The organism is Malonomonas rubra DSM 5091 (assembly GCF_900142125.1).
GTDB classification, from domain to species: Bacteria; Desulfobacterota; Desulfuromonadia; order Desulfuromonadales; family Geopsychrobacteraceae; genus Malonomonas; species Malonomonas rubra.
The window spans coordinates 172,457-228,470 of sequence record NZ_FQZT01000005.1; the positions used below are offsets into that span (position 1 = coordinate 172,457).

A 56,014-nucleotide genomic window follows, 5' to 3' on the forward strand; every position below is an offset into this window, starting at 1 on the left:
GATCGGCAGAAGACCGGCCAGTCATTGCGAGTCGCCGGAAAATCGTTGCTCAAACTGGTCCCGCTGTTGATCGCGGTGTTCGGATTGGTTGGGTTGTTTCAGGAATTTCTGCCGCCAGAGCTGGTTACCGAATGGCTTGGCGAGTCAAGCGGACTTCTGGGGTTACTGATCGGCGCCTCAGCTGGAGCAGTGGCGATCGGTCCGCCGCTGGCGGCGTACCCGTTGGCCGGGTCATTACTCGATGCCGGAGCCTGGCCGCCAGCTGTTGCGGCTTTCATTGTCAGCTGGATCTCGGTCGGCATTGTCACCCTGCCCTTCGAAGCTCAGACCTTCGGTAGTCGTTTCGCCCTGCTGCGCAACCTGATCAGTTTTGTCGCTGCCATGGTTGGCGGCCTGCTGTTGGGGATGCTGCTATGATGAACATGGTTCGCACTCAGTGGCTGCTTCTGTTCACTGTCAATCTCTACCTTTATGCTTTTTCGGTCGCCCCGGAGCGCGCCGCCAACGCCTTGAGCATTGGCGCGAACACCCTGGGATCAGTGGTGTTGCTGATCTGTTCGGTGTTCGGGCTGGTCGGTCTGCTGCAAACCTGGATCAGCCGAGATTTGATCGTACGTCTGCTCGGGCGCGAAGGGGGCGTAAAGGGGTTGGTCATCGCGACAATCTGTGGAACTGTATTGATCGGCCCGGCTTATATTATTTTTCCGCTGCTGATGAGCATCCAGAAGCAGGGTGCACGCTGGGCGGTGATCACCATCGTTCTGACCAGCTATGCCGTCAAAGTACAGATGATTCCGGTTGAAGTCGGATTTCTTGGCTGGCCATTCTCGTTGGCACGTGCGGTGATCACCATCGGTTTGGCGATTCCGACCGGACTGATTGTTGAAGCTTTTATGGAGCGGCGCAAGCTGTAATTCATTCAGTGGCTAATTTTCTCTTCTACACATTCACCGTACTGATCTGGGGCTCCACCTGGCTGGCAATCAAGTTTCAACTCGGCACAGTCGCCCCGGCGCTTTCCATTTTCTACCGTTTTGCTCTGGCGGCAGTGATGCTGTTTCTCTGGTGCTTGCTGACGAAAAGAGCTCTTCGCTTCAGCCGTAACGATCACTTGTTTATGGCATTGCAGGGCAGTCAGTTGTTCGCGCTGAATTACCTGTTTTTCTATCTTGCCGAACTGAGCATAACCAGCGGCCTGGCTGCGGTGGTGTTCTCTACCATCCTGGTGATGAACCTGATCAACGGTCGTTTGTTCCTGGGCACTCCGGTTGAGTTGAAAGTGCTGCTTGGCGGGTTGCTCGGCCTGTTCGGGCTGGTGTTGATGTTCTGGCCGGAGGTGACCCATTTCGATGCCGGCGGGGACGCATTGCTCGGTCTCGGCTATTGCTTTCTCGCCACTTATCTGGCATCGCTTGGCAACATCATCTCCGCGCGCAACCAGCAGAAAGGGTTGCCAGTCGTCCAGACCAACGCCTTCGGCATGGCTTACGGAGCGGCGCTGATGTTTCTCATCTCTTTTGTTACCGCTGCGCCGCTGAGTATCGAAACAAGTTTCTCCTATTTGGCTTCACTCTTCTACCTGGCACTGTTCGGTTCGGTGATAGCTTTCGGTTGTTATCTCAGCCTGGTCGGCCGAATCGGCGCAGGTCGTGCTGCTTACGCAACTCTTTTGTTCCCGTTGGTCGCGCTGCTGCTCTCCACAATCTGGGAAGATTATCAATGGACGGCGCCTGCGGTGGTCGGCATTCTGCTGATTCTAGGCGGCAATTACCTGGCGATGGTGAAGCGCAAACCTGCTCCCGTTTCCGTCGAACTGGACGAGGTCGGCGCGGAAAGCTGAAGAGAGGTAAATCTGCCAGTCGCTTTTTGATGACGAATCTGGTAATGTTTCTCCGGTATTGAAACAACCCTTTCAACTCTTTAAATTTCAGGAGCAAATTCATGGAGATGACGGACAAGGTGCTAGAGGTTATGAAAAATGCTGGCGAGCCCCTCAATGCTGGAAAGATCGCCGAGCTTGGCGGGATCGAACGCAAAGAGGTCGACAAGGCGATGAAAGTGCTGAAAAAAGAAGAAAAGATCGTATCGCCGAAACGTTGCTATTGGACACCGGCGTAAGCAAGAAGTTTATCATCAAGAAACCCTGCTCTGAACTGGAGCAGGGTTTCTTTTTTTGGTTGGTGATCTGTCCTGTCTGGCAGAAAAGGCCATCATTCCTCTACAGTTTCTCTTCATTGTTTTGATCTTGCGTGTCAGAACTAGGTTGCTTATAGCCTTCTGTGTTCATTGGTGAAACAATGATTTCCTCCCCGCACTTGGGGCATATGTAAATTTCGCACCCGGTACAGAGAAAGCAGTTGGCGCAGCTTCTGCGCAGAGAATCTTTCTTGAGCGTTGAGTAGCAGTGATTGCAATCGACGGTTTCCATGCCTCAGTATTTCCTCAATGGTTTTTGCAAAATCTGGGAATATCATACCGATTCTCGCGTTGGCTGTTAAGCTATTGTCAACGAGGAGGGATTTGCGATGCTCACAGGGAATAGCCCGTTCGGGCCTGAATATGCCTCTCTGGATGATGTCGGATTTGTCGTCAAGTACCAGGCGGCCTGCTTTTGCGGCAGTGTCCGCTACGAGGTGAGTGCTGACCCGGTCGATGCGAAACTCTGCCACTGCCGCGGATGCCAAAGGCTGCATGGCGCTCCCATGCAGTGGGCCGCGATCTTTCATAAGCAGCATGTCAGGCTGGCTTCCGGGCTGGAGCAGCTGCGATTTTACAACAGCGAGCTGGGAGTAAATGAGCGGATCTTGCCCTGTAAAGTCAGCTGTAAGCAGTGTGGAACTCTGATTGCCGACGAAGGGCGCCGGATGTGGCTGGCGTTTCCTTCCCTGTTCGATTTTCAGGGCGGTAAAATACCGACTGCCTTCAAGCCGAGCTGCCATTTGTTCTACGGTCAGCGGGCTATCGATATCTGTGACGATTTGCCGAAATGGTCCGGACATAAAAACCAGTCTGCCTTGCTTTGATGCCTATTTTGAAGGAGCAGTCCCCGGATCCCGAGCATAAATATCGATAAGTTGTGGAGAAGTAAAGGTGTAGGTTCTGAATCAGTTGCCTGTGGGGTGGGCGAACTTGCTCTGGATGGCTGTTTTTATTTCAGATCGATACTTATCTTGTCAAACTTAACCAAAAGTGCACCTGTGGGCCGGTTGAGTTCCCCATCAATTTCTCGATCCTTTCCCCTGTAATAGATTCTCTCTAATGGCAGAAAACAGTTGAAAGCAAAGACTTCAAACGACTGTTTAAATCGCTTGACTAAATTTAATCGATCGATTAAATTTTGCCGGAGGGAGGCTCAGCATGAGTAAATATCAAACCAGCAACAAGACCCAGTTGGCGTTAATCGAAGCAGCGGGCGAATTGGCGGCAGAAAAGGGCTTTGGCACTGTGACGACACGGGCTATTGCAGATCGTGCAGGGGAAAATATCGGCAGCATTCACTACCATTTCGGTGGCCGTGATCAGTTGCTGGAGGCGGTCCTGCGCTACGTGGCCCAGGATTGGATCGATAACCCCCTCGACCAGTATATTGCCGATTGCGATCTCGCCGAAAAAACGGGTCAGGCCGAAGCTTTGCGGCGGGCAGTGGTGCGCTTTGCCGACATGCTGTTCGATGATGAAAAGCCGGAGTGGCACAGCCGGGCAGTTTACCAGGTGCTGCAGTATCCGAGTCCGCTGCACGATATTTTTCGTGAAATCATCATGAACCGTGAACATGAGCAGGTCGAGCAGCTGTTGCTGAAAATCGATTCCGACCTGAGTAAAGAGATGTTGGTGCTGCACTTCAACCTGCTGCTTTCTCCTCTGATTACCCACTCCGATTATCGTGGTGCGATTCTGCCACGTTTGAACCAACCCACTTACAGCCGCGAGTACCTGCAGGCACTTGTCGATCAATGTGTCGAACAAAGCCTGCTACGGTATCGGTTACCGCTCGACTAAAAAGAGAGTTTCATCATGCGTAGCTACAAGATCATTATTTTAGCCTTGTTGTTTTCATTGCTTCCGCTGTTGTTATTAGCTGCTGACAGGCTGCCGCTGGGCAACAGTTCTTTTCAGCAAAGTTACCCAGGCACCATTTTCGCGGGCCAGCAGGCAAAGCTGGCTTTTCGTGTCGGTGGGCCGCTGGTCAAGGTGGCGGTCAAACCGGGTGACAAAGTGATAAAGGGGCAGCTGCTGATGCAGATCGATCCGCGCGATTTCGAGGATGCCATCCGCGTTCTTGAAGCTCAACTGGCCGGGGCCGAATCGTTGCGCGATCGTGCTCAGCGCGATTTCGATCGGGCGCAGACCCTGTTTGAGCAGCATGTCAGTGCTACGGCCGATTTCGATCGCGCCAAGAGCGCCTTTGACAGTGCCTTTGCCGGAGTGCAGAGCCTCAAGGCACAACTGCAGATTGCGCGGCATAAATTGAGAGATACCTCGCTGAAGGCACCATTCTCCGGCACTATTACGACCCAGAGCGCGGAAAATTTCGAGATGATCAGCGCCGGCAAGCAGGTGTTGGAGATCAAGGATACGTCGACATTGGAGGTGGAGATCAAGGTCCCGGAGAACGAAGTTGGGCGAAGGCAGGTAAAGCCGAACGGGCAGACCGCTACGGTCCGCTTCCCGGCGATTCCGAATCGCTCTGTCACGGCGAAACTGATCGAATGGAACGTCTCCGCCGATCCACTCACCCGCACCTATGCGCTGCGCTTTTCTTTCCCGATGCCGGAAGATTTTTATGTTCTGCCGGGAATGACTGCCGAAGTGCGTATCGATAACGGACAATAAAGAGGGGCGTGATGCAAGAAGAGAAGCAACTGTTTGCCCTGCAGAAGCGGACCCTGATGATCGTCTTCACCATCCTGCTGGTGGCGGCGGGGATCCTTGCTTACGAGAACCTGGGACGCCTGGAAGACCCTACCTTCACGATCAAAACCGCTGTGGTGGCGACGGCTTACCCGGGCGCGACACCGGCTGAAGTGGAGGAGGAGGTCACCGACCTGATCGAGGAGGCGATCCAGGAGATGGGGCAGGTCAAGGAGATTTACTCCACCTCGCAGGAAGGCTACTCCTTCGTTTACGTGGATATGAAGGATACCTTCAAGTCCCACCAGCTGCCACAGATCTGGGATGAGCTGCGGCGCAAAATCAGTGACGTACAGGGGCAGCTGCCACCGGGGGCCGGCCCCTCGATCGTGAACGATGATTTCGGCGATGTCTACGGCGTCTTTTTCGCCCTGACCGGCGAGGGGCTCACCAATGCCGAGCTGAAAGATTACGCCGACAGCCTGAAAAAAGAGCTGCTGCTGTGCGACGACGTTGCCAAGATTGATATGTGGGGCGTGCGCCAGGAGGCGATTTTTGTCGAGTTTAAACAAGCACAGCTGGCGCAGCTCGGTCTGACCCCGCAGCAGATTATCGGCACCCTGCAGGCGCAGAACTTGGTGCAGCGCAGCGGGAAGGTAAAAGTTGGCGACAACTATCTGCGCATCACCCCGACCGGCAGCCTTGGCAGCGAAGAGCAGATTGCTGAGCTGCTGATCGGCAGTGCTCAGGGTATGGTGCGCCTCAGTGACGTCGCAACGATTTACCGCGACTACATCGACCCGCCGCGCAACATCCTGCGTTACAACGGCAAAGAGGGGATCGGCCTCGGCATCTCGACCCTCGATGGCGGCAACGTCATCACCATGGGCGACTCGATCGAAAAACGGCTCGCCGAACTGGAGCCGAACAAGCCGGCCAACGTTGAGCTGCATTCTATTTATTATCAGAGCAAGGTGGTGACCGAGTCGGTCGACACCTTCGTCCTCAACCTGATCGAAGCGGTCGCCATCGTTATCGTCCTGCTGATGCTGTTCATGGGCTGGCGTACCGGTATGCTGATCGGTGCGGTGTTGCTGTTGACCATTCTCGGTACCTTCGTCGGCATGGCGGCGATGGGCATCGACCTGCAAAAGGTCTCTCTCGGTGCATTGATCCTGGCGCTGGGGATGCTGGTCGATAACGCCATTGTTGTTGCCGATGGCACCCTGGTACGGATGGAGCACGGTGAAGATGTGGAAACGGCGGCGACCAAAACCGTCAAGGCTGCCGGCTTGCCGCTGCTCGGTGCAACTATTGTTGCTATCCTCGCGTTTACCGCCATCGGTTTCTCACCCGGGAACGTCGGCGAGTTCTGCCGCTCTCTGTTCGACGTTATGGCGCTCTCCTTGTTTATCAGCTGGATTCTGGCGATTTCGGTGACGCCATTGTTCTGTGTGTGGTTTCTCAAGCATGTTCATACCGGAGATGACCACTCGCACAACCGGGGGATGAACAAGTTCTACCGGAAGCTGCTGCACCTGTCGATCCATCATCGCTGGATCGTGATGCTGGCGACCCTGCTGGCCCTTGGTGTGGCGCTGTTCGGTTTCGGCTATGTCCCCAAATCCTTCTTCCCCGACTCGACCCAGCGCTACTTCTACGTCAACTACTGGAACCCGCAAGGGGTGCATATCGATAAGACGGCGGAGGATCTGGCGCAGATTGATAAATATGTCAGCAGCCTCGACGGCGTGGTCAATACCACCAGCTTTATCGGCGAAGGCGGCATGCGTTTCATTATCAGTTACGATTACCAGACACCGAACAGCGCCTATGGGCAGATTTTGGTCGAGGTGGAGGATTACCGGGTTATTGACGGGTTGTTACCCAAGGTTGAAGCCTACATGGCGGAAAGTTTTCCCCAAGCCGAACCTTATGCGCAGAAAATCCAGAACGGTCCGGCGATCACTTATAAGATCGAGGCCCGTTTCCGTGGCCCCGATGTTGCCGTGTTGAAAGAGTTGGCAGGTAAAGCGGAGAAAATCCTCGCCGATTCCGGCAACGCCCGCGACCTGCGCACCGACTGGCGGCAGCCGGTTGATGTGCTACGGCCGCAGTTTTCGCAAACCCAGGCGCGTTACGCCGGGATCACCCGCAGCGACCTTGCCAATGCCCTGCAGTGGAACTTTAATGGCATCACCGCCGGGCTCTACCGCGAACATGACAAATTGATCCCGATCCAGTTCCGTTCTCCGGCGGAGGAACGCAAAAGCCTGGAAAACATGACGAATATCCAGATTCGCAGTTCTTTGCAGAACAGCTTTGTCTCTTTGCAGCAGGTTGTCAGCGGGATTGAGTCGGTGAGTGAGGACGCGCTGGTCAAACGGCGTGACCGGCAGCGCACCATCACTGTGCAGTGCAACCCGAAGCAGGGACTGCCCGCTGAATATCACAGCAGCATCCGCGGGGAGGTCGAAGCGATTGAACTGCCGACCGGTTACTCGCTGGAGTGGGGCGGTGAGTTCGAAAGTTCAGCGGAAAGTCAGGCGCCGCTGGCACAGGTGTTCCCGCTTTGTATCCTCGGTATGTTCCTGATCGTGGTCTGGCTGTTCGATTCCTTCCGCCGACCACTGATCATCTTCATGACCGTACCTCTGTCGCTGATCGGTGTCTCTGCCGGCCTGCTGCTGACTGGGTTACCCTTCGGTTTCATGTCGATTCTCGGTTTCCTCGGTCTGTCTGGGATGCTGATCAAGAATGCCATCGTCTTGATCGACCAGATCGAACAGGACCTGAAACTGGGGGTCGAGCCGTATAAAGCGGTGCTCGATTCTTCCGTCAGCAGGATGCGGCCGGTGCTGATGGCTTCCGGAACCACCATTCTCGGCATGGCACCACTCTTGTTCGACGCTTTTTACGCGGCAATGGCGGCGACCATCATGAGTGGTCTGTTTGCAGCGACCTTCCTGACGTTGATTATCGTTCCGGTCGCTTACACCAAGGTTTATAAAATCAAGGCGGATAAAGCTCATGTTTAGAAAAATGATGATATTTTTTTTGTTTCTACTGCCGAGTTTCGCGTTCGCCCAGATCGAACCTCTGCAGCAACTCGATATGCAGATTCCCCACGGCAGCTTGACCTTAAGCCATGCCATCCGCATGGCGCTGGACTCATCGCCGAGTGTCAAGCAGGCGGCAATACGGATTGAAGCGGCGCAGGCGGTTGTCGGCCAGGCCCGTTCGGCGCTCAAGCCGATGGTCAGTGCCAATATCGGTCGCCGTCACCAGAACAGCACCATTCAGCCGGACTGGGCACCGCAGGTCCGTTTCAACGACAGTTTTGATATCTGGACGGCTGGTGTCGAGGCGAACTGGCTGCTGTTCGACGGCTTCGCCCGGCGGGCGCGAATTCTTGCTGCCGAATACAGTGTTGAAGCCTCCGAAAAAACTCGGGACGAAACCCGTCGCCTGCTCGCTGAAGCGGTCTCTGGCGCTTTTTACCAGGCGCAGCTGGCGGTCGAGAGCATGTTGATTGCGCAGCAAAACCGCAACTTCAACCGCGCCTTGGAAGAAGAGGCGGATATTCGCTGGCAGACCGGTAGCATTCCGGAAGCGGAGAAACTCAATTTCGCCGTTCGGGCGCTGCAGGCGGAGAGTGATTACCTGCGAGCTGAGCAGAGTTTCAAGCTGGTGACGGTAGTGCTGGCCGAACTGATGGCGTTGCCCGATGCAAAGCTGCCGACAAACCTCTACCCGGTACGCAGCGAAGCAGATGTCCTGAAGCAGGCTGTGCCGGACTACGACAAGGAATTTACCTATGCGCTGCAGCAGCGCCCCGATCTTCAGGCGTTGAATGCATCCGTCGCCGCGTTGCAGCAGAATAAAAAGGTGCAGCAGGGCAGCTACTGGCCGAAGCTGATTCTCAACAGCGGTTTCGATTACAACAAGTACGAGGGGCTGAAGTCGGGTGACCAGGAGGAGCACGATGCGTACGCTGGATTGCACCTGAGCTGGGATCTCTACCAGGGCGGCAGCCGTGCGGCGAAAGTTCGCGAGGCCGAACATGAAATCAGTGCTCTGCGGCAACAGAAACGGCAGCAGATTTTGGCCATTCAGTCATCCATCCAGCAGGCGATCGCGTCCGCTGAAGCGACCCGCAGCATGTATCAACGCCAGCAGCAGTCACTGCTGTTGACGGCAAAAATCCGCGAGCACATTGAAAAAGCCTACCGTGCAGGGGTTGCGAACCTGACCCGGCTGAACGAGGCTCAGACCGATCTGGTCCGTGCAGCCGGCGCTGAATCGGCCAGCCGGATTAATTATCTCTTGTCGCTGCAGCAGCTGAAAGCGGCGAGTGGGCGGATTCTGAATGATGAGGGAGGGGAAAGTGGACAGTCGGTTCAATAACATTGACAGCATCAAGAAGCTCTGGTGGCTGCACGACTCTTACTGGCATGCCACTGTAGTGAAAGAATTCGGGATGGAGAAGGCAAACGAACTGAACTTGGCCGCGGCGGAGAAGTTTTTCCGTAAATATACCCTGTTGCTGTTGAAAACGGGTGAAATTAAAAAGCCGCAGTCGATCGAGGACCTGGTTGACATCTTCAGAGTCGTCTGGGCGACCTGCTTCCCCGACGGCATGTATCTGGATGCACCGATTACGATTGAAGGCAACACCGCTACCTGGATGGGGACAGAGTGTCACGCCTACGATTCTCTCCGGTCAGCGAAGATGGATACTGGCTACGCTTGCGGTTGTCAGGCGATCCGTAACGGGGTGATGAAAGCGTTGCGGTTGAAGGTTGATCATTCCATCGAGGAGAGTTTGATCAATGGTGACGGGCGCTGTGTCATCAAATTTTCTTTCCAGCCGAAATGAGAATTACAGATTCCATCCCCAGTATTTAAGGAACCTGCTGAACTCCCACAGGTCAGATTTTTCCCGCGCCCAGGGTTTTAAACTGGTGTAAAAGACAGTCCCTGTTTCGTTGCTGGGACCTAAATCCTTGTCCTCGCCAACGCGCAGATCGAGAGCCCACCACCCCATCAGCCAGCGCTCATAAGGCTTGTAACTGCCACGCACATAGCCTTTGCGCGGCCCTTCAGTTTCGAAAAAAGAAAGAGTTTTGTTCTTGAATGGGAGTTCGCGCAAGGATTGCATCGGCAGCAGTTCGGCGGTTTGTGCGTTTTCTGTTGTCGGTTTTAGCAGTCCTATATCCATCACCCGATGTGTTGCCCCTCTGACCCGGATGGCGAACCTGTGCTGCGCAGCTTCTCTGTCGATATCGATGCGTGCCGGGAGCAGTTCGCCGTAAATATCCTGTTTAGCTGCAGGCCAATCGGCAGGGTAGGCTGATTCCGGTAATGCCGACGTAGGAATAATTGCCAGATAGCAGCCGCAAGTGTGGACCGTCGTCAGCAGAAGGGGAATGTTGTTGCTGTCCAAAGTGACAAGCGCCAGCAAACCGACATTGTTTCCGGCAGTCAGGTGGCCGTTCGGTGTGCTCTCGAAGTGGACTCGGTAGATCAGATTACGATATGTGCGGCCATTGCTGCTGAAGACCTGTTGTTGAGCAAAAATCGTCGGGTGGTTCGGATCGACGTTAGCGACAGGTTGGCCATTATCGCCGGTTTTAAAGCCGGGACTACCGATCCGGTTGTAACTTTTCTCTGCCTCTTCGAGTATGAACTGAGGGGCAAAACGGCTCAGCAGGTTCCCCTGAGTTTGGACAGAAACACTGACTGAAAAGGAGTCTTCTGTTTTCTGGGCAGGTTGCAAGCTAGCGCAAGCAGTTGTTAGCAGCAACAGCATCAGGATGAAAAATTTTGTCGGCATCCGCATAAAAGTCCTATATGTCGGGGGATCATCCTTTCAACTATAGCACCCTCCCCCTTTTTCAAAAGATAGCTTCACGAGCCTCTTGATATAAAATCGGCAGGGCCTGCTGACCCTGTTTGTCATCCCGGCGGTTTACCTGTTACTGGGGCGTGAGCGTCAGTCGGTGGAAGTAAAAGAAGTTGCTGTCCAGCGAGTGAAGGAGGTGACAGCGTGAAACGGATAAATCTAAACTCTGCTACTCGGCTGCGTCGGGCTGCTGCTCTTCGCCTGTACCATGGGGCTAGATTATCAACGTCCCGAAGCGCTGGTGCCGGTGCAATATAAGAGTGATGCTCCCTGGAAAGAGGCAGTGCCGAGCGATGTGCTGGCCAAGGGGGACTGGCGGACAATTTATAACGACCCGGTCTTGAACAATCTGGAGATGAAGGTGGTGGAAGCCAACCTAGACCGGCAGCAGCTACATCGGTAGTCAATATGCTCTGCCGCTGGTGCGGTCAGCTATCAGGAAGTAATCGATACTCAGCGTACTGCACTGCAGACGGAACGTGCCCTGGTGCAGTTGCGTGGGCAGCAGATGGATAGTTCGGTCTCGCTGGTTAAAGCTCTCGGTGGTGGCTGGCATGTTGCCGCGACGGATTGACCGAACTTTAATTTCACCGAAAACCCAAAAAGGGCCTGACGGATATTCCGTGAGGCCCTTTTTGGTAGAAATCGAATTAAGCTTTTTAGCAAGCCCAGCAGTAATCGTCACCTTCGACAGCTTCGGTGGTAGCCGAGAGGAACGACTTGGCGTTCGGGTCGTTGATAACTTCCGACAAGCCATGGTTGATCGACCAGCTGGTACCGCATACGGCACACTCCATGATGCCTTCATCAAACTGGTCGGAGTGAAGGTTGATTTCCTGGTGTTCGTGATTGTTGCAGACTGGGCATTTCATAACGTTCTCCTTATGATCGATATGATTTAAAATCACATCTAATGTTTATTTATGATTGAAGTATACTCTTCTAAAAAATCCTGACAATAGTTATTTTAGTAGAAAGTCTTTGTAAAACAATATGTTACAGAGTTTTCCTGTTTTACTGAATAGATCATTGGTTTGTTTTTGGGTCTTTGGTCTGACCAATGGTTTTGAGGGCTTGAGCAAGCCCCCTTCACAAGGGGGTTTCTCGGTTTTATCTGGTGAAGAGTGAGTTTGTTTTCATTCTCGTTTTTTTCGTTGGGGTGTTGAGAGGGAGCTGTTTTTTTTTTACTTTTTCGCTTTTTTCCTAATTTAAAACGGAAGTTCAACCGGTTTGGCGGACAAAAAAGAAGCCCATCACAAAATGTGACGGGCTTCAAGCATACCGGTCGGAGTCGTAACCGGCATCTATACTCGTGTTAAATTTAGATCAATGAGCGGCGACCTGAGTCTCATACTCGGTCGAAGCCTTGATGATGTTGGCCAAGCCTTGATCATCAAGCCAGATGGTGCCGCAGGTGCTGCACTCGATGATATCTTTAGCGTAGCCGTCGGAATGCAGATCGAGTTCGTTGTGATCGACGTTTTTGCAAACTGGGCATTGGCACTTCATAGCTTTCTCCTCAAAAATATGGTCAAAAATAACAGATAGTGAATGTCGTTGAGTTGATTATACGCCTGTACCTATTGAATGCAACCGTAAAAAGAGAAAAAATGTCTAAAAAACAATAACTTATGCGACGATTTTGTTTTGCAGAGCAGACCGGGGTTTAATTTGAAGCATCATGTATACGTTATAAAATTATGTATACAGTAATAAAACCAAGGTTAAGTACCTTTTTTTACAGGGTTTTGCTGAGTAGACCAGCGGTATAAAAATGACAGAAAATTTATCTGCTGTGTTTGTACCCCAAAGGGGTGGGAGTGAAAAAAAATGTTATTCTGGGCGCAAAATCAGGACTGCAACTAAGGGATTTTGCTTTTTTGTCTGAATTGTCCTGAAAAAATTCTGTGGCAGGCTTTTTTAAATCCACTCACGATAAAGGGCATGGCACGCTGCCGTTCAAGCAATCTTTTTCCCATCAGCATGGTTCTGTTTTTGGGCGGCTTCTGTTTTTTATCCCGCGGGATCAGCTTCAATGCCTGCTGCGGGCAGGCCGCCAGGCAGGCGCCGCAACCAAGGCAGACTTGCTGCTTTATTTGAATCGGCTGTTGTCGGTCGATTGCAACCAGGGCCGAGACATTACAGCTGCTGATGCAGCGGCCGCAGCTATTGCACTTGATTGGGTTGATTTCCGCGATAAAAGGAGCCTTGGCGATGCCGTTGTGATAGCCGGCCTGTACGCCCGCCATCAATTCGCAACAGCAGGAGCAGCAGTTACAGATAAAGGCTGGCTGTTGGCGGATGTTGTCGGTGATGTGGGTCAGTCCGAGCCGGCGGGCCTGCTCGACGATCGCCAGCAGTTGCTCTTTGCTCTGTTCTTTGGCAAAGCCGCGTCGCACCAGAAAGCGTGCCCCGCTACCGAGGGAGATGCAGGTGTCCTCCATCGGCGCACCTTTTTCACAGGGTTGCTGCAGATGGTGCTTTTTGTGCCGGCAGTAGCAGATGCCGACAGCACCGAAATCAGCTTGCTCGATTATCTTTCGGGCGTTTTCGTAACTTGTCACTTCTGAATCGACAGGAATCTGATCGTCATAGACCAATGAGCGGGTCAGAGGGGTTTTGCTGTCGAAGAACTCCTTCGCCATTCCGGTCTGTGGATTGCTATACAGGTATTCATACATCAACTGTGCGATTTCCGTTTGTGGAATATCGTCACGCAGCTTCATAAAGCTGAACTCAAAAAATCCGATCAGTCCCGGCATCAGCAGGTAATAGGTTTCGCCCTCGTAGGGCAGATCCATGATCACCCCTTTGTCGGCCATACGATCGAGTAGAGGTGCCAATTCTGCACAGCTAATTCCGGTCGCCTGTGCGACTTCCGTCAGTGTCGATTCTTCCAAAGGGAAGCGGGAGGCGATGTAGGCTTCCTGTTCGTCAAACAGGTGGCTGAGAATCTGTCGCAGCGTTTCACTGTCTGGCAGGCCGACCGGGTACTTGTTGAGGCGATCGATGAGAGGGACGATACTGCTTTTAGTGCCAACCTGGTGGCCCATCAGGTTTCTCCTGTTGCCAGCTCAAACAGTTCCGCCATTTGCGAGAAAAGGTCGATCTGTTGGAGCGAGTTCTTTAATCGGTCCGGTTCTGCAAGGAAATCGCGGATGAAAATGACCTCGGATGTTTTCAGATATTTCAGAAAAGGTTCTTTGATGCTACCGCCGAACAGCTTATCGACCACCTGCGGGGCACTCAGATCAACAGAATATTGACGACTGCGGGCCGCCCGTTCGAGCAGTTTGCCGGTGTAATAGCAGATATTGTTGTCGACGCTGACGATATAATCGCGGTGGCCGGGAAAGATTTGTCTGCCACGCAGCGAGGCCAGTTTGGTGATGGTTGCGCAATAGGCCTGGTAGTTGCTGAACCGTTCTCCCGTGAGCAGGTCGATATCGAGCAGCGGAGACTGGAAAATTTCGCGCAGCATGGTGTCGCCGGTGACTGCCCAGTCGTTTGTCGCGTAGACGAGGTCGCTCTGTGAATGGCCGGGACAAGGAATAACGTCAATGCCAAGTTCCACTGGCAGATTCTGTTCGGCGATTTTGAAGTTTTGCGGGAAGTCGGGAAACACGGAGTCGTTGTCCATTTCGCAGCGGAACGCCGTGGCGAAATCTGCGCTGAAACCGATATCACGCAAAATCGAAACCATACCGTTCAGGCGTTTGTGGTGTTGGGTAATCTTCAGGCTGTCGCGATAGGGCAGGTAGATGGTGCAACCATATTCCTGTTCCAACCAGGCGGCGAGGCCGTAATGATCGATGTGGCAGTGGGTAATCAGCACATGTTGCAAACGATCAAGGTCGAGTTTGTTCAGCAGATAGTCTTTGGTTTCGCTTGTCGGTGCGCCGGTGTCGATCAATATCAGTTGACCGTTGATTTCAATACTATAGAAATGCACCGGCCCGACCGGGTATGGCGTTGCCAGAGTATGTTGGGTCGGTCGCATAAACAGCTCACGAAAAAAGGGGACAGAATCAAATTCTGTCCCCTTTGCGGTGAGAAATCAAGTCAGCTGAGTTTTAGAATTTATAGCTCAGCTGGATGCTGGCGATGTCGACAGCGTTTTCGAATTCACCGACGACGGTGCCGCGGGCCAAGTCTTCATCGTCCGCACCCTCATCCGTTGCATATTTTTCCATTTTTGAATCCGAGACAAACAGGTGGGCATAGGCAACATCCATGCTCAGTTTGTCGGTAAACTGGTAACCGCAACCAAGGGAAACCCAGGTACGGTCTTCGCCTGGGATACGCGGTGTACGATGCTCGTCTGAAATTGGAGTTTCGTCAAAAGCAACGCCGGCGCGGAGAACGAGTTTTTCGTTAAGCTGGTAAGTTGCTCCGATTGAGTAGCGCCATGTGTCGTCCCAGTTTTCGGTAGTGATTGAGGGGCTGTCTGCGAGGGTCCCTTCAAAATTCATGACCAGTGAGTCAAAAGAACTCCATTCGGTCCAAGTGATGTCTGCCATGATTGCCAGTTCCGGGGTTGCCTGATGGAAATAGCTTAGTGATGCGCTCGCAGGTAATTCAATGCTTCCGTAGGCCCCTTGTTTCACAAAAGTCGCTTGTGCCATTGCCAGCAATGCTGGATCAACGTTACTTAGCCACGTAGGATTCTGAATGTTAAATTTCGCATCCCCTTCCAACTTGTGCTTAATCTTAGAACGGTAAGCAAATCCCATGCGGGTCTCCGGGGTAAACTCGTAAAGTAAGCCAAGGTTGTAGCCGAAGCTCCAGTCATCTGCGTTGAGCTCGGAAAAAACATCAGCGTTTGGGTTGGATGGAACGGGTGTGGCTGCTAACGCAGGGTTTAAGATGGCTGCTTTCAAGCCGAAATCGATCATACTGCTAAGAGTTGCTTCAATATATTGGGCGTTGAATCCGGCACCTATGGAAAGTTTTTCAGTAGCCCTGTAGGCAATAGAGGGATTGATGTTGATGGTCATAACATCGGACTCGACGGCATGATATCGGCCAATCCAGGTTTTATCGTATTTAGTGGCGAGACCAAAGGGTGCGTTGATCCCAAGGCCAATAGCCATTTTTTCGGAGAGCCTGTTTACATAGTAAAAGTTGGGAGCAATTCCAGTAACACCGCCGTCTCCTCCCGAAGAGCCTGCAGTCATTGGTAGACTATTGCTGTCGCGAATGGGGCCGGTTAAGGCATTTGTCGGGGCTTGCTCCGCAGTAAATTTAGTTGAGGGCATAATGACGTGGAGTGCACTAGTCACTTCCTGCCCTTCAAGCAACATCATACCTGCCGGGTTAAAAAAAACGGTGGTGGCATCTTCCGCACTGGCAGCACCGCCAGCGAAGGCATTACCGAGTCCGGAGACCGATTGCTCGATCAGTGCAAAACCGGCAGCAAAAGAGCTGCCGGCAGTCGCCAGCAGCAGGCCCAAACCGATAAGAGGGGCAGTGCATTTTTTCCACATAGAAAACTCCTTTGATAGCAATAGTGCATGTAACAAGCTGTAACTAAGTGGTGGCAATATAGGCGGATTCCCTGTTTGGCGCAATAGAACAGTATTTTTTTGTTACGAACCCTAAGTTAAAAGTTTGCAGGCAGGCTCTTGGGTCGGGGCTGTTTTCTTGACAGTCGAAAGCCCCTGTGATAACGAAAGCGGTCTATCCGTTTCAGATTTTTCGGTCACACTGTTTACTGACCCCCGCATCTCTTTTCAAGGAGCTCAAGAATGAATCATCAACAATCGGAAGCTTTGTTCTCTGCCGCAAAAAACGTTATCCCCGGAGGGGTTAATAGTCCGGTTCGGGCGTTCAAGTCGGTTGGCATTAATCCGATTTTCATTGAGAAGGCTGCGGGCAGCAAGATTTATGATGCCGATGGCAACGAGTATATCGATTATGTCGGTTCCTGGGGCCCGATGATTATGGGGCACTGCCACCCGAAGGTGGTCGAGGCGATCCAGAAGACCGCAGCCAGCGGAGCATCCTTTGGAGCGCCGACTGCACGTGAGACACAGCTGGCTGAGATGGTCAGTGAAGCCTACCCGAACATTGAAAAGGTGCGCATGGTCTCTTCTGGCACCGAGGCGACTATGAGCGCGATTCGGCTGGCTCGTGGTTATACCGGTCGCGACAAGATTCTCAAATTTGATGGCTGCTACCACGGACATGCCGATTCTTTGCTGGTCAAGGCGGGCAGTGGTTTGGCGACTTTTGGCGTACCGACGTCTCCCGGTGTGCCAGCCGATTTCGCCAAGTACACTCTAACTGCAACCTACAATGACCTGGATGAGGTCAAGCAGATGGTCGCGGCCAACGATAAAGAGATCGCCTGTATCATCCTCGAGCCGATCGCTGGCAACATGGGCTGTGTGCCACCTGTTCCTGGTTTCCTCGAGGGGCTGCGCGAACTTTGTACCCAGGAAGGGATCGTGTTGATCGTCGATGAAGTCATGACCGGTTTCCGCGTTGCTTTCGGTGGTGCGCAGGAACGCTTCAACGTCCGCGGTGACCTGGTCTGTCTCGGCAAGATCATTGGTGGCGGACTACCGGTCGGCGCATTCGGCGGCAAAAAAGAAATAATGGATTCTCTCTCGCCGGAAGGTGGCGTCTATCAGGCCGGAACCCTTTCTGGTAACCCGCTGGCGATGAGCGCCGGGATCGCGACTCTGAATATCCTCAAGGAAGAGGGCTTCTACCAGCAACTGGAAGAGAAGAGCGCTTACCTTGAAAAGGGTCTGCTGCAGGTTGCGGGTAACAGTTCGGTCGCCACCTGCTGGCAACGTGTTGGTGCCATGTTCTGCACCTATTTCCAGCAGGGGCCGGTTAACTCTTTTGCCGATGCGCTCAACAGCGACACGGAAACTTTCAGCAAATTTTTCCGCAACATGCTGGACAATGGAATCAATCTGGCACCGTCGCAATTCGAAGCCGGATTCATGAGTGTTGCCCATTCGCAGGAGGATCTCGACAAGACGATTGAGGCTGCGGAAAAGTCATTTGCGGCGCTCTAAAAGGTAACCCGCTGAAACAACTAAGTTGCTGATCAAATGCCGTTATTATGCGGTTGACTTCAAGGGTACGCTATGGTATTTAAGGTCCGCTTTTTACGGCAGCAGTGTATGCTGTATACAATTGACCGATGACCGATACTAAAGAAAACAGACGTGAATTATTCAAGTCGATCGGCTTTCTGTCGGGTGTCGGCATCTCCATGGTCGCGGCGACGTTTATTGGCTTCGGCATGGGGTATTATCTCGATCAGTGGCTTGATACCAAGCCTTGGTTGACGCTGGTTTTTCTGGCTCTGGGGATTATCGCCGGGTTCCGTAATGTCTACATCCTTACGGCCCGCGAGTTAAGACGACAGAAGCGGGAAGAGCAGCAGGCGGAAAAGGAACGTGACGCAGAAGGATGATCAGTTGCTGGCAGTAATGGCCCGGCGCAATTGGATAATACTGATCGTTCTGGTTCTGCTCAGCCTGTTCTGGCAATCACCCCCAGTGACATATGGAGTGTTGGCAGGTGGCGTGCTGGTGATTATCAATTATCGCTGGCTGGGACGTTCTCTGCTGAAGGTGATTAACGACCCGCAACTGCACTCGGCGAAAGGCTTCAAGCGTAATTATTTCTTCCGCTTGATCTTTATCGCCAGCGCTATTTATCTGTTGCTGGTTCGCGGTGGGGTTGACCCGCTGGCACTGATCGTCGGGCTTTCGGTTGTTGTCCTGAACCTGATGATTACGACGCTGAAAAGACTTTATTAAGTTCTCAATAGATAGGAGCACGAAACATGACTCATCCGTTTTTATTCTTGCAGTGGATCGAACAGCAGCTGCATCTGCATATTGGTGAACACGTGACCTACACTTGGCTGGTCATGATCATCCTGATTGCGGTCGCATTTTTTGCAACCAAGGCGATTTCGATTGTGCCGAGCGGACTGCAGAATCTGATGGAAGTTGTCACCACCGGTATTGAGGGACTGCTGGAAGAGACCATGGGCGAAGAAGGCAAAGCCTACTTCCCGCTGATCGCGACCTTCGCGCTCTTTATTCTGGTGTCGAACCTGATTGCGCTGATTCCTGGTTTCTACCCGCCGACTGCCAATCTGAATACCAACGCAGCGCTGGCACTGACTGTTTTCGTGATGACTCATGTCGTCGGCTTCAAAAAGCATGGTGGTGCTTATCTCAAGCACTTCATGGGCCCGATCCTTTGGCTGGCTCCGCTGATCTTTGTCATCGAGATCATCGGTCACCTGGCTCGCCCGCTCTCCCTGACTCTTCGTCTTTTCGGTAACATGTGGGGTCACGAGATCGTACTGATGATCTTCCTGATGCTGGTGCCACTGTTCCTGCCGATCCCGATGATGCTGATGGGTGTTCTGGTTGCCTTCATCCAGACATTCGTTTTTACCCTGCTGGCGATGATTTACATTGCCGGTGCGCTGGAAGAAGCTCACTAAAGGTTTTAGCCTGATGACAGGCTCTAGATAGTTACTTTTCGCAGGTGCGAAAAAAAGTCCTATATCAAATAGGAACAATCAAAAACTTAGAAAAGAAGGAGTAAGACAATGGAATTTTTCGCTTGGTGTATGATGGCAGCTGGTATTGGTATGGGTCTGGGTTCTTTCGGTACCGGTATCGGTCAAGGTCTGGCTATCAAGTCCGCTTGTGAAGGCGTTGCTCGTAATCCGGGCGCATCCGGTAAAATCCTGACCACCATGATGATCGGTCTGGCGATGATCGAGTCCCTGGCAATCTACGTTTTCGTTGTTGCCATGATCATCCTCTTCGCCAACCCGTTCACCGAGCAGGTTGTTCAACTGCTGGCCAAGTAAGAACGGCGAAATACAAAGAAAAAGGCGGGTCCCTTCGGGGCCCGCCTTTTTTTGTGCAGGGTTCTTGAAAGTTGAATAAGTAGGCGGGAAATAGCGATTTTTTTGTTGCTTGAAAAATAGGATGTGGTATAGTTGGCGCCAAATTTTTGCCCGCTTTTTTGCGCATAATTTGCATATCTTGATACAGAAATGTACAGATGTGGTCTCTCAATCTTTGAGAAAGAATTATTTTCGGTTTTGCCGATTGTGATTTGGTTACAGCGAAAAGCTTTTTGAGAGGTTTTCTTCTACTGTGTCTGCTACGACCTTAGCAAGAATCCCCTGATTGCGTCATTGATAGTTCCTGCTGCCACCGGGCAGCGACCGCGAGATTAACGCCCTTTGCGGTGGAGCTATGCTTTAGATAACTGATGTTCCTCTGAGGCTAAAAGCTGCTCACTTTCAGCCGCCGGTTTTTCTGCCATACCGCATTGAGGTGCATCATATTTCCAAAGGCCTTTAAAAGGAGAATTTTGATGAGAACGACCCGGCTGCTTATCATCGTGTCCCTGTTGTTTTGGGCACTCGGTTCTCAGGCTCTGGCTGAGAACCTGATCGCTTCGCCAGAAGCCTGTCTCGAATGTCATGAGGATGTCGTCTCCGCTGAGGAGTTCGCCAATTCCGTTCATGGCGCCAACGGTTGTGTTGCCTGTCACATTGAACTGACTGATCTTGACCTGCACATGGAAGGCGAATTGATGCCTGAAGAGGTCAAGTGTGTTCGCTGCCACAAGCAGGAGACCGCTGAGCACTATGCCAGTGTCCACCAGCTCAACGACATCGGTTGTGCGTCTTGCCACTCCGAAATCCACGCGCAGCAGGCATGGCACGGCGATAAGCGTATCGCCAATCAAAAGTGTGCTGAGTGCCATGACGATGCTCACGAGGTTTTCCACGAGTCGGCCCATGGTAAAGCTCTCCAAGCTGGCAATATGGACTCAGCTGCCTGCTTGGACTGCCACAATCTCCATGCGATTAAAGAGCTGGGCGATCCGAATGATCACGATGTACGTGCATTTCACACCGACGTCTGCTTGAAGTGTCATGCTGACGAAGAGCTGATGGATAAAAACGGCGTCACCCATATGGCCGTTGAAACCTATCTCTCCAGCTACCATGGTAAGAACTACAGCCTAGGTTATCCGGAATTGGTTGCCGGTTGTGCAGACTGTCACACCTCCCACGCCATTCTGCCGCATGATGACCCGAACTCCAGTCTGCACCCGGAGAACCTGGTTTCCCAATGTGGCAAATGTCATGAGAATTCCTCGGCTCAGTTCGTGAAGTTCTATTCTCACGGCAATATGCACGACAAAGAGAATTACCCGATTCTCTACTACACATACCTTGCTATGACCGGGCTGCTGCTTGGTACCTTTGCCGTGTTCTGGATTCACACTCTGCTTTGGCTGTTCCGCGGTTTCGTTGAAAACCGTGAGAAGAAGCGTGCTCTGATTGCTGGTCATCATCATGTAATTCCTGATGCGCACAAGATCTATCGCCGCTTCACCAAGGTTCACATTGTTCTGCACCTGTTGGTTATTACCAGCTTCCTGCTGCTGTCTGTAACCGGTATTCCGCTCAAGTTCGCAAACCAGCCCTGGGCCGTGGTAATGATGGACTTTTACGGTGGTGCTGATGTCGCTGCGTTCCTGCACCGTGTTGGCGCCGCGATCACCGGTGTTTACTTCGGCGCTGCGCTGTACATGAGTGCGATCTTCCTGTTCAAGAACCTGCAGTCGCCAGCCGAATTTGTGCAGCGTCTGTTTGGTCCGGACTCCCTGTTCCCGAACCTGCGTGATATTCAAGATGTCACAAACATGGTTCGTTGGTTCCTGTTCCTCGGTCCGAAGCCGACTTTCGAGCGTTGGACCTACTGGGAGAAATTCGACTTCATCGCCGTCTTCTGGGGTATGTTCGCCATCGGTGGTTCCGGTCTGATGCTCTGGTTCCCGGAGTTCTTCGGCTCCTTCCTGCCGGGTTGGGTTTTCAACGTGGCAACCATCATCCACTCGGATGAGGCGCTTCTGGCGACTGGATTTATCTTCACCGTCCACTTCTTCAACACCCACGGGCGTCCGGAGAAGTTCCCGATGGACTTCGTCATCTTCAACGGTGAACTGCCGAAAGAAGAGTTCCTTGAGGAGCGTGGCGATCAGTGGAAGCGTTATGAAGAAGCTGGCATCACTGAAACCTTCGTTAAAGAAAAACCGAGTGGTATCGCTTACGACTTCTTCGTCAAAGCATTCGGTTTCTTCGCTGTCTTCGTCGGCGTGTCGATGCTGTTCCTGATGGTTTACGCTTTTATCACCAGCGGATTCCACTAGGACTTGATTGACCTCACACCGAAAGGGGCTGCCGTTCGGCAGCCCCTTTCTTTTTTGGGTGAACAGATGAAAGATAAAGATTTATTGCTGTCGATTCTGGCCATCGCTGTTTATATCATTGGCGGGATTGCAACCTTCGGTGGCGTTGCTTTGATTTTATTGATGGAAGGAAAAGACCTCTGGGGAATGGGGGATGGCCACACGCTCGGATATCTGTTTGTATGCGTCGGGCTGGTGATGTCGATCCTCGGTGTTCTGGTCATGCGTATATTGCGGAACAGGTTATAAACTCCCTCCACGAGCCCTTGTCTACTGTTTCCTACCTGATAAAATAGTTTCTATTGGTTATTATTTTGCCAGCTACCCGTTATGCTCAGTAAAACGTCGATCTATTTTTTGCGATATTCATATTGACAGTTTTTTACTGCGATGCTAGATTTGCGCCTCAAATGTTCCCTAGTATTTTGCTAGATGCTTAATGAGAGTATTGCCTCTGCTTTTAAATATAATCATTCTTGGCAAGGAGTGAAGATCCTATGGCAACGTCCCTGTCCGATATCCACAAGGCATTTCTGAAAGGGATCACTCATAGCCGGGTTTCCCTGCTCGGCGCGATGGTGGTCACTGTCTCTTTCCCGTTTCTGCTGGGCGCTGCGCTCTACGACACGATATTCCATATCAAAAATGCCTACTTCTCAGGTTTTCTCTACATGATCCTCGGACCAGCCTTTATCGGTGGTTTACTGATGGTGTTTATCGGCCTCTTTTTTGCCCGAGGGAAAGAAGACGTCCGTTTGTTTACCTTGGCCTATTTCCGTGACAAGCTTGCTGACGAAAGCGCTTATAACCGCATTCGCAAGCTTGTTTTTCTGGGCGTTTTTCTCACTTGCGTCAACCTGTTTGTTGTTGGTGTTCTGGCTTACAGCGGTTATCACTATATGGAGTCGAACGCTTTCTGTGGGGAGGTTTGCCATGTGCCGATGACACCTGAATACACAGCATATCAAAACTCGGCACACTCACGGGTGAACTGCGTCGATTGCCATATCGGTTCGGGGGCGTCTTGGTTTGTAAAGTCAAAGATTTCGGGCGCTCGGCAGTTAGTTGCCGTTGTCGCCGATACTTTCTCCCGGCCGATTGCGACACCGGTACACGGGCTGCGCCCGGCACGCGATACCTGTGAGCAATGTCACCGACCTGAATTGTTCCATGGTGACAAGTTGGTGATCAAAGATAAGTACCTCGAAGACGAAGACAACACCCATGTTAAAACGGTATTGCTGATGAAAATTGGTAGCGCTGGCGACCAGGCTGCCGATTCGCATGGCATCCACTGGCATGTCGCTCCAGAGAATGAAATTACTTACAAGGCAGCGGACTGGGAGCGTAATATTCTGCCGGAGGTTTCACAGAGCACACCGAGCGGAGGAAAAATCGTTTACCGCAAAAGCGATACAGATGAGCAACTGGCAGCAGCCACCCATCTGCAGGAACGAGCGATGGATTGTATCGACTGTCATAACCGGCCAAGCCACATCTATTTGCCGGCTGATGTTGCCATCGATGGTAAAATCCTGACCAACGAAATTCCGCAGGATTTACCATATGTTAAACAACAGGCAATGCTTGCCGTCCAGCCGGAATACAAGTCTCAGGATGAGGCGCGCGAAGCGATCGAAGTCAGCATGACGAGCTATTACCAGAAAAATTACTCTGACATTTATGCAAGTCAACGGCAGAAAATCGATCAGGCAATTGCTGGTGTACAGGCAGCTTATGCCGAGAACGTTTTCCCGGAAATGGGAATCCAGTGGGGAACTTACACCAGCAACCTTGGCCACACCAACGAAACGGGATGTTTCCGTTGCCATAATGACGAGCATGAATCGGCCAACGGGAAGGTCATTTCAATGGACTGTGACACCTGTCATACCATCCTTGCCGAAGACGAAGAGGATCCTGAGATTCTCAGAACCCTGATTGGTGACAATTAGGTTCAAAGCTACCAGGACTGAGACCTCGCAGCGATTTGTTGCGGGGTCTTTTTCGTTGGCAAGCCGGGAGCCACATCCTATACTGCGTGGACATTGAGAGGAGATCCTTATGGCGGAAATAAAAGACAAATTTTGGTTGCAGAAAGAGCAGGCAGCACTTGTCGTTGTCGATATTCAGGAAAAACTGGTGCCGGCGATGGACCCGGCAATCAGCGAGCGGCTGGTTAAGCATGTCGACATGCTGGTGCAGGCGTTCCAGGCGATGGAGCTGCCGATTATCGTGACGGAGCAGTATCCACGCGGCCTTGGCAATACTATCGGCGCTTTGTCGACTGCGGCTGAAAAGAACTGTGTCGAGAAGACTGCCTTCAGTTGTGCGGGGGAACCGAACTTTGTGTCCGCTCTGGAAAAAACCGGTGCGAAACAGGTCGTGCTGGTTGGTATGGAAGCTCACGTTTGTGTCTACCAGACTATGATCGACCTTATTGATCGCGGCTATCGCGTGCATCTGGTAACAGATGCGATCTGCTCCCGCTTCAAATCAGATTATCAGACAGCCATCGCTATGGCGTCACAAATGGGTGCAGTGTTGACGACAACCGAGATGGCATTGTTTCAGTTGGTCGGCGTGGCTGGTGGTGACATTTTCAAGCTGGTCTCTAAGCTGGTTCGTCAGCGGAACGGCTGATGGACGATTTGACCGCAGAGCAGGCGGACGAATTACAGCAAGCCTTACACGAGTTGCGTGCAGAGTTGTTGCAACTGCTCGATGATTCTGCCGATAGCAGCAAGGCGGTGGAGCTGGATCAACCGATCGGCCGGCTATCGCGAATGGATGCTCTGCAGCAGCAGGCAATGGCAAAGGCTAGCCGCAACGGAGTGCAGCGCCGTTTGCAACTGATTGACTCAGCGCTGGCAGCGATCAAGCAGGGTCGCTATGGAGAATGCCGCCGCTGTGAAGAGCCGATCGGCTATCCGCGTTTGCAAGCGCGGCCCGAATCGCTCTTCTGCCTGGAATGTCAGGGCCGAATCGAGGAAGAAAGCTGATGTCGAACCTGTTATTAATTGTCTTGATGGTGGCAGGTGGTGTGGCTGTTGCCCTGCAGCCCTCAATCAACGCCCGGCTGGCGGAAAAGGTTGGTTTTCTGCAGGCATCAACGATTTCTTTTGCCGTTGGCACACTGGTACTGCTGACCATATCGCTGATCACTACACAGGGGAGTTTTAAACGGACCTTTGAGGCCGATTGGTGGCAGCTTAGTGGTGGCCTGTTCGGTGCTTTTTTTGTCACCATGACCATTATCGGCGTACCGCGTATCGGTACTACCGCTGTTCTCGCATTGACGATTGTTTCACAACTTGTCGCAGGTTTGCTGATGGACCATTACGGCCTCTTCGGTATGCGCGGCATTCCGGTCGATTTTAAACGTCTCCTGGGGGTTGCCCTTTTGTTGGCTGGAGTGGCTTTGATTTGCAGGCGATAAATTGGGACTTATAGATTGGAAAGAAAACGAGCTGCTGATATCTCAGCAGCTCGTTTTTCATTCTGGCCAGAAACAGCGCATCGGATCTTGCCGGATGACGCTGAGCAACCTGCCAAGCTCGAGAGTCGGGGTAACGTTTAAATAGAGCTTCCAGCGTTCGTTATCGTAATGGTGCAGAGTCCATTGGTTTAGTTCCGGAATATAACGAATTTGTGCGACAGGGAATTCCTCGTGTTCTTTCGGGTTGTTAGCATAGCGCCTGACTTCAACCAGATTGATCTGTTGATCGATGATGCGATAGCGGACATGACGAGGCTGGTACTGATCATCCGCGACCTGACGACAAAAGCCGAATAAAAGCTTTTCGGCCCGCTTTCTGAGCAGCTCGGGCAACATCATGGTGGACAATTACCACAGTGCGAACGGAACAGGTTGGTGCTGAGGTAGCGGTCACCGCGGTCCGGCAGGATGGTGACGATGGTCCCGGAATCGATCTCAGTGGCAACGCGCATCGCGCCAGCTGCCGCTGCGCCGCTCGACATGCCGACAAAAATCCCCATGCGGGTCGCCAGCATTCGTGCCGTTTCGTATGCTTCATCATCTTCGACGACCAGTTTCTGGTGCAATTTGCTTTCGTCGTAGATCGCTGGAACTATCGCTTCCTGCATGTTTTTCAAGCCCTGGACCTTGTGCCCCAGGGTCGGTTCGACACCGATAATTTTGACGTTGGGAGCATGATCGGCAAAATAGTTGCTCATTCCCATCAGGGTACCGGAGGTACCGAGGCCGGCAACGAAATAATCGATGTTGCCTTCACATTGCTGCATAATCTCAGGTCCGGTGGTCTCGTAATGGGCAAGTGGATTGTTCGGGTTGGAATACTGGTTCGGCATGTAGTAGATATCCGGGTGCTCAGCGAGAATCTTGTGAGCCATGCGGATCGCGCCGTCGGTCGCTTCGCAGCCGGGGGAGAGAACCACTTCGGCTCCGTAGGCTTCAAGAACCCCGCGGCGTTCAGCACTGACGCAGGCCGGCATCACCAGCTTGACCCGGTAGCCTTTCGCTGCACCGATCATGGCTATCGCGATGCCAGTGTTGCCGGACGTCGGCTCCAGGATGATTTTATCGTGTGTGAGCTCACCACTCTCCTCCGCTTTTTCAATCATGTAGAGGGCGGGGCGGTCCTTGATCGAGCCCCCCGGATTGCTCCCTTCGAGCTTGGCGAGAATGCGAACCCCCGGTTTGTCGACCAGCGCGGAGATGTCGACCAGCGGGGTGTTGCCGACCGATTCCGCCAAGGTCGGAACTGCATAAAGTTTCTCTTTAACCATCAACACAATCTGACTCCGTTTCTTACTAGATAATGCCGTACAGCGGACCGCCTTTGGCAGCTAACTGATCAACGCGTTTTTCCACTTCAGGGACTTCGATCAGTGGCGGCGCGTGGTGCGGTTTCTGCCGTGCGTCGATAATCAGGCTGCCGTTGCAGCCCCAGTGTTTAGCCGAAATCGAGCTATCGATTCCGTAGAGATCGGCTGCAGGATTGGAACGGGTAAAACAGGTCCAGAGCCAGTTGTTCAATGTTGCCGCGCAGAACTCACTGTCATCAACCACAATAATCAGCGGGAACTCATTGATCGGAGCGGTGGCCGAGTATTTTTTCGCCAGTCGCAGCAGGTTTTTGTCTTCACCAGGCTGGTAACTATCGCATGGAGGGCCGCTCAATAACAAGACACCAGGCATGGCGACACGCGGGCCCTTGTAGCCGCGCGGTAATTTCAGCTCGGCCGGTATTTCCGCCGGCAGTTCGCGTTTTTTGCGGCCTGCAGCCGCCATGATCACTTTCGACCCTTGATTCAGGCCATGCCCACTGTAATCGAGTGTGTCGATAGTGGTCCGGGTTTGAAAGTGCAGATCACGACGCCAGTCGATCCGCTCCAGAATGTGCCGGAAGAAGGCCGGTATGTCGTGAACATCAAGCTGGGGATCGTCGTTTTCCGCGGCGATCAGCAGGTATTTGGCCAGTGAAAGCTGCCCCTGGCCGAGAACCGCGTTCGCTTGGGTAAGAATCTCCTGCGGTTCCTTCAGATCGTTGTAGGGGGTGTATCGTTCACTGCCGGTCGCCAGCAACAACGGGTGGACGCCGGCGGCATCAACCGCATGGACTCCCTTGATGCCTGGCAGCACGTCGGGAATCAGTTCGCCGGTTAATTCGTGGATGAAAGCTCCAAAGCTGGTGTCTTCCTGCGGCGGTCTGCCGACGGTGGTGAAGGGCCAGATGGCATCAGGACGATGGTACACCCGATCGACTTTAATCAGTGGGAAATCGTGCGCCAGGCTGTAGTAGCCGATATGGTCGCCGAAAGGCCCCTCCGGCTTCAGTTGATTGGGGTCGATGGTGCCAGAGATGACAAAATCGGCTTCTGCCGGCATCGGCAGCAGGCCATCCGGTTGAACCAAGGGAATTCTGTGTCCGCCGAGCAGGCCAGCGAAAGCCAGCTCCGGCATTCCTTCCGGGAGGGGCATGACCGCAGCGACTGTCATGCTGGGAGGGCCACCGATGAAAACATTGACCCGAAAGGGTCGGCCCAAATCGAGAGCTTCACGGTGGTGAACGCCGATGCCGCGATGAATCTGGTAGTGCAGCCCCGCTTCCTGGTCAGGCAGGTAGTCATTGCCGGAGATTTGCACCCGGTACATGCCGAGGTTGGAGGAGCGCAGGCCCGGTTTCAGGCTGCTCTCTGAATAAACTTGCGGCAGGGTGATAAAAGCGCCACCGTCATCCGGCCAACTTTTGATTTGCGGCAGCTTGGAAAGTGTCGTTTGGCCGCCCAGAATCGGCCCGGTTTTAACCTTCTTTGGCAGCAAATGGAACGCGGCAGGTGGTGCTGAGAGAAAAGCCGATGGGTGTCGCAACAGGTGTTTCGGGTCGAGCTTCAGTTTGACCAGAGTTTCGACCTGCTTCAAAGTATCGCGGAACAGGTAGCGGGTCCGCTCCAATGTGCCGAACAGGTTGGCAACGGCGGGAAAGTCACAGCCTTTTAGATTGGTGAACAACAAAGCCGGGCCGCCTGCCTGATATACGCGCCGCTGGATGACACCTGCTTCGATCTCGGGATCGATCTGTTGATCGATTTTGACCAGCTGACCGCTGCTTTCCAGGTCGTTGACCGCTTCACGTAAATTTCGATAACCCATTTTTATATCTCTACTCAAGAAAGGTCGTTGAGAAATGTAACCTGTATACTTCATTGTAGGGCTGGATGGCAATGAAAATGCCTGATAATAAAGGTCGGACATTGTGGTTTGAGAGTGAACAACCAGTCGCGAAAACAATTTTAGTTCAAAAAAACTGCGGTTTCGTTCAATATGGACGGAAATTTCATTAATTTTGCAGCTTTGCTGCTCTGTACGTTGTCGCAATTCTGGAGGAATGGATGCAGCTGAAACTGGCATCTAAATACACCGCGATCTCCTGCACCGCTCTGCTGGTGATCATGTTCACCTTCGCTTTTTTTCACGTCAACACTCTGCGCGAAAGTTTCCTGGCGGAGGCGATGTATGAAGCGGATACCCTCAGCGAGATGATCCTGCACAATTCCCACTACCTTATGCTTAAGAATGATCGCGTGCAGCTGCAGCAGGTGATCGACGAAGCCGGAACCATGGCGCGGATTCAGCAAATTCGGATCCTTGGCCGCGAGGGGGTGGTCAGCTTTTCGACGGATAAAACCGAGATCGGGACTGCGTTGAGCAACGACGACGAGGGGTGTTATTTCTGTCATGTCGGAAAAAGTACCGCCCTGATCGATGCATCGATTGAGACCCGCAGCCGTAACTTCACCGATGTGTACGGGAAGGATTTTCTCGGCATGACCAGTGCTATTTACAACGAGCCGAGCTGTTATACCGCCGACTGCCATTTCCACTCGGAAGAAGAAAAGAAGCTGGGTGTCCTCGATGTTGTGGTGTCTCTGGAGAAGATGCAGGCGGTGACTTTCAATCATCACGCCGATGTCTTTGTCTCAACGGCGGTGATGCTGGTGCTGATGTCGATCTGCCAGTTTGTTTTTACCCAGAAATATGTCTGCCAGCCGGTGCAGCGGCTTGTGCGCCACACTGAGCGCCTGGCGAGAGGTGATTTGGATGTCCGGATTGAAAATGTCCCCACGGATGAATTTGGTGAATTGGGCGAAGCTTTCAATTCGATGGCCAGCAGCCTGGAGCAGGCGCAGCTCGAACTGCGCGACTGGGCAGGGACTCTGGAGCAGAAGGTTGAGAAGCGGACAGAGGAGATTCAGGAGATGCAGGCGCAGCTGGTACAATCGGCCAAGCTGGCATCAATGGGGGAGCTGGTTGCCGGTATCGCCCACGAGATCAACAATCCCCTCGGCGGTATCCTGATGTTTTCTTCGCTGGCAGCGAAGAACCCGGAGCTGCCCCCGCAAGTCAAAGACAACCTTGAGGTTGTGGTTTCAGAAACCCGTCGTTGTGCCAAGATTGTGCGTGGTCTGCTCGAGTTTTCGCGCGAATCGATCCCAGAGAAGCGCAGTGATTCGATCAATCGCATTATCAAGCAGACGTTGCGCCTGGTTTCGCAGCAGACGTTGTTTCAGGATATCGAGATGGATTGCGAGTTTGATGAAACTCTGCCAGAACTGCACCTTGACCCCGATCAAATTCAGCAGGTTTTCTTCAACATGTTTATCAATGCGGCGCAAGCGATGCATGATGGCGGGGGAATTCTGTCGATCACGACGGAGCGCGACAACGAACTGGAATCGGTGATCCGGGTGATCGTTGCGGATAACGGTCAGGGAATCGAGAAAGAGAGCTTGAACAAAATATTCGACCCCTTCTTTTCGACCAAGAGTAAAAAAGGCTTTGGTCTGGGACTGTCAATCTCTTACGGGATTATTAACAATCACGGTGGCAAGATAAGTGTGCAAAGTGAGCTGGGGGTAGGAACGCAGTTTACAATTCTGCTGCCGATTGACGAGAATGTCACGCTGGCAGAAACTGACGCGGATTCGATCCTGCTGCCGGGTAGTGCTGAGTCGGATGGAGAGGCTTAGTCGTTTAGTTCGAGTTGTGGTTTTTGACTGAGACGCCGAGCTTTTTCAGCATCGCCTGAAAGTTCGGCCTGAGCATCCCGGTTTCTTCGGCGGCTTTGGTGACGTTCCAGTTGTTACGTTCCAGCGCCGCATAAACAAAGGCTTTTTCGACCGGTTCGACCGCTTTCTCGCGGGCGAGCCGTTTATTTTCTTTCAGCTCTTCGGTATTCAGCGGAATGGGAATCTCATCCATCGGGTTTTCATCGCTTGTGCGGAGTTCCAGGTCCTCCCGACGAATCTGCTCGTCTTGCGCAAGAACAACTGCACGCTCAATGATGTTTTCCAGTTCACGAACGTTGCCGGGGAAGTTGTAGCTTTCCAGTGCGATACGGGCTTCCGGGGTCAGACCCTTGACTTCCTTGCCGACCTCTTCAGCGAATTTTTTCATAAAGTAATTTATCAGCAGCGCCACGTCGCCCTGCCGATCGCGCAGCGGCGGCAGATCGACCGGGATAATATTGAGGCGGAAGTAGAGGTCGTCACGGAATGTACCGGCTTCGACCATTTCCTCCAGGCCCTTGTTGGTCGCAGCAATCAGGCGGATGTCGATCGGGGTCGCTTTGGTGCCGCCGATCGGGGTGACTTCCCGCTGCTGCAGGACACGAAGCAGTTTTGCCTGAGTGGTCATGCTGAGGTTGGAGATTTCGTCAAGGAACAGGCTGCCGCCATTGGCGACGGAGAACAGCCCCGGCTTGGTCTGGGTGGCGCCGGTGAAGGAGCCTTTAACATGGCCGAACAGTTCGCTCTCGAGCAGGTTTTCCGGCAGCGAATTGCAGTCAACAGCGACGAATGGTTGATCTTTGCGGTGACTGTGGTTGTGGATGGCACGAGCTGCCAGCTCTTTACCGGTACCGCTTTCGCCGGTAATCAGCACAGTACTGTTGGTCGGAGCGACCTGAATGATGCGCTGATAGACCTTCTGCATTTCTTTACTGCGGCCGACAAAGGCATCGCATTCCTCTGCGACGAATTCATCCTCCTGCTCAGGAACTTCCGACAGCGACAGTTCACGCTGGCGAGCTGCGGAGTTGATCTTTTCTGAAATCTGCTCCGGCAGGAAAGGTTTGGTCAGGTAATCGAATGCACCGTTTTTCATCGCTTCGACTGCAGAATCGACGGTGGCGTATCCGGTGATGATGATGACAGGGACGTCCGGCTGCAGGACACGGATCGCTTTGAGGACTTCGATACCATGCATACCCGGCATCTTCAGATCGGTGACGACAACGTGGAAGTTGCTCGTCTGCAGCTTGCTCAGGCCGATTTTTCCGTTGGGGGCGACTTCGACATCATAGCCTTCAAGGCACATGGTCTGTTTGATGCCTTCGCGGATGACGGCTTCGTCATCGATGATCAGAATTTTATATGCTTTGGATTCGTCCATCCCGCAGCGTTACCCCTCTTGGCAAAGGTCGGTCGCTCAATTCGGCGTGAAGTGAGTAGTTCCTGTTGACGAAGATGTGATCGCCGATACGACTCTATAAAAGGTGTTAAATGCCTAACATTAACCTTTAAATGATAGTTTTGGCAGGCATTTGAGTCAAGGAATAAGTTACAGGAGTTGCTTCGCGAAACTCCCGGAGAAACGACTGGGTTGAGTGTGGTTTTCCCACATGAGGGAAATGTAAGTTGCTAATTTCCAGATAAGGTTTGCTTTATGTCATGGATCATTGATGGAAAATCAGTATTGAATTTTATGCCCGCTTAGTTGCTGGAGAATCATTACTGAAAACAGGTGTATATCGTTTTTATACACTCATGTCAGAATGTAATTGTGACAACATTTGTCTTTTATTTGGTTGCATTTATCATATTTGAGAGAGGGGTTTGCAGGAGCCTAATAAAGCGTCCTTTTTTCTCTAAAGAACAAGATCCGTTTGTATGAAAAAAAATGTAAAGATTTTTTTCGTTATTGCTAAAAGCAGCCCGCTTTTTAAATCTGTATACTGTATCCAAAGAGTGGTTTCAGCAGGCAGAAATGGAGTGAATATTTAGCGCACATTTTTTTTGTTCACTTGGGTCTAAATAGAAAAAACCTATTTGTATCAAAGGGTTGTGGGTTTTTTCTGTTTTTTGCTTTCAACTCGGTCCATTTTGGCTGTATGTGGATTGTATACAGTTACTCGCCTGAATCTCTGTCTCTGATGCCCCGAAAAATATTTAACTCTTTATAAATTATATAGTTAAGTCTTCTTTGCGCTATTTGTGAAGCGTCTGGCACAGCTCCTGCTATATCTAGGGGTACAGATAGATAACGCTTAACCCGGAGGTTGATCATGAAAAACATAATTCTTAATGTAATCGCCCTGTTGTCCTGCTTTGCTTCTTCGTCTTTTGCTGCGACCGAGGCCGGTACCGGAGGCGGAAGTTTTCTTCTGACTCTGTTCATCGGTTTCTTTGCGCTGATCGTCGTGTTCCAGCTGGTTCCAGCCATCATTCTGTTTTTCGGCATGCTCAAAGGCTTGTTTGTGCGTGACCAGGAAGTCGAGAAACATTTGAACTAAAGAGTTGTCAGGGGAAAGGGTGGCACGATGCATGGTTTGTTGATTGCAAATGAAGATCGTGAAGCGCGTGATCGGTTGGCAGATGTCTTTGCTGACGACGACATTCAAGTTGAGACCACCGATTCCGTTGTGAATGGACTGGAAGGAATCCTGAATAAAACTATTCAGGTTGTTGTGCTGGGGGGGGATTTCGACGAAACCCATGTTGCCAAGTTTGTTCCCCTGCTGAAAAAATGTAATCGGAACCTCTCGATCATCCTGATTTCAGATGAAATCTCGATCACTCTGCTGCGGCGGATTCGTAAAGAAGGAATCTTCTATCACGCGCTGAAGCCGGCGGGAGAAGAGGGCTGGGAAGAAATAAAACAAGCGGTTCATTGTGCGTTTAAAACCTATGATGCACGCCAGAGTGAACCCAGAATAACTCAATCCAAGGAGGTTTTTATGAATCGTGTGAAGACAGTGTTGACTTCGTTGTCGCTGGTCTTGATGGCGGTCCCGGCTTTTGCGGCTGATACGACCAAAACCTATACCAGCGGTATCCTGGTGCTGATGTTTGTCGGTTTCTGTGCCCTGCTGGTGGTTATGCAGTTGATCCCTGCCGTGCGCCAACTCTTCCTGCTGACAAAAGATGCTGCAAAGAAGAGCAAGTACAGCGATAGTGCCGTGACTGTCAAGAAACAATAACTTTTAACGGAAAAGGTGATGTAAATGATTGAGTTTTTTACCACTATCGGGACAGTAGACCAAATCTACACAGTTGTTGACTACTACACCTATATCAAAGGACTCGAGTATCTGATCTGTGTCGGTTTCTTCTGTGTTTTCCCTATGTTTTACCGTTACATCCATGGCGGTGATGAAAAGAAATAAGAAAGAGTTCGACGTTTATTTATTCATCGGGCCGCCCAGCTTCATTGGAGAGATCGGCTGCTCGATACTGACAAGGAGATGTGAGTGCTATGTTTGATGCCTCAAAGTGGCACATGAAGGCTTTGTTGCTGTTGATGATGGGTTTGTTTATGTCTGTGAGCGTTTATGCCATGGACGCTTCCGATGCTCCCGACAGCATTACTATTGATGCAATTGCTCAGTACTATGAGCCGGTCGAATTCGATCATGCCATGCATACTGAACTGGCCGAAGACTGTTCGGTCTGTCACCACCACAGTACTGGTAACGGTACTTCCGATATCTACTGTTCACGCTGCCACAGCGATTACAAGGAACTGGATAGAGTGTCCTGCCAGGATTGCCACTCGGTCGATTCTTTCTCGGCTGAAGCGATCAACCGCCAAGGGCAGCAGGATCTTTTCCATGCCGACATGCTCGGTTTGAAGGGTGCCTATCATCAGAACTGCCTCGGTTGCCATCAAGAGATGGACGGACCGGTTGGCTGTGAAGATTGCCACGCTAAGACCGATGCCGGTGAGAAGCTGTTCGATTCGGGCAAATACGCTCCGGAACCGTCTGAGGGCGGCGGCAGCCATCATTGATTACGATTCTGATTCGGTAATTGTTGTAGCATTTAGCTAGGAGATATCGTCATGAGTAAAGTTAGTCGTAGAAAATTTCTTGCCGGCAGTTTGGCTGGTGGTGCTGCTGTCGTCGCAGCCCCCGCTAAAAAAGCTCTGGCAGCCGGAAACTTCAGCGGTTTCCCTGATGGCATGGGTGTTCTGGTTGACCTGACCCGTTGCGTCGGCTGCCGTAGCTGCGAAGCGGCTTGTAATAAAGAACAAAACCTGCCGAAGCCGGCAGTTCCGTTCGATGATACATCTGTTTTCGATCTGACCTTCCACCATGGAACCCAGAAGCGTCGCCCCGATGAGAACGCTTACACCGTGGTTAACCGCTACGAGCCGGAAGGCATGGACAAGCCAACCTATCGCAAGATGCAATGCATGCACTGCAACGAGCCGTCCTGCCTGACCTCCTGCTTCGTTAAGGCATACACCAAGACTGACGAAGGTGCCGTTGTTTATGATGAGCATGTCTGCGTTGGTTGCCGGACCTGTATGGTCGCTTGCCCGCACAACATTCCGGCATACGCCTATTCCAAGGTTATCAATCCGGTCGTTAAGAAGTGCATCTTCTGCTACGACACCCGTGTCAGCCAGGGTAAGCCTCCAGCATGCGTTGACATTTGCCCTGCTCAGGTGATGACTTTTGGCAAACGCAAAGACCTGCTCAAGCTTGCCAAGGCCCGTATCAAGCGTAACCCTGAAAAATACCAGACTGAAATCTACGGTGAAGAAACCGTAGGCGGCAGCGCTTGGATGTATATCTCTGGTGCTCCGCTCGACGAAGTCGGTTGTGATACCTCTCTGCCGAAAGAGCCTATTATCAGCAACGTTAAAGGTTTCCTCGGCGTTGTGCCGATGGTCCTGTCGATCTGGCCTGCACTGTTCACCGGTTTCCACCTGTTGGCGACCAAGAATAAAGATCACCATGACAGCCACCACGCAGAGGGAGAAGAATAATGGAACAGCTTTCAAAGTATGGAGTGACCCCTCTGGATGGGGCCAAGAAAAAGAGCGGAGAGAAGTTCAATCTGATGGAGAAGGTTTTCCTCGGGTTGAGTGTCGATCAATACATTGCGCAGGTATTGCGTAATAAATTTAACTGGATTCTGGCTGCTATCCTGGCTGTCGGTGTCCCCTTTATTCTCTACCGATTCCTGTTCGGTCTGGGTGCAGTCACCCACTCTTCGAACGATTATCCGTGGGGTCTGTTCCTCGGTTTCGGTCTGTTCTGTATGGTGCCGCTGTCCGCTTCCGGCTTTATGCTGGGGACGACCTGCGAGCTGTTTGGCCGGCATGACTTTGAACCGATTGAGCGGTTGGCACTGCTGAACGGTCTGCTCGGTTACTTCTTTGCTGTTGTTTACCTGCTGGTTGACCTTGGTCAGCCTTGGCGTCTGGCTTACCCGATGGTTTATGCCTGGGGTCCGGCAGCGGTTCTGTTCCTGGTCGGTTGGCACGTTGCTACCTACCTTTCGGTGCAGGTTGCCGAGGTTTCGGTTGCCTTTTTCGAGTGGATCGGTTGGCCGCATGCTAAAGCTTTCATCCGCAAGGGTGTTGTGGGCTTGACCGTGTCCGGTATCATCCTGTCGACCCTGCACCAGGGGGCCTTGGGGGCCTTGTTCACTTACGCGCCTGGAAAGGTGCATCCGCTCTGGTATTCGGCTGAATTCCAGTGGATTCACTTCTTCACTTCATCGATCTTCGGTGGTCTCTGCATGGTTATCTGTGTCAGTACCATCGTCATGATGACCATGTCCTGGCGTTGCGATGATCGTTTCAAGGAAGCTCTGCCTGACTTGACCATCAAGCTGGGTAAAGGTGCTGCCATGGCATTGATCACATACCTGGTTATTAAGCTGATCGCTGTTGCTCACGATAACGAGTGGGTTTACCTGGCGACAGGTTGGGGTGCCTGGTACATCTTTGAACTTCTGGCTGGTGTTGTTGCTCCGCTGGTAATTCTGTCCTACGGAATTCGCAACAAGCAAGTCTGGATTGTCCGGATTGGTGCTTTCGGTGCAGTCATCTTCGGTATTCTGCTCAACCGTTTGAATACCGCCCTGATCGCTTTCAACTGGAAGCTTTATCAGGAAATACCGCATATTTCCGAGATCATCATTGCGATTACGATCTTTGCAATCTATGTCGGAACTTATCGTTTCATCCTCAACCGACTGCCGATCCTCTACCAGTGGAATGAGGAGCCAGCAAAGGCTGAAGAAACAGTTGCCGTGCCGGCAAGCCCTGAGCAAGGGCAGGAAGAGATTCCTGCTCGGGCTTGATCCCATGGCTTTCATGGTCGGCGAGGAAGCCGGGTCCTCGCCGACCATGATTTTTAATGCTATATTTGATAAAAATTGCACAACTAACCGGTGTCCCCTGCCATGGAGTGAGCATGTTTAATAATCTGATCGCCAGAGCTATTGTTCCAGTCACCATTGCTGTGACCGGTTTTGTCGTTTTCGGCTGTATCCTGCTCTATACCTTTATCAAGTCAGACATGACAGACGAGGCGATCCTGCATGTTGACAACCTGGCAGAAACCGTTTCCAAATCTGCGCGTTACGCGATGATGCAGGATGACCGTGAATCATTGCGCAACATTGTCAGTAACGTCGGAACCTTGACTGACGTTGGCCAAATCAGAATTTATGATCAAGGCGGCCGTATCCGTTTTTCCGGTAATCCCGAGGAAACAGCTGCAGGATCCACTTCGGCAGAGATCGATCCCTGGGTTAGCCGGATGATGGAGCCCGGTTATGCCGAGCGGACCAAGACCCACCATGACATTGGTGGAGGCAGCGGGCTGATTTCTGTTTCCATTCCGATCCTCAACGAACCGAAGTGTTCCACGGCTGCTTGCCATTTTCACGCAGCCAACGAACCGGTTCTCGGTTTTCTGACTCTTGGCATATCGAGTAAACCTCTTGAAAAAACTCTTGATTTGTTAAGAAGTCGGATGATAATTTTCAGCGTAATGGTTCTGTTCCTCACCGTTGGTGGTGTTGCCGCCCTGCTGAGGATGAACCTGTTCCTCCCGATCCTCCGCCTGACCTATTGTGCCGGACAAGCTGTTCAAGGTGTCCGAGCCAAGGATCTGCCAAAGGCTGATAATAAGCTGGGCAGCCTGGAGCGGGATTTCCGACAGCTGGTTCAGCAGCGTGATGATGCGTTGCAGGGTTGGCAGACCACTGGTAGTGCACAGGCAGACACAGGGAATGGCTCCACCATTGACTCCAGACTCGGAAACAAAGATGCCGGACATCAACCCGCTGAGGCGGCAGGTCCAGGCCAAAATCCGTAAGTTAGAGCTGCTGTCGAGCAGCGGCTTGTGGGTATTGGCTCTGTTTACGGCTTTGAGTATCGGAGCTTCGCGGGATTTCGATTTTTTTCCTGATTTCAGCCCCGAAATACACAAGATGCTCGGAGCCGCACCGCCGACCAATTTTATTAATTGGGCACTTGTGCTCTACGGTTTCTCTGCAATCATCATGGTGTTGACCCAGATGACCGGCAGTAAAAGACCGCGTGGAGCATTCGCCCATTTCGGCTACCTGAGTGCCTTCTACGCTTTTTATCATTTCTCAGGAGACTTGCAGGAGAACCTCTGGGCGATTTTCACTGTCGGGATGACGATCCTCAGTCTGCAGAGCTACCATGTCTGGAACTATTATAAAGACAAGATCCGCGAAGAGCAGGAGATCCTCGCCGAACTCGACAAGTTGCTTGAGGACTGATTTTTTCAGGATGTACAGATAGGAAAGCCCAGCAACAGTTTTGTGTTGCTGGGCTTTTGTTTGTGCGCCCGGCATGGCGCGTGGTGCGAAAGCGCCATCCATCCAGCTGTGGTGGCTGAATGGTGACTTGGAGGTGAAAGTCCTCTGCGGACCCTGATGACGGGAACCGCTAGTTCAACGGCAAGGGTGTCCACCGCGAGGTGGAATCTGAAGGAAGCCGCAGGCAAAATCCTGGCCCGACGAACAGAAATCACATACGAGGCAGTCCCATCCGGGCGAGAAGGCAAGCATCTTCGAAGCCCAATAGTCATCCGGGATGGTGGGGCTGTAGATGTGGCGGGTATATGGGAGGAAGGTCACGCGCATTACCCGGGGAGGTCTGTCGATCTGCCTCGTGCTACTGGCGTCGAGAGGCGTTGGGATGGATCGGCAGAAGTCAGCAGAGGCCATAGTAGCTGGGCTAACCACCACAGCGAAGGGCCGAACCTGATATGCGGAGTGAAACTACTTTTCTGAACGTCTTGAGCAGATGCCTCGGAAGAGGGCCTAAAGCTGGAAGTGGCGACCGGAAGTCGTGAGGTAAAGCTGGGCGCTTATAGGACGACAGGCATTGTTAGTTGATATTGCAGAAGCAAATCAGGAACCGCCGTGTACGGAACCGTACGCACGGTGGTGTGGGAGGACGGCGGGGGCGACCCCGCCTCCTACCCGATTGATAACTCTCTCTGTTAGCTGCGGCTGGTAATTTCGATCAGGTGGTAACCGAACTGGGTTTTCACTGGACCGAGGACTTTGCCGACTTCGCCGCTGAAAACCACCTCGTCAAACTCTTTGACCATTTGTCCCGGACCGAACTCTCCGAGATTTCCACCCTGCTTCCCGGAAGGGCACTTGGAGTGAGTTTTCGCGATGTCGGCGAAATCTTCGCCCCCTTCAATCATCTTTTTCAGGGTGTTGCAGTCGTCTTCGCTGGGGACTAGGATATGTCGAGCAGTTGCTTTTGCCATGTTTGTTACTCCTTTTACGCTTTGCTGTGTGGTTTTTGGGCGCGGCCGATAACGGCTCTGCGGACAATCGACGGCGCTCCGGTAATGGTTTCTTCCGTCATATCTTTGATGATCATACCCATTTCTTCAATCTTGTAAACGGTGTCTCGGGTCAGGTGGCAATTACCGCAAGCACATTTCCAGAGTGGTTCCCAGAATTTTTGCCAGCGTACTGTGCTGGCATCATTGGCAATCACATGCTCAAGGAACAGCAATTGACCTCCAGGTTTCAAGACGCGAAACAGCTCCTGCAGGCTTTGCTGAACGGAGTCAACGGAACATAGCACCAATGTACTGACAACTGTGTCGAGGGATCCATCCGCTAGATTGATCTTTTCCGCCGGCCAGGCTGTAATTTGAGCCGGTTGTTTGTGTATAGGCAGCTTTTGCTGCAGGCGGCGACGCATGTATGGGTCCGGTTCACTCAGGATAAGGCGCTCCACCTGTTGCGGATAGTGGGGGAGGTTGAGTCCGGTCCCAGCACCGACCTCCAACAGATCTCCTTCGGCCTGCTGCAAGAGTTGACTGCGCCAGGGACTGAAACAGCGCCGTTCGGTTGCGCCGATGGCCGCGTCATAATATTTCGCCATCAGGCGGTTGTAAAAACTCATTTGTGATTCCGTTAAAGTTCCAGGTTGCGTTCGACAAAGCTTTCTACATCGTCAAGCTGGTTGCGCAGCTCGACAATCTGGTTGTCGAAATCGAAAAGGGATTCATCGATTCGCGCGAGGCGTTGCTTGAACATATTTATTTGTTCGCGGGTGTCGTTTTGTGCCGCTAGGTTATCTTCGTCCTGCTCGCCGATATTTTCGTCTTCCAGTTGTTCCAAGCGGCTTTCGAGCTGCTGGAGGATATCTTCCAGGCGATTTTTGCTGGTTTGATTGTTCTGTCGATCACGTTCTAGCATTTCAATGCGGCGAGACCGGAAATTGAGATAAGCAACTGCGATGTCGAGTTTGCGCAGGATCTCGTTCTGCTCTTTCTGCTGACCCTGCTCATAAAGCAGTTGTGTCAGGCGGTCGACTGAGGTCGACAGGTTGCGGATCTCAAGGGCAATAATTTCTGCTTCTTCATTGGCGAAAGCGGTTAAGGAGAAACAAAAACAGATAAGCAGGCTCATGGTCATTTTTTTCAGCATGATTTGTGTCCTTGTGGAGGTTGTTTTTGGCGCAGTTAAGCCGCCTGAAATCATTATTGACCGATTGTGGTTTGTCAAGCAACAGAGGCTGTTGCCAGCGGCGTCTTCCACAGGTATAGTCCCCGCATGATGAATGCGTTAGAAATTGATAGTCTTTCCAAATCGTTTGCCGGGACCGATGCAGTAAAGGGGGTTTCCTTTTCGATTAAGCAGGGGGAAATCTTTGGGCTGCTGGGCCCAAATGGAGCAGGCAAGAGTACGACGATCAATATGATTGCCGGTGTTTGCCGTGTGGGTGGTGGCTCGATCACTGCTTTCGGCTATGACAACCAGCGCGACTACCGTTTTACGCGTCGCCTTCTGGGGGTGGTGCATCAGGAAATAGTTATCGACAATTTCTTCACCATTGATCAGGCGTTGAAGCTGCATGCCGGCTATTACGGTGTGAAAGATGACCCTGCCTGGCGCAACCTGCTGATTAAGCGCCTCGGATTAGGGCCGCATCTGAATAAGGTGATGTTGAAGCTCTCTGGCGGCCTCAAGCGACGTTTTATGATCGCCAAGGCTTTAATTCACAAGCCGCAGTTGCTGATTCTGGATGAGCCGACGGCTGGGGTCGATGTCGAACTCCGCCACGGATTGTGGGATTTTGTTCGCGAAATCAACCGACAGGGAATTACTATTCTGCTGACGACTCATTATCTTGAAGAGGCGGAACAGATGTGTGATCGGATTGCCATAATGAACCATGGGGAGCTGATCGCGCTGGAAAAGACCCATGAGCTTGTGCGTCGTTTGTCGAGCAGGCGTTTGCGTTTGTGGCTTGCGCAGGAGTTGTTGCACGTGCCTGATGAGCTGGACACCTATCGGCCGGAGTTGTCAGAAGACGGGAGTGAGTTGCTGCTCTGTCTCCCGCCGGACGAGAGTGCCGGAGATCTGCTGAAACAGATTTGCGCTCTCGGGCTTGATATCCGAGATTTTGAAACCGATCAGAGTGGGTTGGAGGAGGTTTTTCTGCAGCTCACAGGAATGCGGGAGGGGAATGATGGTACCTAAAATCGCTTCGCCGCAATTTCATTCCTGGCTGCCTTTCGTGACGTTGCTGCGTAAAGAAGTGTTACGTTTTATGCGGGTGGCATCGCAGACTTTGCTGACGCCGATCATTACTGCGTCGCTTTACCTGTTTGTTTTTGGAGCCACCCTCGGAGAACGACTCAGCGTGTTGGAAGGTTTCAGTTATGCACAGTTTGTCATTCCTGGCTTGATTTTGATGGGAGTGATCAATAACTCTTTTGCCAACACCTCGTCGTCATTATTTATGTCGCGTTATCTTGGTGGCATTGTCGATCTGCTGGTGACGCCGGTAACCCCTCCGCAGTTTATCCTGGCCTACACGCTGGCAGCTATGCTGCGCGGCTCTCTTGTTGGCGGCGTGGTTTGGGTGATCTCGACCCTGTTTGCCGAACTGCCCTGGACCTCGCCTCTGCTTGCGGTGCTGATGGCTTTTCTCGCTAGTTTTCTGTTCGCTCAATTTGGCTTGATTGCGGCAATATTCGCTCACAACTTCGATACCTTGTCGATGTACAGCAATTTCCTGATCCTGCCGCTTATTTATTTGGGTGGGGTTTTTTATCCGATTTCCATCCTGCCAGCACCATGGGAGAATCTGTCTTATCTGAATCCACTTTTTTATCTGATCGATGGCTTCAGGCATGCAATTCTGGGGGTTGGTGACACCAGCTTCGTGTTGGCTTTTTGCGTGAGTGGGGGGATCGCAGCGACTTTGTTTGTCTGGGCTGCCTGGTTGATCGGCAAGGGGTATCGTTTGCGCAGCTGAAAAGGTGTCCGTTATGTTGTCAGAGAAAAACGGCAAGGCATATAGCACTTTTTATGACGCGGTTCGTGACGAGACGGTTCTCGATCGGCGGATAACGGTGCTGGTCGGGCTGGCCGCCGCTATGACGGCTGGCTGTGAGCCCTGAGTTGAACATTACCTCGGCGTTGCCGAGGACGCTGGGATTGGCAAGGATGAGGTCGGCGCTGTGCAGGGTATCTGTATGGCGGTGTCGGCAGGCAAGGTGAACGCACTGATGAAAGCTATTGAAGCAAAGTAGGCTGACGGAAGGTTTATTATGCAAGACCACATGGTGCGCGTTGTCAGCGCTGATGGTTTGCTGCGCGGAACTGCGGCTGTAACAACGGGGTTGGTGAAAGAAATCTGCCAGCGGCAGAAAAGTGACTTTACTGCGACTGTCGCACTGGGGCGCCTGTTGACGGGTGGTGCCCTTCTCAGTAGTTTGTTGAAGGGGCAGCAGAGGCTGGCGTTGATGATTGAAGGCAATGGCCCCCTCGGGAAAATGAGTGTCGAGACAGATGCCAAGGGGCGTGTTCGAGGCACGTTAAGTAATCCAGTCGTTGATTTGCCTCCGAAAGGCGATCGTTTTGATGTTGCAGGGGCAATCGGGCGAGCGGGCTTCCTCCACGTCTGGAAAGATCTTGGTCTGAAAGACCCTTATCAGAGTATGGTGCAGCTGCAGACCAGTGAGGTGGGTGATGACCTGGCCTGGTATCTGGCCAGTTCCGAACAGGTTCCGTCCAGTGTGTCTCTTGGTGTTGAACTGGACTCGGAAGGGGCTGTGGCGGCGGCGGGGGGGCTGCTGATTCAATCTTTGCCACCTGGCGATGAAGATCGTGTAGAGGCTGTTATTGCTGCTTTGCAACAATTGCCACCAACAACCAGCTTGTTGCGGCAGGGGATGGCTCCTGTGGAGATATTGGCCAAAGTTCTTGCTGACGTTGAGTTTAGAGTGCAGGAAACGGTGCCGCTTGAGTTCTATTGTCCTTGTAGCCGTCAACAGACAGAGTCTATGCTGCGTTCGCTGGGCCCTGAAGAATTGAAGCGACTTGCTGCGGAGCAGGACTCAGTCGAAGTCGTTTGCGAATATTGTCGTACGCCCTATCAATTCAGCAGCGAAGAGGTTGAGCGGTTGGCGCAGCACTAGGCTCTTTCGAGACCTGCCCGTTTTAGCGAAAGTAATTATTTATATCTAATAAATGGAGGCAAAGGAGAGGGTTGCTCATCGGTCCGGTTTGCCCTCTTGCGTATACGCTTTACTCGGCAGGTAAAACTTGTTGTAAACATGACTCCCGGACTAGGGAAAACAAAAAACCTTGCGGTTTTCAATCATTATGAATCCAAACATTGTTTTATTGTTGCCGAGAGCCCTTTCAAACACCCTCCTGGGCCTGAAATCGAGCCTTTAGGTTTTTATTGTAACATTCAAAAACTACAGTAATTCCGATAGAAAAGAGGACTGGCAAGGTCAGCACAATTGCATACAGTATACTGTATTTTTTCCTTGACATGTCAGGCGACTTTATCTTAATTTTCGACACGCTATGGCGTAAACGCTAACGCCGAGCCGATGTCACACAGTCCAATTTCTTCAATGGAAGGAGCGGGTTTTATGCTGGATATCTATTTGCCGATTCTTGTCGTTATCGGCATCGCCTTCGCTTTTGCACTCGGGTCAGTTATTTTTTCCCGTTTGATTGGGGTTAAAAAGCCCACCGCACTTAAGCTGTCGCCTTATGAGTGTGGTATGCCGCTACTCCAGGGGGCAGAAGAGCGCTTCTCGATCAAGTTCTACATTATCGCGATGCTCTTTATCTTGTTCGATATTGAGTGCGTGTTTCTTTATCCCTGGGCAGTCATGTTCAAGAAACTGGGGATCTTCGGTTTCGTCGAGATGGGTGTCTTTATTATCATCTTGCTCGTCGGCTATATCTACGTTTGGAAAAAAGGAGCTCTGGAATGGGAGTAGAGCAACCAAAGACACTCGGGAGTGGTTTTGTTACCACGAGTCTGGACAAATTGGTTAACTGGTCGCGTGCCAGTTCCATGTGGCCTCTGACTTTTGGTCTCGCATGTTGTGCGATCGAGATGATGGCCACGGGTGCTGCCCGCTTCGACCTTGACCGGATGGGTATTCTCTTCCGTGCTTCCCCGCGTCAGGCTGACGTTATCATTATAGCTGGTACCGTCACCAAGAAGATGCTGCCAGTTATTAAGACTGTTTACGAGCAGATGCCTGAGCCGCGTTACGTCATTGCGATGGGCGCCTGCGCCTCGTCTGGCGGTATCTTTGATACCTACAGCACTGTTCAGGGTATCGATGAGCATCTTCCGGTTGACGTTTATATTCCGGGTTGCCCGCCGCGCCCAGAGGGTCTTCTTTATGGCTTGATGAAGCTGCAAGAGAAGATTCGTGCAGAGCGCAATACTTTCGGTGCTGCTATCGGTGTCGGCGAAGTTGTAGTGCCTGACATGGTTTCCAGTTAAGACAGGACAGGGTCAATGAGCGATCAAGCGATTGTTGAAAAACTAAAGGCAAAGTTTTCGTCAGCCGTACTGGATGTCGTCGAGCATCGTGGTGAGACTACGGTGACCGTTGAGAAGGGTCAGATTGTTGAAGTCTGTACCTTCATGCGTGACGAGTGTGGTTACAATTTCCTCTGTGATCTCTGTGGTGTTGATTATCTCGGCAAGCAAGAGGTCCGCTTCATGGTTGTTTATAACCTCTACAATATAGCGACCAAGCAGCGTTTCCGGGTCAAGGTTCCTGTAACAGAAGAGGATGCCACTGTTGATACTGTCAGCACGGTTTGGGGGACTGCCAACTGGATGGAACGCGAGTGTTGGGACCTGATGGGGATCAGCTTTAATGGTCATCCCGACCAGCGCCGCATTCTGATGCCGGCAGATTGGGAAGGACATCCGTTGCGTAAGGACTATCCAGTACAAGGTCCTGACCGCGAACCGTATCAGGGTCGTCTTTCCTAGTTGACGCGATAACCAATTCCTTAATCGGACGAGGCATACAAATGGCAGTTAACACAGAAACAATGACCATCAATATGGGTCCGCAGCACCCGTCAACTCACGGTGTGTTGCAGTTGATCCTGGATCTTGATGGCGAAACGGTTGTAAAGGCAACTCCGCATATCGGTTTTCTGCATCGCGGAATCGAAAAGCTGTCGGAGCACCGCACTTATCATCAGATTATCCCGCTGACCGACCGGATGGACTATCTGGCCCCGATGCACAATAACCTCGGTTACGTGCTGGCCGTTGAGAAGCTCCTCGGTATCACCGACGAGATTCCGGAGCGCGCAAAGGTTATCCGGGTCATCCTGGCTGAGCTGACCCGTCTGAAGAGTCACTTGGTCTGGCTTGCATGTCACGCTCTCGATATCGGTGCAATGACCGTATTTATCTATTGCTTCCGCGAGCGTGAATTCATCATGAACACCTATGAGAAAATCTCTGGTGCTCGGATGACTTCCAACTATTTCCGTGTTGGTGGCTTGTCTGCGGATCTGCCGGAAGGTGTCGCTGATGAGATTCGTCAGTTCGCAGAAGAGATGCCTGCGCACGTTGCAGAGTACGAAGGTCTGCTGACTGGTAACAAGATTTGGCAGATGCGGACTATGGGCGTTGGCGAAATTAGCGCTGAGGCTGCCATTGATATCGGTTTGACCGGTCCGGCCCTGCGCGCTTCTGGCGTTGACTGGGACCTGCGTCGCGATAACCCCTATAGTGGTTATGAAGATTACGATTTTGATGTTCCGGTTCGCGAAGAGTGTGACACCTGGGCACGTTATCATTGCCGTCTTGAGGAAATGCGTCAGGCCAGCCGGATTATTCTGCAGGCGCTCGACAAGCTGGAAGAAGGGCCAATTTTGGCCGACTGCCCGCAAGTCTGTCTGCCGCCGAAGCAGGATGTTGTCAACACTATTGAGGGTCTGATCCATCACTTTAAGATCGTGACCGAGGGTTTTAAGCCTGAGCCGGGTGAGATCTACCAAGGTGTTGAAAACCCGAAAGGGGAGCTCGGCTACTATCTGGTCTCTGATGGTTCGCCGATGCCGTTGCGCATGAAAGTGCGTCCGCCTTCTTTCATCAATCTACAGGCATTGCCACAGATGTGTGAAGGTAGGCTGTTGGCCGACGTTATCGCGGTTATTGGTACGCTCGATATCGTTCTCGGTGAAATCGACCGTTAACCCTCAGGTTTATTGATCAAAAAGAGGTCATTATGACGGAAACCGCAGAGCAGGTAGCAGAAAAAACAGAAGAAGAAATCGATCTGGGTCCGGCCAATAAGGTCATCGACAAGTATCTCGATATGTCCGGGAACCTGATGCCGGTGTTGCAGGGGATTCAGGAAGAGTACGGTTATATTCCTGAAGAGACTGTGCATCTGACTGCAGAGCGTCTCAATGTCTATGCCAGCCAGATTTACGGCGTTCTCACTTTCTATGCTCAGTTCCACTTGGAGCCGCGCGGTAAGTACATTATCCGTGTTTGCATGGGTACTGCCTGCCACGTTAAAGGTGCTGGTCGTATCGGCGATACGATCAAGGAACGGCTCGGTATCGGTCATGCGGAAACAACAGAGGATCTGTTGTTCACTGCTGAATACGTGGCCTGTATCGGTGCCTGCGGTATGGCACCGGTTATCATGGTTAATGACGCGACCTACGGTAGTATCACTGTCCAGAAGACGGACGAGGTCATCGAGAAATATAAGGCAATGGGCTAATTCTGCCATACACCGAGCTGGTATTGAGGATTGATTTATGTCCGAAACTGCTGAAAAAGTAAAAATTCTTATCTGTACAGGGACCGGTGGTCTGGCGTCCGGTGCTGCAAGTGTTCAAGCTGCTTTTGAGGAGGAGTTTGAGAAGAAGGGTGTTGCAGCCAAGGTCGGTAGTGCCTGTGAGGTTAACGGTACAGGTTGTCGGGGGCTGTGTGCCAACGACGTGCTTGTCGATGTTTGTTTGCCGGGCAAGGATGCTGTCACTTATGACTTCGTGACTCCTGAACTGGTTCCGCAGATTGTCGATGAGCATGTCATCGGTAGCGAGCCGGTCGCCAAGAAAGTAGCTGGCAAGTACTACCACGAGTTCCTTGATAAGCAGAAGCGGGTTGTTTTCTCTCGTTGCGGTACTATCGACGCTGAAAGCCTGGACCAGTTCCTTGAGACTGGTGGCTTCAACGGTGTTAAGAAAGCCGTAAAAATGACCCAGGATGAGGTCATCGAGGAAGTCAAAAAGTCCGGTCTGCGTGGTCGTGGGGGCGGTGGTTTCCCGACAGGTATGAAATGGTCTTTTGCCAAGGGTTCTCCTGGTAACCACAAATACCTGATCTGTAACGCTGACGAGGGCGATCCAGGTGCATTTATGGACCGCTCGATCCTCGAAGGTGACCCCTATGGTCTGATCGAGGGGATGATGATCGCGGCTTACGCCATCGGTTGTAAGTTTGCTTACGTTTATGTCCGGGCGGAATATCCGCTGGCGATCAAGCGTCTGCAGATGGCGATCGACACCTGCTACGAAAAAGGCTACTTGGGCGAGAAGAATATCTTGGGGCTGCAGATGCCTCTCGATATGCGTATCAAGGCTGGTGCCGGTGCTTTCGTTTGTGGTGAAGAAACCGCTCTGATGGCCTCTATTGAAGGTCAACGCGGGATGTCCCGCCCGCGCCCGCCGTTCCCGGCAGTTCGCGGCCTCTGGGGCAAGCCGACCAACATCAACAACGTTGAGACTTATGCAAACGTCTCTTATATCTTCTATAACGGCGCCGATTGGTACAGCTCCATCGGTACCGAGGGGACCAAAGGAACAAAGATCTTTGCACTGACTGGTAAGGTCAAGCACACTGGTCTGGTTGAGGTTCCTGCTGGTATCACCATGAAGGAAGTTATCTACGATGTTTGTGGTGGCATCCTGAATAACCGCAAGTTTAAAGCGGTTCAGGCAGGTGGCCCATCCGGTGGTTGTCTGCCAGCTGAAGCGATTGAGGCAGAGGTCGATTACGATTCTCTGATCAAGGCCGGCGCGATGATGGGTTCCGGTGGTCTGGTTGTTATGGACGAGACGACCTGTATGGTTGATATCGCACGCTTCTTCCTTAACTTTACCCGGGTCGAATCCTGCGGTAAGTGTATCCCCTGTCGGATCGGTCTGAAAATTATGCTCGAGATCCTTGAGCGAATTACTCAGGGTAAAGGTCAAGAAGGCGATATCGAGCTGCTTCAGGATATGGCCTACGATATCAAGAAGAGCTCGCTCTGTGGTCTTGGTCAGACAGCTCCGAACCCGGTTCTTTCAACCATTCGTTATTTCCGCGACGAGTACGAAACGCACATTAAAGAGGGTGAGTGTCCGTCTCACTCCTGTAAAGAGTTGCTACATTTCCGGGTCATTGAAGACAAATGTAAGAAATGTGGTCTCTGCCCGCGTGTCTGTCCGGTAGATGCTATCGAATGGGAGAAGGGCCAAGTGGCCAAAATCGATCTGGAAAAGTGTACCAAGTGTACTTCCTGCTACGATGCTTGCCGCTTCATGGCGATCGAATAGTCGCACTCACTGATTTTGAGTTGATACGAGGTTAAGATGGTTAATCTTACGATTGACGGAAAACAGGTAACAGTCAGCAAGGACGCCACAATTTATGAGGCTGCCAAACAAGCTGGCATCTATATTCCTGTCCTTTGCTATGCCAAGAAGCTGCTGCCATACGGTGCTTGCCGGGTCTGCCTGGTTGAAGTGGAGCAGATGAAGGGACGCTTGATTCCTTCCTGTACGACTCCCGTCACCGAAGGAATGGTCGTAACCACGATGTCGGATGAGATCCGCAAAGTGCGTAAGACGGTTCTGGAGTTCCTGCTGGTCAACCACGTTGTTGATTGTCCAGTTTGTGATAAGGGCGGTGAGTGTGATCTTCAGGAATTGACTTACGAATACGAAGTTGTCACCAACCGTTTTGAAGGTGAAAAGTTCGACCTTCCGACCGATGAAGTCAACCCGCTGATCGAGCGCAACATGAACCGCTGTGTTCTTTGCGGTAAGTGTGTTCGCGTGTGTGACGAGATTGTCGGCTACGGCTCCTACTCATTCATCAATCGCGGCTTTGAAACCAAGATCGCAACGGCATTTGACCGTGGCCTGAACTGTGAGTTCTGTGGTCAGTGTGTTTCCATGTGCCCGGTCGGGGCGATTTTGCCACGTCCGTTCAAGTTCAAGGCACGTCCATGGCAGCTCAAAGAAGTCGATACGGTCTGTGGTTACTGCGGCAACGGTTGCACTATTACCCTCGGCACCAAGGATAACGAAGTCCAGACTATCCGCTTCAATGATGAGACCGGCGTTAACGACGGTAATCTCTGTATTCGCGGACGCTTCGGTTACTCCTACGTTAACAGTGCTGACAAGCTGACCTCTCCAATGGTTCGCCGCGATGGTCAATTGGTCGAAGCAAGCTGGGATGAGGCGATTCAGGCAGTCTCTGATGGGTTCAAGGCTGCTGGAGATAGCCTCGGCATTATCTCCGGTGCGCGTCTGACCAACGAGGAGCTGTTCCTGCTGAAAAATTACAGCAAGGCCCTCGGCACTGAGAACCTCGATCACTCCGGAGGCGAGTGTTACAAAGGGGTGACTGAAGGACTTCAGGAGACTTTGGGCATCAAGGCTTCAACCGCGACCTTCCCTCAGGTTGAGAAATGTGATGCGATCCTTTCGATCCGCTCTGATTTCTACGAAACCCATCCAGTATTCGGAATGGTTGTCAATCAGGCGATTCGTCGTAACGAAGCAAAACTGACCGTTGTGGCTGACAAGTTAGGTAAGTTCACCAAGCTGCCTAATGCTCGTACGCTGTTGCACAAGCCTGCCCTGGAACTGAATATTATCAATGCGATCTGTTCGGTTCTGCTGGAAGAGGGTTTGGCGAAAACTGATGGCCTTGAAGGTCTTGATGATCTGAAAAAGGGCCTGAAGAAATTCACCGCCAAGGCTGTCGCCAAAGAAACCGGCGTCGATGAAGAAGCAATCAAGCAGACCGCTCGTGAGCTTGCCGCTGCGGAAAATGCCGCTATCCTGCTGGCATATGGCCTGCCTTACACTGCATACAGTAAGGAACTTGGTATCGCTGCAGCTAACCTTTCGCTGCTGACCGGCATCGCTGGTCGTCAGGGATCAGGTCTCTACCTCTGTGGAGAGAAGGCAAACAGTCAAGGTGCTATCGATCTTGGTATCCTGCCTGGTGCTAAAGGTATTGGTGCTCAGCAAATGCTGGATGATGCCTCAACTGGCAAGCTTAAAGCACTCTACATGGTCGGTGAGGATCCGATTGCTTCTTATCCGAACCGTGGCATGGTTGAAAAGGCGATGGATAACGCTTTCCTCGTTGTCCAGGATCTGTTCCTCACTGAGACTGCAGCCAAGGCCGACGTTGTTCTTCCCGCGGTTTCATTTGCGGAGAAGGATGGCACTTTCACTAACGCTGAACGTCGGATCCAGAAGGTTCGTAAGGGAATCAAGTCAAAAGGTGATGCAAAGAGCGATTTTGAAATCCTGCAGCTGCTGCTGAGTGCCGCAGGCAAGGATGCTCCGGCAACGACCACCGATGCTTTCGCCGCATTGACTGCGGAAACTTCGGGCTACGAAGGAATTACTCTCGATATGCTTGGCAAGCAGGGGTATGTCTGGGGTACCGATATTTTGAAGCCGGTCACCTCGAAGCTCGTGGCAGTGGGTGGTGGCGAAGCCAGCAAGAGCAAGTATCAACTGCTGGTCGGTAGTGCTCTCTACCATAGCGGGACTGTATCGACCAAAGCCAAGGGGCCGAACGCTGTTGTTTCTGAGGCCTATATTGAGGTTTGTCGTGAAGATGCGGCAGAGCTCAAGTTGGAAGAAGGCGATCTGTTGAAGCTGAAGGCTGAAGGCGGAGAACTGAAGGCGAAAGTCAAGGTTGACCGTCGTTTGCCGCAGGGAGTGATGTTCGCTCCGTATCATTTCTCGGCAATGGAATTAAATCGGGTATACACCGGACAACCGGTGATTGCTGTAGAGCCCGTTAAGTAATTTATATCTTTTGGTTTGTCGGTAGAACTACCGACTGAATTCGGCATTTAATGCCTTAGACATCAAGGAAGAGGATGGTCATGACGCCAGAAGTTTTGACACTCTCAAACACACCGCTTTTGTACACAGTTGCTATGTTGGCGAAAATTGTGGTGGCGTTTGTTGTGACGCTGTTGATCGTTGCTTATGCCACCTGGTGTGAGCGGAAGATAATCGGCCGGATGCAGACTCGTTGCGGTCCGACAATGACTGGCCCTAAGGGACTGTTGCAGCCGATTGCTGATGGTTTGAAGCTCTTCTTTAAAGAAGATATCATTCCTGCAGAAGCGCACTGGTTGGCTTTTATTCTGGCCCCGATGATGATTTTGGCGCCCGCCTTTGTTGCAATCTGCGTCATTCCGTTCGGCGCGGATTTCCATTTCACTTATGATGGCGTTCTCTATGCGGTGCCTTTGCAGATAGCAGATCTGAACATCGGTGTTCTGTTCATCTTGGCGATGGCTGGTCTTGGTGTTTACGGAATCGTTCTGGCGGGTCTGGCCTCAAACAGCAAGTATTCGCTGCTTGGTGGTATCCGTTCCACAGCGCAGATGATCTCTTACGAGCTGGCTGCTGGCCTGTCGATCATTGCCGTCTTCATGCTGGCAGAAACTTTGAGCATGCGTGGGCTGGTTGAAGCGCAGATGGAGCCTCTCTGGGGTGTCATCGACTTCCTGCCAAACTGGTATATTTTCACTCAACCTCTGGCATTCGCCCTCTTTGTTGTTGGCTCAATGGCTGAGGTAAACCGTACCCCGTTCGACTTGCCAGAAGCTGAGACCGAACTGGTTTCCGGTTTCTGTACCGAATATTCCTCCATGAAGTACGCACTGTTCTTCATGGCTGAATACGCCAACATGGTCACCGTTTCTGCGATCGCTACGACATTGTTCCTCGGCGGTTGGAGTGGCCCGCTCTTCGGTTGGATGAACTTCCTGATCAAAGTTTTCGCATTCATGTTCTTCTTCATCTGGGTCCGGGCGACCTTCCCTCGCCTGCGCTATGACCAGCTGATGTACTTGGGTTGGAAAATCATGCTTCCCCTGTCCCTGGCTAATATCGTGGTCACGGGTGTAGCGATCCTGCTCTTTTAGTAATCATACGTTGCGTAGAGGATAGATATGTTTAAAGCATTTGCCAAAGGCCTGAGTATCACGCTGAAGTACCTGGCACCGGGTAATACTACCACGGTCCAGTACCCGAAAGAGCGTTGTGAGATTGCCCCTCGCTTCCGCGGTCAGCATCGGTTGGTTCCGACTACGGATCGTGAGAAGTGTGTGGCTTGCTACCTCTGCCCGACCGTTTGCCCGGCGAAATGTATTACCGTCGAATCGGCTGAGAATGAGAAGGGCGAGAAGTATCCTAAAGTGTATGAAATTGACATGCTGCGCTGCATCTTCTGTGGCTACTGTGTTGAGGCCTGTCCGATCGAAGCGATCGAAATGACCGATAAATACGAATTGGCCAATTACAAGCGCGAACAATTCATTTTCGATAAAGAACGTCTTCTGAAGTCGTAAGAAGGAGCAACGAAACCATGGAAGCTATCCTATTCTATTTAACAGCACTTGTTGCGGTTGTTGCATCGTTCTTTGTTGTTAAATGTCGTAACCCGATTAACAGTGCACTCTGTCTGGTCACTAATTTCATCTGCCTGGCTGTCCTCTATGTCATGCTTGAAGCACCGTTCATGGCCGCGATTCAGATCATGGTCTATGCGGGCGCGATTATGGTTTTGATCATCTTCGTTATTATGCTTCTGCAGCTGGCCAGCGTTAACAAAAAAGCATATACACACGGAATTCTTGGTGGTGGTGTGTTGGCTGCTTTGATGCTGGTTCTGACCAACCGCTTTATTGCCGGCGGTGAAGCAACTGGCACCGGCGGAGAGATCACCAGTGAAGTTATCCAGAGCGTTGGCCACACTGAACTGATTGGTAGAGCGATGTTTACTGATTTCCTGCTGCCCTTCGAGATCGCTTCGATCTTGCTGCTGGTAGCAATTATCGGTGCCGTCATCCTCTCGAAACGGGAAATATAACCGGAGTTAGGTTGGGAGATAGATCATGATTAGCGTACATCATTACCTGCTATTGAGCGCGATCCTTTTCAGTATTGGCACATTGGGTGTGCTGACAAGGAAAAATGCCATTGTCATCTTCATGTGCATTGAAGTGATGCTCAACTCAGTAAATCTGACTTTCATTGCCTTGTCAAAGCACGTTGGCAATATGGACGGACAGATATTCGTTTTCTTTGTTATGACTGTTGCTGCAGCTGAAGCTGCCGTCGGTTTGGCTTTGATGATTGCTTTCTTTAAGAATAAAGAATCGATCGAAGTCGACGACTTCAACATGCTTAAGTGGTGATGTTATCCGCCCAACGGATATTTCAGCTAATAGGAGAGTTTGATGTACAGTAATCTGTGGCTCATCCCGTTCTTCCCACTGGTAGGTTCGATTATTAATGGCCTATTCGGTAAGAAGATCAAGAATGAGAAAATTATCGGCGGTCTCGCAACACTGATGATGTTCTTATCGTTCCTGGTCGCTACCCAGAACTTCCTCCGTTTGATGGGGGACAATGTGAAGACCCATCAGGTCGTTATCGCGTCCTGGATTTCGGTCGGAAACCTGCAGATCGATTGGGGCTTCCTGCTTGACCCACTATCAGCCGTTATGATCATGGTTGTTACTGGTGTCGGTACCCTGATTCACCTTTACTCGATTGGCTACATGCACGGCGAGTATAGTTTTTATCGCTTCTTCTGTTACCTGAATCTGTTTGCATTCGCAATGTTGATGCTGGTTCTTGGTGGCAATGCACTGGTCATGTTTATCGGTTGGGAAGGTGTTGGTCTTTGCTCATACCTGCTGATCGGATACTACTTCGAGAAGAAGAGCGCTAGTGACGCCGGCAAGAAAGCCTTCGTTGTCAACCGTATTGGTGACTTTGGTTTTCTCTGTGGCTTGTTCACACTATTCTGGGCACTGGGCAGCAAGGGTGTCTGGACTATCAACTTTGTTGAGATTGCTGAGAATGCACACCTGCTTGAAACTGGTGGTGTGGTAGTAACAGCGGTTACTCTCTGTTTCTTCCTCGGCGCTACTGGTAAATCTGCTCAGATTCCACTCTATACTTGGTTGCCTGACGCGATGGAAGGTCCGACTCCGGTTTCCGCTCTGATTCACGCTGCGACCATGGTTACTGCCGGTGTTTACATGATCGGCCGAATGAATGTCCTGTTCGCCATGTCGCCGACAACAATGATGACCGTTGCGACTGTTGGTGGCCTGACTGCTTTCTTCGCAGCGACCATCGGCTTTGCACAAAACGACATTAAGCGGGTTCTGGCATATTCGACTGTTTCGCAGCTCGGTTACATGTTCCTGGCAATGGGTGTCGGTGCTTTTTCTGCCGGTATTTTCCACCTGATGACTCACGCTTTCTTTAAAGCCTGTCTGTTCCTTGGTTCTGGTTCGGTTATCCACGGTCTGCATCATGCTTATCACCATGCTCATAACCATCATGATGATCCGCAGGATATGCGCAATATGGGTGGCCTCCGTAAGAAGATGCCGATTACTTTCATCACCTTCTTCGTCTCGACTCTGGCTATCTGCGGTGTGCCGCTGTTCTCCGGTTTCTTCTCGAAAGACGAAATTCTCTGGTGGGCATTCGGCTCGACCCGCGGTCACTGGTTCCTCTGGGCCATGGGCGCTGTCGCTGCTGGTATGACTGCATTCTACATGTTCCGTCTGGTCTTCATGACCTTCTTCGGTGAGCAAAAAACAGATCCGAAAGCTAAAGATCACATCCCTGAGTCTCCGCTGACGATTACCATTCCGTTGATGGTGCTTGGTCTGCTGGCAGTGATCGGTGGTTATATCGGCGTACCTAAGATTCTTGGTGGAAGCAACCGTTTCGAGCACTGGTTGGCACCGGTTTTTGAGCACACACAGCATCACTTTGAGATTCATGCTCACGGTTCACATGCGACCGAGTACATGATGATGGGTATCTCTGTCGGTATCGCAGCCTTCGGTATCCTTTTGGCTTGGACGATGTATGTGAAGAATCCGGACATGCCGGCCAAGTTTACGGCTAAATTCCCAGCTCTTTACAAAGCGGTATTCAACAAGTGGTACATCGACGAGCTGTACGATTTCCTGTTCGTCAATCCTTGCAAAAAAATCGGAACTTTCCTCTGGCGCGGTTTCGATGTGAAAGTTGTCGACGGAGTCGTCAATGGTGTTGCCTGGGTGGTCAAAGGGGTCGGTTCCGGTCTCAAGTACACCCAATCCGGTTACCTGCATAACTACGCAGTGGCCATGGTTATCGGCGTCGTTGTGATCGTCGGATACTACGTCTTCGGTTAACAGTTCGCCAGCGAATACGATAAAGTTACAAGGAGCGTTTCAACATGGCCGATTCTCTATTAAGTTTAATGACCTTCTTCCCGCTGTTGGGGATGTTGTTTGTCCTCTTCATCCCGAAGGACAATGACGGACTGCTGAAGGG

The 56,014-nt window shown here is 51.7% G+C and carries 60 protein-coding genes (2 of these 60 cut by a window edge); 47 read left to right on the forward strand and 13 right to left on the reverse strand.

Annotated features, from left to right (window positions below; translation table 11 throughout):
- The 10 genes from BUB13_RS08865 to BUB13_RS08910 all read left to right on the forward strand — a co-directional run.
- Positions 1–417 carry the 3' portion of a permease gene (locus tag BUB13_RS08865; protein ID WP_072908029.1) on the forward strand. The gene continues 66 nt to the left of window position 1, outside the view, so only the last 417 of its 483 coding nucleotides appear in the window; its start codon lies off the left edge, out of view; the stop codon is at positions 415–417.
- Complete coding sequence (locus tag BUB13_RS08870) at positions 414–914, forward strand: permease (RefSeq protein WP_072908031.1); 501 nt, start codon at positions 414–416, stop codon at positions 912–914. Before BUB13_RS08865 ends, BUB13_RS08870 begins: the two co-directional genes overlap by 4 nt.
- Positions 915–922: 8 nt before the next feature.
- Positions 923–1,840: a DMT family transporter gene (locus BUB13_RS08875; protein ID WP_072908033.1), complete on the forward strand. Its 918-nt coding sequence runs from the start codon at positions 923–925 to the stop codon at positions 1,838–1,840.
- 101 nt (positions 1,841–1,941) lie between these two features.
- The gene (locus BUB13_RS08880; RefSeq protein WP_072908035.1) at positions 1,942–2,118 is read left to right on the forward strand and encodes a MarR family transcriptional regulator; all 177 of its coding nucleotides are present in this window, start codon (positions 1,942–1,944) and stop codon (positions 2,116–2,118) included.
- A 407-nt stretch (positions 2,119–2,525) separates the two neighbouring features.
- The gene (locus BUB13_RS08885) at positions 2,526–3,023 is read left to right on the forward strand and encodes a GFA family protein (RefSeq protein ID WP_072908037.1); all 498 of its coding nucleotides are present in this window, start codon (positions 2,526–2,528) and stop codon (positions 3,021–3,023) included.
- A gap of 334 nt (positions 3,024–3,357) precedes the next feature.
- Complete coding sequence (locus tag BUB13_RS08890; protein WP_072908039.1) at positions 3,358–3,999, forward strand: TetR/AcrR family transcriptional regulator; 642 nt, start codon at positions 3,358–3,360, stop codon at positions 3,997–3,999.
- A gap of 15 nt (positions 4,000–4,014) precedes the next feature.
- Positions 4,015–4,833: an efflux RND transporter periplasmic adaptor subunit gene (locus tag BUB13_RS08895; RefSeq protein WP_072908041.1), complete on the forward strand. Its 819-nt coding sequence runs from the start codon at positions 4,015–4,017 to the stop codon at positions 4,831–4,833.
- Between the two features lie 11 nt (positions 4,834–4,844).
- Positions 4,845–7,889, forward strand: coding sequence for an efflux RND transporter permease subunit (locus tag BUB13_RS08900; protein WP_072908043.1), 3,045 nt, complete (start codon positions 4,845–4,847; stop codon positions 7,887–7,889).
- Positions 7,890–7,893: 4 nt separating this feature from the next.
- Entirely contained in the window at positions 7,894–9,258 is a 1,365-nt protein-coding gene (locus BUB13_RS08905; protein ID WP_161947637.1) for a TolC family protein, read from the forward strand.
- Positions 9,239–9,730 (forward strand): hypothetical protein, encoded by a 492-nt coding sequence (locus tag BUB13_RS08910; protein WP_072908048.1) that lies wholly within the window; start codon positions 9,239–9,241, stop codon positions 9,728–9,730. Before BUB13_RS08905 ends, BUB13_RS08910 begins: the two co-directional genes overlap by 20 nt.
- 3 nt (positions 9,731–9,733) lie before the next feature.
- Here the strand turns inward: BUB13_RS08910 and BUB13_RS08915 are convergent, their stop codons facing one another.
- Positions 9,734–10,687 (reverse strand): hypothetical protein, encoded by a 954-nt coding sequence (locus BUB13_RS08915; RefSeq protein WP_139249339.1) that lies wholly within the window; start codon positions 10,685–10,687, stop codon positions 9,734–9,736.
- 277 nt (positions 10,688–10,964) lie between these two features.
- Between BUB13_RS08915 and BUB13_RS18780 the strand changes: the two genes are divergently transcribed.
- Positions 10,965–11,159, forward strand: a complete 195-nt coding sequence (locus BUB13_RS18780) for a hypothetical protein (RefSeq protein ID WP_139249340.1) — start codon at positions 10,965–10,967, stop codon at positions 11,157–11,159.
- Positions 11,160–11,415: 256 nt separating this feature from the next.
- Here the strand turns inward: BUB13_RS18780 and BUB13_RS08920 are convergent, their stop codons facing one another.
- The 5 genes from BUB13_RS08920 to BUB13_RS08940 form a co-directional block, all read right to left on the reverse strand.
- Positions 11,416–11,628 (reverse strand): hypothetical protein, encoded by a 213-nt coding sequence (locus BUB13_RS08920; RefSeq protein WP_072908052.1) that lies wholly within the window; start codon positions 11,626–11,628, stop codon positions 11,416–11,418.
- A gap of 454 nt (positions 11,629–12,082) precedes the next feature.
- Positions 12,083–12,265, reverse strand: a complete 183-nt coding sequence (locus tag BUB13_RS08925) for a hypothetical protein (protein WP_072908053.1) — start codon at positions 12,263–12,265, stop codon at positions 12,083–12,085.
- 353 nt (positions 12,266–12,618) lie between these two features.
- On the reverse strand, positions 12,619–13,809 hold the full coding sequence (locus BUB13_RS08930; protein ID WP_072908055.1) for an ATP-binding protein: 1,191 nt from the start codon (positions 13,807–13,809) through the stop codon (positions 12,619–12,621).
- A complete protein-coding gene (locus BUB13_RS08935) occupies positions 13,809–14,756 on the reverse strand; it encodes an MBL fold metallo-hydrolase (protein ID WP_072908057.1) in 948 nt (315 codons plus the stop codon). Before BUB13_RS08935 ends, BUB13_RS08930 begins: the two co-directional genes overlap by 1 nt.
- Positions 14,757–14,829: 73 nt before the next feature.
- Positions 14,830–16,242, reverse strand: a complete 1,413-nt coding sequence (locus BUB13_RS08940; protein ID WP_072908059.1) for an OmpP1/FadL family transporter — start codon at positions 16,240–16,242, stop codon at positions 14,830–14,832.
- Positions 16,243–16,503: 261 nt separating this feature from the next.
- Here BUB13_RS08940 and hemL point away from each other — a divergent pair, with 261 nt between their 5' ends.
- The 11 genes from hemL to BUB13_RS08995 all read left to right on the forward strand — a co-directional run bounded on the left by hemL (position 16,504) and on the right by BUB13_RS08995 (position 25,460).
- Positions 16,504–17,787 (forward strand): glutamate-1-semialdehyde 2,1-aminomutase, encoded by a 1,284-nt coding sequence (gene hemL, locus BUB13_RS08945; protein WP_072908061.1) that lies wholly within the window; start codon positions 16,504–16,506, stop codon positions 17,785–17,787.
- A gap of 128 nt (positions 17,788–17,915) precedes the next feature.
- On the forward strand, positions 17,916–18,191 hold the full coding sequence (locus tag BUB13_RS08950) for an AtpZ/AtpI family protein (RefSeq protein WP_072908062.1): 276 nt from the start codon (positions 17,916–17,918) through the stop codon (positions 18,189–18,191).
- Positions 18,175–18,540, forward strand: a complete 366-nt coding sequence (locus BUB13_RS08955; protein WP_072908064.1) for an ATP synthase subunit I — start codon at positions 18,175–18,177, stop codon at positions 18,538–18,540. Before BUB13_RS08950 ends, BUB13_RS08955 begins: the two co-directional genes overlap by 17 nt.
- Positions 18,541–18,566: 26 nt before the next feature.
- On the forward strand, positions 18,567–19,241 hold the full coding sequence (gene atpB, locus BUB13_RS08960) for a F0F1 ATP synthase subunit A (RefSeq protein WP_072908066.1): 675 nt from the start codon (positions 18,567–18,569) through the stop codon (positions 19,239–19,241).
- Between the two features lie 108 nt (positions 19,242–19,349).
- Positions 19,350–19,616, forward strand: coding sequence for an ATP synthase F0 subunit C (atpE, locus tag BUB13_RS08965; RefSeq protein ID WP_072908068.1), 267 nt, complete (start codon positions 19,350–19,352; stop codon positions 19,614–19,616).
- A gap of 515 nt (positions 19,617–20,131) precedes the next feature.
- Positions 20,132–21,982: a cytochrome c3 family protein gene (locus BUB13_RS08970; protein WP_072908070.1), complete on the forward strand. Its 1,851-nt coding sequence runs from the start codon at positions 20,132–20,134 to the stop codon at positions 21,980–21,982.
- A 66-nt stretch (positions 21,983–22,048) separates the two neighbouring features.
- Positions 22,049–22,270, forward strand: coding sequence for a hypothetical protein (locus tag BUB13_RS08975; RefSeq protein WP_072908256.1), 222 nt, complete (start codon positions 22,049–22,051; stop codon positions 22,268–22,270).
- A 248-nt stretch (positions 22,271–22,518) separates the two neighbouring features.
- A complete protein-coding gene (locus BUB13_RS08980; RefSeq protein ID WP_072908072.1) occupies positions 22,519–23,976 on the forward strand; it encodes a NapC/NirT family cytochrome c in 1,458 nt (485 codons plus the stop codon).
- Between the two features lie 109 nt (positions 23,977–24,085).
- Positions 24,086–24,664, forward strand: coding sequence for an isochorismatase family protein (locus tag BUB13_RS08985; protein WP_072908074.1), 579 nt, complete (start codon positions 24,086–24,088; stop codon positions 24,662–24,664).
- Positions 24,664–25,023 (forward strand): TraR/DksA family transcriptional regulator, encoded by a 360-nt coding sequence (locus BUB13_RS08990; protein ID WP_072908076.1) that lies wholly within the window; start codon positions 24,664–24,666, stop codon positions 25,021–25,023. The genes BUB13_RS08985 and BUB13_RS08990 overlap by 1 nt, the downstream gene beginning before the upstream one ends.
- A complete protein-coding gene (locus BUB13_RS08995) occupies positions 25,023–25,460 on the forward strand; it encodes a DMT family transporter (protein ID WP_072908078.1) in 438 nt (145 codons plus the stop codon). The genes BUB13_RS08990 and BUB13_RS08995 overlap by 1 nt, the downstream gene beginning before the upstream one ends.
- A gap of 57 nt (positions 25,461–25,517) precedes the next feature.
- On the opposite strand, the gene BUB13_RS09000 is transcribed toward BUB13_RS08995, so the two are convergent.
- The 3 genes from BUB13_RS09000 to BUB13_RS09010 are packed head-to-tail and all read right to left on the reverse strand — an operon-like array spanning position 25,518 to position 28,658.
- Positions 25,518–25,859 carry a DUF3024 domain-containing protein gene (locus BUB13_RS09000; RefSeq protein WP_072908080.1) on the reverse strand — a complete coding sequence of 114 codons (342 nt, stop codon included), beginning with the start codon at positions 25,857–25,859 and terminating at the stop codon, positions 25,518–25,520.
- The gene (locus BUB13_RS09005) at positions 25,856–26,791 is read right to left on the reverse strand and encodes a PLP-dependent cysteine synthase family protein (protein ID WP_072908258.1); all 936 of its coding nucleotides are present in this window, start codon (positions 26,789–26,791) and stop codon (positions 25,856–25,858) included. The genes BUB13_RS09000 and BUB13_RS09005 overlap by 4 nt, the downstream gene beginning before the upstream one ends.
- 25 nt (positions 26,792–26,816) lie before the next feature.
- Positions 26,817–28,658 (reverse strand): UbiD family decarboxylase, encoded by a 1,842-nt coding sequence (locus tag BUB13_RS09010; RefSeq protein ID WP_072908082.1) that lies wholly within the window; start codon positions 28,656–28,658, stop codon positions 26,817–26,819.
- A 239-nt stretch (positions 28,659–28,897) separates the two neighbouring features.
- Here BUB13_RS09010 and BUB13_RS09015 point away from each other — a divergent pair, with 239 nt between their 5' ends.
- The gene (locus BUB13_RS09015; RefSeq protein WP_072908084.1) at positions 28,898–30,535 is read left to right on the forward strand and encodes a sensor histidine kinase; all 1,638 of its coding nucleotides are present in this window, start codon (positions 28,898–28,900) and stop codon (positions 30,533–30,535) included.
- A gap of 4 nt (positions 30,536–30,539) precedes the next feature.
- Here the strand turns inward: BUB13_RS09015 and BUB13_RS09020 are convergent, their stop codons facing one another.
- Complete coding sequence (locus BUB13_RS09020; RefSeq protein WP_072908086.1) at positions 30,540–31,958, reverse strand: sigma-54-dependent transcriptional regulator; 1,419 nt, start codon at positions 31,956–31,958, stop codon at positions 30,540–30,542.
- Between the two features lie 892 nt (positions 31,959–32,850).
- On the opposite strand from BUB13_RS09020, the gene BUB13_RS09025 reads away from it, so the two are divergent.
- The 7 genes from BUB13_RS09025 to BUB13_RS09050 all read left to right on the forward strand — a co-directional run bounded on the left by BUB13_RS09025 (position 32,851) and on the right by BUB13_RS09050 (position 38,338).
- The gene (locus BUB13_RS09025) at positions 32,851–33,078 is read left to right on the forward strand and encodes a hypothetical protein (protein WP_072908088.1); all 228 of its coding nucleotides are present in this window, start codon (positions 32,851–32,853) and stop codon (positions 33,076–33,078) included.
- 27 nt (positions 33,079–33,105) lie between these two features.
- Complete coding sequence (locus BUB13_RS19370) at positions 33,106–33,765, forward strand: DNA-binding transcriptional response regulator (protein ID WP_072908090.1); 660 nt, start codon at positions 33,106–33,108, stop codon at positions 33,763–33,765.
- Between the two features lie 275 nt (positions 33,766–34,040).
- Complete coding sequence (locus BUB13_RS09035; RefSeq protein ID WP_072908091.1) at positions 34,041–34,574, forward strand: cytochrome c3 family protein; 534 nt, start codon at positions 34,041–34,043, stop codon at positions 34,572–34,574.
- A 51-nt stretch (positions 34,575–34,625) separates the two neighbouring features.
- Positions 34,626–35,558 carry a 4Fe-4S dicluster domain-containing protein gene (locus BUB13_RS09040; protein ID WP_072908093.1) on the forward strand — a complete coding sequence of 311 codons (933 nt, stop codon included), beginning with the start codon at positions 34,626–34,628 and terminating at the stop codon, positions 35,556–35,558.
- Positions 35,558–36,883, forward strand: a complete 1,326-nt coding sequence (locus tag BUB13_RS09045) for a polysulfide reductase NrfD family protein (RefSeq protein ID WP_072908095.1) — start codon at positions 35,558–35,560, stop codon at positions 36,881–36,883. Before BUB13_RS09040 ends, BUB13_RS09045 begins: the two co-directional genes overlap by 1 nt.
- A 113-nt stretch (positions 36,884–36,996) precedes the next feature.
- The gene (locus BUB13_RS18615; protein ID WP_084091900.1) at positions 36,997–37,905 is read left to right on the forward strand and encodes a hypothetical protein; all 909 of its coding nucleotides are present in this window, start codon (positions 36,997–36,999) and stop codon (positions 37,903–37,905) included.
- Positions 37,856–38,338, forward strand: coding sequence for a menaquinol oxidoreductase (locus BUB13_RS09050; protein WP_244151858.1), 483 nt, complete (start codon positions 37,856–37,858; stop codon positions 38,336–38,338). The genes BUB13_RS18615 and BUB13_RS09050 overlap by 50 nt, the downstream gene beginning before the upstream one ends.
- Before the next feature lie 728 nt (positions 38,339–39,066).
- Here the strand turns inward: BUB13_RS09050 and BUB13_RS09055 are convergent.
- The 3 genes from BUB13_RS09055 to BUB13_RS09065 are packed head-to-tail and all read right to left on the reverse strand — an operon-like array spanning position 39,067 to position 40,522.
- On the reverse strand, positions 39,067–39,345 hold the full coding sequence (locus tag BUB13_RS09055) for a peptidylprolyl isomerase (protein WP_072908099.1): 279 nt from the start codon (positions 39,343–39,345) through the stop codon (positions 39,067–39,069).
- A 14-nt stretch (positions 39,346–39,359) separates the two neighbouring features.
- Positions 39,360–39,995 (reverse strand): class I SAM-dependent methyltransferase, encoded by a 636-nt coding sequence (locus tag BUB13_RS09060; RefSeq protein WP_072908100.1) that lies wholly within the window; start codon positions 39,993–39,995, stop codon positions 39,360–39,362.
- An 11-nt stretch (positions 39,996–40,006) separates the two neighbouring features.
- Positions 40,007–40,522, reverse strand: coding sequence for a hypothetical protein (locus BUB13_RS09065; protein WP_072908102.1), 516 nt, complete (start codon positions 40,520–40,522; stop codon positions 40,007–40,009).
- 126 nt (positions 40,523–40,648) lie between these two features.
- On the opposite strand from BUB13_RS09065, the gene BUB13_RS09070 reads away from it, so the two are divergent.
- The 17 genes from BUB13_RS09070 to BUB13_RS09145 form a co-directional block, all read left to right on the forward strand.
- Positions 40,649–41,578 carry an ABC transporter ATP-binding protein gene (locus BUB13_RS09070; protein ID WP_084091902.1) on the forward strand — a complete coding sequence of 310 codons (930 nt, stop codon included), beginning with the start codon at positions 40,649–40,651 and terminating at the stop codon, positions 41,576–41,578.
- Positions 41,568–42,359 carry an ABC transporter permease gene (locus BUB13_RS09075; protein WP_072908104.1) on the forward strand — a complete coding sequence of 264 codons (792 nt, stop codon included), beginning with the start codon at positions 41,568–41,570 and terminating at the stop codon, positions 42,357–42,359. The genes BUB13_RS09070 and BUB13_RS09075 overlap by 11 nt, the downstream gene beginning before the upstream one ends.
- Positions 42,360–42,372: 13 nt before the next feature.
- Positions 42,373–42,504, forward strand: a complete 132-nt coding sequence (locus BUB13_RS19375; RefSeq protein ID WP_279625979.1) for a carboxymuconolactone decarboxylase family protein — start codon at positions 42,373–42,375, stop codon at positions 42,502–42,504.
- Positions 42,505–42,654: 150 nt separating this feature from the next.
- Entirely contained in the window at positions 42,655–43,524 is an 870-nt protein-coding gene (gene hslO / locus BUB13_RS09080) for an Hsp33 family molecular chaperone HslO (protein WP_072908106.1), read from the forward strand.
- A gap of 465 nt (positions 43,525–43,989) precedes the next feature.
- Positions 43,990–44,346, forward strand: coding sequence for an NADH-quinone oxidoreductase subunit A (locus BUB13_RS09085; RefSeq protein ID WP_072908108.1), 357 nt, complete (start codon positions 43,990–43,992; stop codon positions 44,344–44,346).
- Complete coding sequence (locus BUB13_RS09090) at positions 44,337–44,864, forward strand: NADH-quinone oxidoreductase subunit B (RefSeq protein ID WP_072908110.1); 528 nt, start codon at positions 44,337–44,339, stop codon at positions 44,862–44,864. Before BUB13_RS09085 ends, BUB13_RS09090 begins: the two co-directional genes overlap by 10 nt.
- A gap of 15 nt (positions 44,865–44,879) precedes the next feature.
- Positions 44,880–45,365: an NADH-quinone oxidoreductase subunit C gene (locus tag BUB13_RS09095; protein WP_072908112.1), complete on the forward strand. Its 486-nt coding sequence runs from the start codon at positions 44,880–44,882 to the stop codon at positions 45,363–45,365.
- 41 nt (positions 45,366–45,406) lie between these two features.
- Positions 45,407–46,588 carry an NADH dehydrogenase (quinone) subunit D gene (nuoD, locus tag BUB13_RS09100; RefSeq protein WP_072908114.1) on the forward strand — a complete coding sequence of 394 codons (1,182 nt, stop codon included), beginning with the start codon at positions 45,407–45,409 and terminating at the stop codon, positions 46,586–46,588.
- Between the two features lie 32 nt (positions 46,589–46,620).
- Complete coding sequence (nuoE, locus tag BUB13_RS09105; RefSeq protein ID WP_072908116.1) at positions 46,621–47,127, forward strand: NADH-quinone oxidoreductase subunit NuoE; 507 nt, start codon at positions 46,621–46,623, stop codon at positions 47,125–47,127.
- Between the two features lie 37 nt (positions 47,128–47,164).
- The gene (gene nuoF / locus BUB13_RS09110; RefSeq protein ID WP_072908118.1) at positions 47,165–48,949 is read left to right on the forward strand and encodes an NADH-quinone oxidoreductase subunit NuoF; all 1,785 of its coding nucleotides are present in this window, start codon (positions 47,165–47,167) and stop codon (positions 48,947–48,949) included.
- Between the two features lie 36 nt (positions 48,950–48,985).
- A complete protein-coding gene (nuoG, locus tag BUB13_RS09115; protein WP_072908120.1) occupies positions 48,986–51,454 on the forward strand; it encodes an NADH-quinone oxidoreductase subunit NuoG in 2,469 nt (822 codons plus the stop codon).
- 80 nt (positions 51,455–51,534) lie between these two features.
- Positions 51,535–52,587, forward strand: a complete 1,053-nt coding sequence (nuoH, locus tag BUB13_RS09120) for an NADH-quinone oxidoreductase subunit NuoH (RefSeq protein ID WP_072908261.1) — start codon at positions 51,535–51,537, stop codon at positions 52,585–52,587.
- A gap of 27 nt (positions 52,588–52,614) precedes the next feature.
- On the forward strand, positions 52,615–53,013 hold the full coding sequence (locus BUB13_RS09125) for a NuoI/complex I 23 kDa subunit family protein (protein ID WP_072908122.1): 399 nt from the start codon (positions 52,615–52,617) through the stop codon (positions 53,011–53,013).
- A gap of 17 nt (positions 53,014–53,030) precedes the next feature.
- Complete coding sequence (locus BUB13_RS09130) at positions 53,031–53,534, forward strand: NADH-quinone oxidoreductase subunit J (RefSeq protein WP_072908124.1); 504 nt, start codon at positions 53,031–53,033, stop codon at positions 53,532–53,534.
- Between the two features lie 25 nt (positions 53,535–53,559).
- Positions 53,560–53,862 carry an NADH-quinone oxidoreductase subunit NuoK gene (nuoK, locus tag BUB13_RS09135; protein WP_072908126.1) on the forward strand — a complete coding sequence of 101 codons (303 nt, stop codon included), beginning with the start codon at positions 53,560–53,562 and terminating at the stop codon, positions 53,860–53,862.
- Positions 53,863–53,904: 42 nt separating this feature from the next.
- Positions 53,905–55,872 (forward strand): NADH-quinone oxidoreductase subunit L, encoded by a 1,968-nt coding sequence (nuoL, locus tag BUB13_RS09140; protein WP_072908128.1) that lies wholly within the window; start codon positions 53,905–53,907, stop codon positions 55,870–55,872.
- A 44-nt stretch (positions 55,873–55,916) separates the two neighbouring features.
- A protein-coding gene (locus BUB13_RS09145) for an NADH-quinone oxidoreductase subunit M (RefSeq protein ID WP_072908130.1) crosses the window boundary here: on the forward strand, positions 55,917–56,014 show its start. 1,489 nt of this gene lie beyond the right edge of the window; the window shows 98 of its 1,587 coding nt (coding positions 1–98); the start codon lies at positions 55,917–55,919; its stop codon lies off the right edge, out of view.

Coding starts and splice junctions, on each gene's coding strand:
- BUB13_RS08870 (WP_072908031.1), top strand. CDS start 414: ATGATGAACATGGTTCGCACTCAGTGGCTGCTTCTGTTCACTGTCAAT.
- BUB13_RS08880 (WP_072908035.1), top strand. CDS start 1,942: ATGGAGATGACGGACAAGGTGCTAGAGGTTATGAAAAATGCTGGCGAG.
- BUB13_RS08885 (WP_072908037.1), top strand. CDS start 2,526: ATGCTCACAGGGAATAGCCCGTTCGGGCCTGAATATGCCTCTCTGGAT.
- BUB13_RS08890 (WP_072908039.1), top strand. CDS start 3,358: ATGAGTAAATATCAAACCAGCAACAAGACCCAGTTGGCGTTAATCGAA.
- BUB13_RS08895 (WP_072908041.1), top strand. CDS start 4,015: ATGCGTAGCTACAAGATCATTATTTTAGCCTTGTTGTTTTCATTGCTT.
- BUB13_RS08900 (WP_072908043.1), top strand. CDS start 4,845: ATGCAAGAAGAGAAGCAACTGTTTGCCCTGCAGAAGCGGACCCTGATG.
- BUB13_RS08905 (WP_161947637.1), top strand. CDS start 7,894: ATGATGATATTTTTTTTGTTTCTACTGCCGAGTTTCGCGTTCGCCCAG.
- BUB13_RS08915 (WP_139249339.1), bottom strand. CDS start 10,687: ATGCCGACAAAATTTTTCATCCTGATGCTGTTGCTGCTAACAACTGCT.
- BUB13_RS18780 (WP_139249340.1), top strand. CDS start 10,965: ATGGGGCTAGATTATCAACGTCCCGAAGCGCTGGTGCCGGTGCAATAT.
- BUB13_RS08920 (WP_072908052.1), bottom strand. CDS start 11,628: ATGAAATGCCCAGTCTGCAACAATCACGAACACCAGGAAATCAACCTT.
- BUB13_RS08925 (WP_072908053.1), bottom strand. CDS start 12,265: ATGAAGTGCCAATGCCCAGTTTGCAAAAACGTCGATCACAACGAACTC.
- BUB13_RS08930 (WP_072908055.1), bottom strand. CDS start 13,809: ATGGGCCACCAGGTTGGCACTAAAAGCAGTATCGTCCCTCTCATCGAT.
- BUB13_RS08935 (WP_072908057.1), bottom strand. CDS start 14,756: ATGCGACCGACCCAACATACTCTGGCAACGCCATACCCGGTCGGGCCG.
- BUB13_RS08940 (WP_072908059.1), bottom strand. CDS start 16,242: ATGTGGAAAAAATGCACTGCCCCTCTTATCGGTTTGGGCCTGCTGCTG.
- hemL (WP_072908061.1), top strand. CDS start 16,504: ATGAATCATCAACAATCGGAAGCTTTGTTCTCTGCCGCAAAAAACGTT.
- BUB13_RS08950 (WP_072908062.1), top strand. CDS start 17,916: ATGACCGATACTAAAGAAAACAGACGTGAATTATTCAAGTCGATCGGC.
- atpB (WP_072908066.1), top strand. CDS start 18,567: ATGACTCATCCGTTTTTATTCTTGCAGTGGATCGAACAGCAGCTGCAT.
- atpE (WP_072908068.1), top strand. CDS start 19,350: ATGGAATTTTTCGCTTGGTGTATGATGGCAGCTGGTATTGGTATGGGT.
- BUB13_RS08970 (WP_072908070.1), top strand. CDS start 20,132: ATGAGAACGACCCGGCTGCTTATCATCGTGTCCCTGTTGTTTTGGGCA.
- BUB13_RS08975 (WP_072908256.1), top strand. CDS start 22,049: ATGAAAGATAAAGATTTATTGCTGTCGATTCTGGCCATCGCTGTTTAT.
- BUB13_RS08980 (WP_072908072.1), top strand. CDS start 22,519: ATGGCAACGTCCCTGTCCGATATCCACAAGGCATTTCTGAAAGGGATC.
- BUB13_RS08985 (WP_072908074.1), top strand. CDS start 24,086: ATGGCGGAAATAAAAGACAAATTTTGGTTGCAGAAAGAGCAGGCAGCA.
- BUB13_RS08990 (WP_072908076.1), top strand. CDS start 24,664: ATGGACGATTTGACCGCAGAGCAGGCGGACGAATTACAGCAAGCCTTA.
- BUB13_RS08995 (WP_072908078.1), top strand. CDS start 25,023: ATGTCGAACCTGTTATTAATTGTCTTGATGGTGGCAGGTGGTGTGGCT.
- BUB13_RS09000 (WP_072908080.1), bottom strand. CDS start 25,859: ATGATGTTGCCCGAGCTGCTCAGAAAGCGGGCCGAAAAGCTTTTATTC.
- BUB13_RS09005 (WP_072908258.1), bottom strand. CDS start 26,791: ATGGTTAAAGAGAAACTTTATGCAGTTCCGACCTTGGCGGAATCGGTC.
- BUB13_RS09010 (WP_072908082.1), bottom strand. CDS start 28,658: ATGGGTTATCGAAATTTACGTGAAGCGGTCAACGACCTGGAAAGCAGC.
- BUB13_RS09015 (WP_072908084.1), top strand. CDS start 28,898: ATGCAGCTGAAACTGGCATCTAAATACACCGCGATCTCCTGCACCGCT.
- BUB13_RS09020 (WP_072908086.1), bottom strand. CDS start 31,958: ATGGACGAATCCAAAGCATATAAAATTCTGATCATCGATGACGAAGCC.
- BUB13_RS09025 (WP_072908088.1), top strand. CDS start 32,851: ATGAAAAACATAATTCTTAATGTAATCGCCCTGTTGTCCTGCTTTGCT.
- BUB13_RS19370 (WP_072908090.1), top strand. CDS start 33,106: ATGCATGGTTTGTTGATTGCAAATGAAGATCGTGAAGCGCGTGATCGG.
- BUB13_RS09035 (WP_072908091.1), top strand. CDS start 34,041: ATGTTTGATGCCTCAAAGTGGCACATGAAGGCTTTGTTGCTGTTGATG.
- BUB13_RS09040 (WP_072908093.1), top strand. CDS start 34,626: ATGAGTAAAGTTAGTCGTAGAAAATTTCTTGCCGGCAGTTTGGCTGGT.
- BUB13_RS09045 (WP_072908095.1), top strand. CDS start 35,558: ATGGAACAGCTTTCAAAGTATGGAGTGACCCCTCTGGATGGGGCCAAG.
- BUB13_RS18615 (WP_084091900.1), top strand. CDS start 36,997: ATGTTTAATAATCTGATCGCCAGAGCTATTGTTCCAGTCACCATTGCT.
- BUB13_RS09050 (WP_244151858.1), top strand. CDS start 37,856: ATGCCGGACATCAACCCGCTGAGGCGGCAGGTCCAGGCCAAAATCCGT.
- BUB13_RS09055 (WP_072908099.1), bottom strand. CDS start 39,345: ATGGCAAAAGCAACTGCTCGACATATCCTAGTCCCCAGCGAAGACGAC.
- BUB13_RS09060 (WP_072908100.1), bottom strand. CDS start 39,995: ATGAGTTTTTACAACCGCCTGATGGCGAAATATTATGACGCGGCCATC.
- BUB13_RS09065 (WP_072908102.1), bottom strand. CDS start 40,522: ATGCTGAAAAAAATGACCATGAGCCTGCTTATCTGTTTTTGTTTCTCC.
- BUB13_RS09070 (WP_084091902.1), top strand. CDS start 40,649: ATGATGAATGCGTTAGAAATTGATAGTCTTTCCAAATCGTTTGCCGGG.
- BUB13_RS09075 (WP_072908104.1), top strand. CDS start 41,568: ATGGTACCTAAAATCGCTTCGCCGCAATTTCATTCCTGGCTGCCTTTC.
- BUB13_RS19375 (WP_279625979.1), top strand. CDS start 42,373: ATGTTGTCAGAGAAAAACGGCAAGGCATATAGCACTTTTTATGACGCG.
- hslO (WP_072908106.1), top strand. CDS start 42,655: ATGCAAGACCACATGGTGCGCGTTGTCAGCGCTGATGGTTTGCTGCGC.
- BUB13_RS09085 (WP_072908108.1), top strand. CDS start 43,990: ATGCTGGATATCTATTTGCCGATTCTTGTCGTTATCGGCATCGCCTTC.
- BUB13_RS09090 (WP_072908110.1), top strand. CDS start 44,337: ATGGGAGTAGAGCAACCAAAGACACTCGGGAGTGGTTTTGTTACCACG.
- BUB13_RS09095 (WP_072908112.1), top strand. CDS start 44,880: ATGAGCGATCAAGCGATTGTTGAAAAACTAAAGGCAAAGTTTTCGTCA.
- nuoD (WP_072908114.1), top strand. CDS start 45,407: ATGGCAGTTAACACAGAAACAATGACCATCAATATGGGTCCGCAGCAC.
- nuoE (WP_072908116.1), top strand. CDS start 46,621: ATGACGGAAACCGCAGAGCAGGTAGCAGAAAAAACAGAAGAAGAAATC.
- nuoF (WP_072908118.1), top strand. CDS start 47,165: ATGTCCGAAACTGCTGAAAAAGTAAAAATTCTTATCTGTACAGGGACC.
- nuoG (WP_072908120.1), top strand. CDS start 48,986: ATGGTTAATCTTACGATTGACGGAAAACAGGTAACAGTCAGCAAGGAC.
- nuoH (WP_072908261.1), top strand. CDS start 51,535: ATGACGCCAGAAGTTTTGACACTCTCAAACACACCGCTTTTGTACACA.
- BUB13_RS09125 (WP_072908122.1), top strand. CDS start 52,615: ATGTTTAAAGCATTTGCCAAAGGCCTGAGTATCACGCTGAAGTACCTG.
- BUB13_RS09130 (WP_072908124.1), top strand. CDS start 53,031: ATGGAAGCTATCCTATTCTATTTAACAGCACTTGTTGCGGTTGTTGCA.
- nuoK (WP_072908126.1), top strand. CDS start 53,560: ATGATTAGCGTACATCATTACCTGCTATTGAGCGCGATCCTTTTCAGT.
- nuoL (WP_072908128.1), top strand. CDS start 53,905: ATGTACAGTAATCTGTGGCTCATCCCGTTCTTCCCACTGGTAGGTTCG.